Origin of the sequence: Streptomyces sp. NPDC091209 (genome assembly GCF_044757755.1) — a bacterium.
Lineage (GTDB): Bacteria > Actinomycetota > Actinomycetes > Streptomycetales > Streptomycetaceae > Streptomyces.
This window is the reverse complement of sequence record NZ_JBIVVR010000005.1, coordinates 1-57671: the sequence shown is the minus strand read 5'-3', so window position 1 is coordinate 57671 and position 57671 is coordinate 1. Positions and strand designations below refer to the sequence as shown.

Sequence of the window (57671 nt, the reverse complement as noted above, 5' to 3'; positions counted from 1 at the left end):
ACTTCTCCCAGCCCTTGCCCTTGTGCGAGTTCGCCTCGCCGGAGCGCACGGTCAGCACCGCGTTGAGCAGCAGCACGCCCTGCTCGGCCCACGGCATCAGATAGCCGTTGTCCGGGACCGGGGTGCCCAGCTCCTCCTTCATCTCCTTGTAGATGTTCCGCAGCGACGGCGGGGTCTTCACTCCAGGACGGACCGAGAAGCACAGGCCGTGCCCCTGGCCTTCGCCGTGGTACGGGTCCTGGCCGAGAATCAGCACCTTCACCCGCTCGTACGGCGTGGCGTCGAGCGCGGCGAAGACCTCCTCCCGGGGAGGGAAGACGGGACCCTTCGCTCGCTCCTCCTCGACGAACTCGGTGAGTTCCTTGAAGTAGGGCTGCTGCAGCTCCTCGCCCAGGACGCCGCGCCAGGACTCGGGCAGCATGGCGATATCGGTCACGTCAACTTCCTTCGATGTGCGATGACTTCCAGACCACAGAACCTACCGTCGCCCACTGACAATCGGTTTCCGGCCCGTGTCGGGGCCGTGGGACGGGTACCGTGTGCCCCCTCGGCGCACCGCCGACCGGCGCGCCGGGCCTCCGGCAACGGTCCCCCGGGTCCGCTACCAGCTCGTCTTGCGGTCCAGCTCCCACATGGTCATGATCGTCGACGGGTCCAGTGCCCGCTCACCCCCCGAGATGTCCTCGCTCGCGGCCACGTACTGCCTGCCCTGCCACAGGGGCAGCAGCCGGGCGTCGTCGACGAGGATCCGCTGGGCCTCCTCGAACTCCTTGACCACCGCCGCGCGATCGCTCTCGGCGCGGGACTCGGGCAGCAGGCTGTCGGTGATCCGCGGAACCGGATAGGGCGTCCCGAGGACGTTCCGCTCCCCGACGAAGGGGGCGATGAAGTTCTCGGCGTCGGGGAAGTCGGGGAACCAGCCGCGGCCGAACACCGGGTACTCGCCGGCGCGGTAGCCCGCTTGGTACGTCTTCCAGGGACGGCTCCTGAGCGTGACCGTGAACAGACCGGAGCCTTCGAGCTGGGTCTTGAGTTCACGGAACTCCGCGGCGGTCTCGGAGCCGTAGCGGTCGGTCGTGTACCAAAGGGTGAGCGGGACACGTCCGTTGACGCGCGCGTCGAGCAGGATCTTGCGCGCCCTGGACGGGTCGGGGCTGCCGTACGCGTCGAAGTAGCCGGTGGTGTGCCCGGTCAGGCCCGCGGGGACCATCGAGTAGAGCGGGTCGACGGTGTCCCTGTAGACCTTGTGCGCGATGGCCGGCCGGTCGACGATCTGGGCGATCGCCTTGCGGACGGCGGGCTTTCGGGCCCACGGATCCTTCGGGTTGAAGACCAGATAGCTGATCTCGGTGTCGGCGCCGTCGAGGAGTTGGATGTCCTTCCCGTCCGCGTGGTCCTGCAGGGCGACGACGTCCGAAGCGGCGAGGCCACGGTAGGTGACATCGATCTTCTTGTCCTTCAGCGCACCGACCATCTGGGCCGAGTCCTGGAAGTAACGGATGTTGACCGCGCTGTTCTTGCGCTCGGCGAAGCCGTCGTAGTGGGCGTTCCCGACGAGTTCGGCCTGCTTGCCCTCCGTGTAGGAGCGCAGGCTGTAGGGCCCGGAGCCGAAGACCTTGTCGTCCGTGCGCAGGGCGTCGGCGGGGTACTCGCCGGGGTCGACGATCGACATCGCCGGTGTGGCCAGGACGAACGGGAAGGTGGCGTCCGGCTTGTTGAGGTGGAAGACGACCTCGCGCCTGCCCAGTACCTGGACCCGGTCGAGGCTGCCGAGCAGACCGGCGGGACCGCCGCGTACACCGATCGTCCTGATCCGGTCGATGGAGTACTTGACGGCCGACGCGTCGAGCGGGTCCCCGTCGGAGAACCTCATGTCCGGGCGCAGTACGCAACGGTAGGCGCGATTGGTTCCATCCGTGAACCCGCACTTCTCGGCGGCGTCGGGCTGCGGGGTGACCGAGCCGGTCGGATAGCCAAGCAGCGTCTGGTAGATGTTGCGGAACAACTCCCACGAGCCGTCCCAGGAGGCGGCCGGGTCCAGCGTGCTGGGGGCGCTCGTGGTGCCCACCACGATGGGTTCTTTGTCGGCCGACGATCCCGAGGAGAGAACTCCGCACCCGGCCACCAGGGTTATGGACGTGATCGTCGCCAGTTGTCGAAGGCATCGCTTCCGGTTGAACACGCGCACGCTCCTCGATCCGCCGTACCAAGGGTCGGGAGACCATACCGCAGCGCCCCGCCGGGGGAACCGTGTTCCCGGCAGGGCACTTGATCAGCACGTATGTGACCGCGTTGTCAGAATTCTGTGAACGCGCCGACGCTCCGGATATCGGACTCCGTGCCGCTCGGCACGGCAAGCGCGTTTGTCGACCACCGACAAAAGGCCGGTCGGGCGTTCCGTGTGCGGGGAACGCCCGACCGGCCTTCGCGTCACTCGCCTCACTCGACTCCGGCGTTGAGGAACATCCCGCCGTCGACCACGAGCGTCTGACCGGTGACCCAGTCCGACTGCCGCGAGGTCAGGAACGCGGCGGCTCCACCGATGTCGGAGGGCACGCCGAGCCGGCCGAGCGGGTAGGCCGCGGCGGCCTCCGCCTCACGACCTTCGTACAGTGCGGCCGCAAATTTCGTCTTCACCACGGCGGGCGCGATGGCGTTGACCCGCACCTTGGGCGCGAACTCGTGCGCGAGCTGCACAGTCAGGTTGATCATCGCGGCCTTGCTGATGCCGTACGCGCCGATGAAGGGCGAGGGCGCGAGGCCCGCGACCGAGGCGATGTTGACGATCGCGCCGCCGTTCTCGCTCTGCCAGGCCTTCCAGGTCTGCTGGGCGAAGCCGAGGGCGGAGACAACGTTGGTCTCGAAGACCTTGCGCGCCACATTGAGGTCCAGCTCGGCGATCGGCCCGAACACCGGGTTCGTACCGGCGTTGTTGACCAGGAAGTCGACGCGGCCGAAGGCCTCCATGGTGCGCTCCACGGCGACGGCCTGGTGGGCCTCGTCGTGTGCCTTGCCGGCCACGGCGATGACGCGGTCGGCGCCGAGCGCCTCGACGGCCTCCTTGAGGGCGTCCTCGTTGCGGCCGGTGATGCAGACCCGGTCGCCGCGGGCGATCAGGGCCTCCGCGACGCCGTAGCCGATACCGCGGCTCGCACCCGTGATGAGCGCGACCTTGCCCGAGAGTTCGGGAAGCGTGGTCATGTGCGTTTCCCCCGTACTTAGTTGAGCGGTCCGCCGGCCACGTACAGCACCTGGCCGGAGACGAATCCGGCGGCGTCGCCCGTGAAGAAGGCGATGCTGTTGGCGATGTCGTCGGGGTTGCCGACGCGCTGCACGGGGATCTGGGTGGCGGCCGCGGCCTGGAAGTCGTCGAAGTCCATCCCGACGCGGGCGGCGGTGGCGGCGGTCATGTCGGTGACGATGAAGCCGGGCGCCACGGCGTTCGCGGTCACGCCGAACTTGCCGAGCTCGATGGCCAGGGTCTTGGTGAGGCCCTGGAGACCGGCCTTGGCGGTGGAGTAGTTGGCCTGGCCGCGGTTGCCCAGCGCCGAGGACGAGGACAGGTTGACGATACGGCCGAACTTGGCGTCGACCATGTGCTTCTGGCAGGCCTTGGCCATCAGGAAGGCGCCGCGCAGGTGCACGTTCATGACGGTGTCCCAGTCGGACGCGCTCATCTTGAACAGCAGGTTGTCGCGAAGGACGCCCGCGTTGTTCACCAGGATGGTCGGCGCGCCGAGCTCCTCGGCGATCCGCGCGACGGCGGCCTCCACCTGGGCCTCGTCGGAGACGTCGCAGCCGACCGCGAGGGCCTTGCCGCCTGCCGCGGTGATCTTCTCCACGGTGTCCTTGCACGCGGCCTCGTCGAGGTCGATCACCGCGACGGCGCGGCCTTCCGCGGCCAGTCGTACGGCGGTCGCGGCGCCGATGCCGCGCGCGGCACCGGTGACTACGGCAACGCGCTGCTCAGTGGTGGACATTGCTGGTTCTCCTCGCCCTTGGAAAAGCCGGCCCAAGCCCGGCCAAGCTGTCTCGACAACCTTGCGGAGTCCTCCGGTGTCCCGGAAGACCTGCGGCTCACACGGTACGCCCGTCCGGTGAGCGACCGCTTAGTACCTTCAGCAGACGTGACGCTAGAAGCCCTGGCACCCGGTGTCAACGGCACACCGCGCGCATGTGATCCATTACCTGACCAGGAGCTGGAGCAACCGCTCCGTCTCGGCCTGCGGATCGATCGTCAGGCCGGTGTGCACGGGCCCCGGCTGGACCACCGTCGAGCGCGGCGCGATCAGCCAGCGAAAGCGCCGTCCGGCGTCGTCGTGGGCCGCTTGACCAGCGGCTTTCCCTCCGGCGCAGACACCCTCGACAGCGCGCAGCGCGGCCCGTACGCCGACCACGTCCGCCTCCGGGTCGAGCGCGAACAGCTTGCTCTCGTCCAGATGGGTACGAGCCGCGACGAAGGAGTGGGCGCGGCAGTACACCAGCACGCCCGCGTTGAAGCACTCGCCGCGCTCGATGCGCGGCACCACGCGGAGCAGCGCGTACTCGAAGACGTTCCGCTCGCTCACTTGTCCCCCATGATGCCGTCGACGCCGTCGATGCCCTTGATCCGCTCATGGACGACGCCGGCGCGGGCCAGCAGCGGCCGCGCGTAGGCGCGCCGCAGCGCGTCCACCGAGTCGAAGCCCGGCTCGTCGGCCAGCCAGGCCTCCGGGATCTCGGCGGTGACCTCGGCGAGCAGGTCCTCGGTGACCAGCGGGGCCAGATCGGCGGCGGCCGAGGCGATGTCCGGGCCGAAAGGCGCGAGCGCGTGGTCGGAGATGTCGTAGGGCTTGGCGGCGGAAACCTCCGCGCCGGGCCAGTTGTGGTGCCAGATCATCGTGGCACCGTGGTCGATGAGCCACAGGTCTCCGTGCCACATCAGCAGGTTGGGGTTGCGCCAGGAGCGGTCGACGTTGTTGACCAGGGCGTCGAACCACACGATCCGGCCGGCTTCCTCGGCGCTCACCTCGAAGGCGAGGGGGTCGAAGCCGACGGCGCGGGAGAGGAAGTCCATCCCGAGGTTCTGGCCGACACTGGACTTCAGCAGTTCCTGGACCTGCTGGTCCGGTTCGCCGAGCCCGAGGACCGGGTCGAGGCCGATCGTCACCAGGCCGGGCACCCGCAGCCCGAGGCGGCGCGCGAGTTCACCGCAGACGACCTCCGCGACGAGCGTCTTGCGCCCCTGTCCCGCGCCGGTGAACTTCATGACGTACGTCCCGAGGTCGTCGGCCTCGACGAGTCCCGGCAGCGAGCCGCCCTCACGCAGCGGCGTGATGTAGCGGGTCGCGGTGACCTCTTTCAGCACTTCCCAGGCCACCAATCTCTTCAACCTTGCAATCCACGGCCAACTTTGGAGGGATGCAGCAGTGGAAATCACCCGTCAACGGGCCTGGGGAGAATCTGGGGAGTTTCGGCCGGCCTGCCGATCTCCCCGCTCCCCGACCGGTCCGTCGATGACGGTGCGCCCCGTGCTTCCGGCCTCCGGCATGAAGTGAGCATAGTAACCGCGGGTGATCGCGTGCGGCGATTGCCCGAGCCACCGCGCCAAGGCCACCACGGACCCTCCCGGCCGGGTGAGGAACCGCTACCCGGGCTGCGAGTCGCTCGGCCGCGGGGGTGTTCGGCGTGATACGACTGTGCCTCACGAGGCAGTGCGTATGCGGATGACTACGTAGCGTCTCGCCCGACGGTTTGATCGGGAAGGGAATGCGGTCGCCCCGACGAGGCTCCGGTCCGTCGCCGAGGTCGAGGGTGGGGGAAGTGAGAACCCAAGAGGTCCCGGCGTCCGTCCTGGTGGGGGTCGGTTCCTGGGTGCCGCCGCGCCGCGTGGCCAACGAGGAACTGGCCGAGCGCCTGGGCCGGTCGCCCGAATGGATGTACCAGCGCTCCGGCATCCGGTCCCGGCACGTCGTGGAGCCGGGTACCACCAGCGGGGACCTGGCGGTCGAGGCCGGCCGCGCGGCGCTGGCCCGGTCGGCGGTCGGCCGGGTCGCTGCCGTGGTCGTCGCCACCACATCGCCGGACAGGCCGTGCCCCGGCACCGCTCCGAGCGTCGCCTCACGCCTGGGGATGGCCGGAGCGATCGCGCTGGACGTCCAGGCCGTATGCGCCGGCTTCGTCTACGGGTTGGCGGTCGCGCAGGGCCTGATCGCCGCGGGCACGGCTGACAGCGTCCTGGTGGTCGGTGCTGATTCGCTGTCGCTGAACGTCGCTCCGGACGACCCCACGAGCATGTTGTTCGGCGACGGCGCCGGCGCCGTCGTCCTGCGTTCGGGCCACCGCGAGGAGCCCGGCGCCCTCGGGCCCTGCGTGCTGGGCAGCGACGGCGGCGGCCGCGACCTGATCACCGTACGCGGTGGTGGTTCCGAAGAACGCTCAGGACCTGACGGCGCACCGGCGGACCGGTATCTGCGCCTGGAGGGGCAGGAAGTGTTCTGGCGCGCCGTACAGCACATGACGTCCGCCTCGCGCGCGGCGCTGGACGCCGCGGGGTGGAAGCCGCAGGACGTGGACCGGATCGTCGCCCACCAGGCGAACGCGCGGATCCTGGCCATGCTCGCCGAGCGGCTGGGCGTCGCCGCGGAGCGCGCGCTCTCCAATGTCGAGCAGGTCGGCAACACCTCGGCCGCCTCGATTCCGATCCTGCTCGATCACGCCGACCGCGCGGGGGACCTCAGGCCCGGACACCGCGTCCTGCTCACGGCCTTCGGCGGCGGCCTGACCTGGGGAGCCACCACCGTCGTGTGGCCGGACTTCCTGAGCCCGGACCAAAGCCCTCACCAACTCAGCCCGGAGAGACGGTATGTACGACCTTCTGGTGAAGATCTTGACTGACAGGTTCCAGGTGCGGCCCGAGCTGGTCTCCCCCGAGGCCAGGCCGACGGCCCTGGGCCTGGACTCGCTGTTCGTGGTGGAACTGTCCTTCGTGCTGGAAGGTGACCCCGGCGTGGAGATCAGCTTCGATGAACTCGCCGGTGCGGGCACTCTGGCGGAGATCGCTCAGTTGATGCAGAACAAGCAGGACGCGTCGGTCTGAGGAGCGCGGACGGGCCCACCGGGACATTCGGCGGGCCCTCCGTTCCTACGTGTCGTCGGGGCGTGCCGAAGCGACGTCAGCGGCCCGCGGCGCCCGTGGGACGCCGGAACATCAGGGCGTGCACGGTGAAGCGTGACCCGTCGAACTCCGCCTGGCCCACCGCCCGCCGTTCCTTCAGCAGCGTCAGCATGGTCTCCTTGTGCTCGGCGTACGCCAGGAGCGGGATGTCCATCTCGAAGATCGCCAGCGTCTCGGACTCATAGCCGCGCGCGGTGAGTTCCGTGACGGTACGGGGAATGTCGGCGAGCGAGGAGTGCGCCATGAGCAGGGTGCCGCCCGGCGCGAGGAGCGTGTCCATGCGTTCCACGACGGAGTCGTACACCGCGCGGCCGCCCCTGCGGGCGACGAGGGCGGTCTCCAGCCCGTTTCCCGTCGCGTAACTCGGGTCGTAGGGCAGATGCGGCGGATTGGTGATCACCAGGTCGAACCGCTCATCGGGGGTGTACTCCTCCAGCGGCGAGGTGACACAGGTCAGCCGGGTGCCGTCGAGACCGTTGGCGACGACGTTGGCCGTGGTCTGGGCGGCGGACGCCGGGTTGATGTCCAGTGCGGTCACCCGCTCGGCTCCGGCCGCGAGCAGGGCGACACTGTAGAGACCGGACCCGGCTCCGATGTCCAGGGCCCTCACGCCTTCCAGATCGGGGGCGTTGTCACCGTCGAGGGCGCTGATCAGGCTCAGTCCGCAGTCGGTGGGAAACAGGATCTCGGCGGGGTCTTCCACGACGAGCCGCAGACGCGTGCCGCGGAACCCGAAGATCCCGCACGAGGGCCGGGTCTCCCACAGCGAGCCGTTCTCGCCGACGGGCAGGACACGGCGCCGTGTGAGCGTCCGGATCGGGGAATCGGTCATCAGAGCTGAACCTTTCGACAGGAATGGGGACGGCGGGCGGACCGGTCACTCGGCGAGGGCGGACAGTACGGTGCGGACGGCGTCGTCGGCGATGCGTTCCGCGCGCAGTGCCGGGACCATGTCCTCGACGTAGCTGAAGTTCCAGGCCAGTTGGCCATGGCTGGTGGTCGTCGTCGCCACGATGGCGCCCATCACCGAGACGCCCGTGAGGAACTGGGCGTCGCCGACCCGCCACGAGCCCACCCGGTCGGGGAACTCATAGCGGCCGACGTTGGACAGGCACAGGTTGATCGGTCCCTCCTCGTCCATGAACCGCATGAACGACTCGCCGTCCGCCAGCGACTTCGGACCCGCCCAGCGCGGCAGGCTGATCGTGGCCAGGTGCTCCTGGCGTCTACGGCGCCGCACCAGGTCCTGACTGATCTCCCGGGCCATCGGCCACAACGGCCCACCGGGTGTGTAACGGACGCGGGAGGGGACCGTGGCCACGTAGGTGCCGACCTCGTCGGGGGAGACGGCCGGGTCGAGGTCACCGCGGAAGTCGACCGGAGAGCCGATCGAGAAATGAGCGCCCGCCGCGGCGTCCGCGTCCCGGGCGACCGCCGTCACCAGCGCGGCGGCCAGTACCCCGTGGACCGTGGTCCCCCGTCGCCTGGCCGTCTCCGCCAGGAGATCCACCTGGGTGGACGGCAGGGATCGGTGCACCATTTGGGTACGCCGCTGCCCGAACGGGACCCGACGGCTGGGAACGACCCGCTGTGCGGGGCGCCGCCGGGCCGCCCGCTGCTCCCGTCGCATCATGGCCCTGAACTCCGCGACACCCGCCGCGCCCCGGAGGCGCCGCGGCAGCAGGTCGTCCGTCGCCGGCAGGACCCGTCTGGGGTCGGTCCGGGGCAACGTGCCCCGGTCCAACTGCGCGGCGAGCTCGATCCACTCCCGGACGAGGGACAGACACGTCTTGCCGTCGGCGATGATGTGCGAGGCCGTGAGCAGCAGGTCGTGGACGTTCCCCGCCTCGTCGCCTCCGGTGATCACCACCGCACGCAGCAGTGGCCCGGTGCGCCAGTCCACGCCCGTCACCAGCTCGTGCTCGTTGACCTCGCGCTCCCACCTGGTGTCGGCCGTGGGGTCGTCCGGTGGCACGTCGACGTATCGCAGCGGGATCTGCTGTCCGTCCAGTGGGACGAAGGCGGGGTGCGCTCCGGTGCCGTCGTCGGTGATCGCCACCCGCAGCAGGGGGTGCCGGAGCTGGAGGGTGTCCAGGGCGCGGCGGTGCAGTGACGGGGGCAGTTGTCCGTGGACGCGGGCGCGGGCGACGACGTTGAGCGGTGAGGTTCGGTCGGCGATCCAGTACAGACGCTCCAGCGGGCTCAACTCGCGCTGGACGCTGGTGGGTTCAGTGACCGGGCCATCCGGATAGGTGAGGGCCTGAGCGGTCTGCCGGGCGAGGATGGGACGGGGTACGAACCGGAAATAGGCGTTGCGGACCAGGCGGCGGCGCAGGTCGGCGCCCTGGGTCAGTTCGCTCATCCTGCGGGATCCGGCCACCATCGCCCGGGTGCGGTCGCGGCGCTGTTCCTCGTAGGCGCGCAGGGCCCGCACCGGGTCCTCGCCGGCCGTCGCCCCGGCCAGCGTCCGGGCCAGTACGATGGCGTCCTCCATGGCCATGCCGGCTCCCTGGGCGAGCGTGGTCAGCATGGGGTGGGCGGCGTCGCCGAGCAGGGTGACGGGGCCGTCGCCCCATCGTTCCAGGAAGGCCCGGTCGTGTGACGGGACGGTGAGGATGTCCTCCTGCGGAGTGGCCTCGATCACCGCCCGCACCTCGTCGGCCCAGCTCTCGTAGGCCCGGCTGACGGTGTCCTTGACGCGGTCCGGGCCGGGAGCGCCGTCGGACGTGCTCATGGCGGCCCACCAGTAGGCGCGGCCGTGACCGATGTCGATGAGGCCGAAACGCTGTCCACTGCCCCAGTAGTGGCGGACGGCGCCCGTGGTGAGGCAGGGGTGCCGGAAGGGGACGACACCGAGCCGGAAGAGGTAGCCGGCGTCCCGTGCCCGCTCGGGGCCGGCGAGGTGGCGCCGTACGGCCGAGTGGAAGCCGTCGGCGCCGATCAGGATGTCCCCGCTCGTCGAGCGGCCGTCGGTGAAGCGGACGGTGACCGCCGCGCGGGAGGTCTCGAAAGCGGTGGCGGTCGCCCCGAGGTGGATGGGGCAGTCTCCGGCCTCCGCCAGCAGAGCCTCCTGGAGGTCCGCGCGGCTGATGCAGAAGCTGGGCGCGCTCGCCCGGTCTGAGGCCTCCTTGAACGGCAGGTCCCTGATCCGTCTGCCGCGCCGGTCCATGTATCTGAAGGACTCCACGGCCTGACCGCGCTTGTCCAGGCCCAGGTCGATGCCGAAGCCGGCCAGGGCGGTGACGGCGTTGCTCATGACGGACAGAGCGGAGCCGGCGCCGCGCAGTTCGGCGGCACGTTCGTAGACCTCGACGTCGATGCCGACGCGGCGCAGCGCGACCGCACACGTCAGACCGCCGATACCGGCGCCGATGACAAGGGCTCTGGGGCGATGTCCCGATGACATGGCGTCAGCTCTCCGGGCCGGTTCGGGCGGGGTCGTCCATCAGCTCCGCGACGGTGGCGGCCAGGTGTGCCACGTGCGGCTCTTCCATGATCGTCAGGTGGTCGCCGGGGACGCCGACGATCCGGATCCGTCCATCGGTCATCGCGCTCCAGCCGTTGCAGGGGTCCTGGTGCCGGGTCCGGGCGGCGTCGTGCAGACCGGACAGGACGGCGGGCAACGGCTCCATGGCGCGGATCAGGGTGAGGTCCTGATGCTCGCGCGGGGGTCGGTAGTCCAGGGTCGCCTGCCAGTTGGCCCTGTAGACGCCGAACAGACGGCGGACGACGGCCCCGGAGCTGCCGGCCGGCAGGACGCCCCGCTCGCCCGCGACGCGCGCGATGAACGCGAACCTCTCCTCCGGCGAAACGAGTCCGTCGGGAATGATCCGTGCCGGTGACGTGCCGCCGAGCCGGGGCCAGAGCAGTTCGTGGGCGAACCACTCCAGCAGGCCGTCGTCGTCGTGCGCGGCGCGCGGTCCCTGTTCCAGGGCCGTGGTGTCCAGCACGAACAGGGCGGCCCGCTCGCCCGCGGCCCGCAGCCGACGGGCGATCTCGAAGGCCACGAAGCCGCCGAAGGACCATCCGCCGATGGTGTAGGGGCCGTGCGGCTGGACCGTCCGCAACGCGGTGAGGTAGCTGTCCGCCAGGTCCTCCACACTGGGGAGAGGAGTGGTGCCGGGGTCCGCTCCGGCGGCCTGGAGCGCGTACAGCGGCCGGTCGTCCGGGAGATGCCGGGCGAAGGCGACGTAGCACAGCACGTTGCCGCCCATCGGGTGGACCAGGAACAGCGGTGGGCGGGTGCCCTGCGGACGGATCGGCACCAGGGGATCGAACACCGCTCTCGCTCCGCCGTCGCGCAGCCGTGCCGCGAGTCCCGCGGGGGTGGGTGTGGCGATGAACTCGGAGAGAGGGATGTACACCCGGTAGCGCTGTTCGATGCGGACCACCAGCCGCATCGCGGCCAGGGAGGTGCCTCCGAGGTCGAAGAGACTGTCGTGCGCTCCCACCGTGTCCAGGCACAGCACGTCCGCCAGCATCTCGGTCAGTGCTTGTTCGTAGGCGTCGCGCGGCGCGGCGGCGGGAGCGCGGCCGGGGACGGTCAGCGGGGCGCTGCGCAGTGCGGCGTCGTCACGCTTGCCGCTGGGGGTCAGCGGCCACCGGGAGACCCATTGCAGGTGCGCGGGGACCATGTAGTCGGGCAGGGTGGCGCGCAGCCGCTCACGGATGTCGGCCACATCCTCGTCCGTGCCTTCGCCGAGGAGGAAGGCCGCGAGGAAGGTCTCGCCGTCCGTCCGCCGCCGGGCCACCACCGCGGCGTCACGCAGTCCCGGGTACCGCGCCGCGAGGCCGGTGACGGCCAGTTCCACCTCGCCCGGCTCCACACGGAAGCCCCGCACCTTGACCTGCGCGTCGTCGCGTCCGAGGAAGACGACGTCTCCGCCGGGGAGCACCATGCCGACGTCGCCGGTGTAGTAGAGCCGGTGCTCCCCGCCCGCGAAGGGGTGCGGGAGGAAGCGCTCCTTCGTCAGGTCCGGGCGGCCCTCGTAGCCGTCGGCCAGGCAGCCGCCGCCCAGATAGACGTCTCCCCTCACCCCGGTCGGCACCGGACGCATCCGTTTGTCCAGGACGTGCACCTCGGCCCCGTCGACGGCGACGCCGATCGGCGGCAGTGCGGGGAAGGCGGCGGGGTCACCGGTCATGGTGAACGCGGTGACCACGTGGGTCTCGGTCGGACCGTACTGGTTCTCCAGGACGGCTCCCGGAAGCCCGGCGCACAGCTTGCGGATCTCCGGTGTGACGCGCAACTGCTCGCCGCAGGTGATCATCACCCGCAGGGTCCGCGGGGTGATGCCCAACGTACCGGCGGCTTCGGCCAGTTGTTGCAGGGCCACCGGGGGGAGGAAGACCTGCTCGACGCGCTCGCGGTCGAGCAGGCGCAGCAGCGCCGGCATGTCACGGCGCTCGGCGTCGCCGGCCAGGCACAGGGTGCCGCCGAAGCTCAGCGTGGAGAAGATCTCCTGGAAGGAGATGTCGAAACTCAGCGGTGCGTACTGGAGAGTGACACCGCCCACGGCCGCGCTGGGCGCCCCGGCCTGCCAGGCCACGAGGGCGGCCAGGGTGCGGTGCGGCATGGCGACGCCCTTGGGGGTCCCGGTGGAACCCGAGGTGAAAAGGACGTACGCGGTGCTCTCCGGGTCCGTGCCGCCCCGCGCCCGGCCTGACGGCGCGGGCGCGGGCTCGGGCTCGGCCACCGATTCGGCGGGCAGGAGCAGCGTCGGATCACCGGCGAGGTGGGCGTACGGGGCCTCGGCCACGACGCGGAAGGGCCGGGCCTGCTCCACCATCGTGGCCAGCCGGGCGGCAGGGTAGCCGACGTCCATCGGGACGACCGCGCAGCCCGCTCGCAGGACACCCAGGAGCACCGCCATGGTCAGCGGGGACCGGTTCATGGCGATCCCGATCCGGGCGTTCGCCGGGGCCCCGAGCGCGTACAGCCGCCCGGCCACGTTCTCGGCGGCCTCGGCCAGCCGGGCGTAGCTCCACCGCTCCTCGCCCATCACCACCGCGGTCGCGTCCGGAGTGCGCGCGGCCTGTTCGGCGAAGCGTGTCACGACCGTCGGGTGCCGGTCGGGGGAGGCGAGGACGGGCCGGGGGGCGAGGAAGGCGAGGTCCGGCCTGCTGTGCGGCTGTTCCACCATGCGGCGCAGGCTGCGCAGGTAGCCGGTCGCGAAGAGGTCGCCCTGGGCGGCCGAGAACGTCGCGCCGTCGCAGTCGACCCGCAGCCACATGCCGGTGCGGTCCGGTTCGGTGACCGCGTTCACCAGGAGACGGAAGTCGTTCTCCTCCCAGGTGCGGAACTCCCTGAGGCCCAGACCGGGCAGGCCGAGGACCGGGGAGAGCTGGTGGAAGTGCACGTAGTTGAAGGCCGTGTCGAGGACGGGCCCGCCGTGGTCCTCCAGGACGGCGCTCAACGGGTAGCGGCGGTGAGGATGGCCTTCCCGCTCCTGGCGGAGGCCTTCGCGTGCCACCTCCAGCCAGGTGTCCCGCGCTGTGTCCAGCCGTACGGGCACGGTGTTCAGGAAGAGCCCGGCGGTGCGCTCCGCCCCGGCCAGTTCGGGCCGGCCGTGGGTGATCAGACCGGTGGTGACGTCACGGGTGCCGGCGAGCGTGGCCAGGGTCAGCGTGTGCGCCGCGAAGAGCACGGACTTCACCGGCAGGGCGTGTTCGGCCGCGAAGTGCCGCACCCGCTCTACCAGCTCTCCGGGCAGGTCGACCCGCCGGGAGGCCGGCTGGTGGCCGGCCTCGGGCAGGTGGGGCGAGAACGACTCGATCGGTACGGGTCCGCAGCCGGCCAGCTTCCCGCGCCAGTAGCGCCGTGCCGCCTCCGAGCGCAGGGCGTCCTGCTCCAGCCGTACGTGGGCCGCCGGTGAGGGCGGCGCCGTGTCCTCGACGGGGCCGATGTCCAGGCCGAGGCCGTGGGCGTAGTCCTGGAGCAGTTCCCGGAGCAGGGTGGCGACGCTGCCGCCGTCGAGCAGCGCGTGGTGGAAGCTGAGGACCAGGTCGACGGCGGCGGGCCGTACATGGGCGCGGAACAGGTACAACGGCGGCCGGTCGAACACGTAGGGGTGACGGCGGCGGGCCTCGATGTGCGCGCCGACCTCGGCCTCGGCCGCCGCGCTGTCGAGCGCGCGCAGGTCGGCGATCTCCAGACCGCCCCGTACCCGGGGGCGGACGACCTGGAGCGGTTCGGCGCCGGCCAGGTCGAAGGCCGACCGCAGCACCGGGTGCCGTGCCGTCAGCCGGTCGAATGCGTGCCGGAACTCCGCCTCGTTCCACGGCATTTCCAGGGTGTAGCGGAAGACGTCCCGGTACCTGGCCGAGCTCTCGTGCCTGCGGCTGTGGTAGAGCAGGCCGAGTTGGAGCCGGGTCAGCGGGTAGGCGTCCTCGGCGTCCCGCAGCCGGGCCCGGTCCAGGTCGGCCACGAGGGCGAACGGCGCCGGGACGCTCTCGGTCCCGGCCGTGTCGCACTCCTCGGCGCATCGGGCGAGGCCGGCCACCGTCGGGTTCCGCAGGAGGTCGGTGAGCGAGAAACGCAGGCCGCGGGCCTCCGCCCCGGCGCGCACCCTGAGCATGGTGATCGAGTCTCCGCCGAGGGCGAAGTAGTCGTCGTGCACCCCCACGGCGTCATGGCCCAGGACGTCGGCCCAGACCTCGGCGAGGACCGCCTCGGTACGACTGCGCGGTTGCCCGTCTCCGGTGGCCTCGGGGGTGTCGTGCGGTGCGGGAAGCGCGTCGCGGTCGGCCTTGCCGTTGGGAGACAGCGGAATGCCGTCGATCCGGGTGAAGGAGGCCGGGACCATGAACGCCGGCAGGGTCCGCCCGAGCCGCTCGCGCAGCAGCGCGGTGTCGATCCGGGCGTCGGCGACGTAGTAGCCGGCCAGGACGGTTCCCCGGTCGGGGGCGGTACGGCCCACCACGATGGCGTCCCTCACCCCGGGGACCGCGCGCAGCACGGCGGCCACCTCGTCGGGCTCGACGCGGTTGCCCCGGATCTTGACCTGGTCGTCGATCCGTCCGAGGTACTCCAGGGTGCCGTCCGCGAGCCACCGGGCCAGGTCCCCGCTGCGGTAGAGGCGGCCGCCCGGTACGAACGGGTCGCCGCCGAACCTCTCGGCGGTCAGCTCCGGACGGTCGAGATACCCACGGGCGACGGCGACTCCGCCGATGCACAGTTCGCCGGCGACCCCGGCGGGTTGCGGCAGGTCGTCGGCGCCCAGCACGTACAGCCTGGTGTTGTCGATCGGCCGGCCGATGGGCACCCGCGCGATGCCGTGGGCGGGATCGACGGGATCGTCCGGGCAGTCGTGGAAGGAGACGTCCACCGTCGCCTCGGTCGGGCCGTACAGGTTCACGAGCCGTGCCGACCGCTCGGCGCCGCTCTCCCGCCGATACCGCTGGGCCAGGCGGTTGAACTGCTCGACCCGCGGGGCCGGCAGGGCCTCACCGCTGCAGAAGACGTACCGCAGGGTGCCGAGGACCTCGCGTGCCGTCGCCGACTCCTCCAGCAGGTCGAGGAACGGGCCGAGCATCGAGGGAACGAAGTGCACAGCGGTGACCCGGTGCTCGCGGATCGCCCGCAGCACCTCACGCGGGTCCCGCTGGCCGCCGGGCGGCAGCAGGGCCAGGGTCGCCCCCTCGGCCGCCCACCAGAACAGCTCCCACACCGAGACGTCGAAGGAGACCGGTGTCTTCTGGAGGAGGACGTCCCCTTCGCCGAGCGGGTAGCGATGCTGCATCCACGCGAGGCGGTTGACCACGCTGCGGTGCTCCACCATGACGCCCTTGGGCCGCCCGGTCGAACCGGAGGTGTAGATGACGTAGGCGAGGTCGCGGGAGCCGGCGAGCGGTTCGACCGGGGCGCCGCCGCCGGTCAGCAGGTCGCCGACGCGTCGCACCGTCGCGTCCGCGTGCGGACCGGCGGGAGCGTCGTCGTCGACGATCACCACTTTGGCCCGGCTGTCGCGCAGCAGGAAGTCCACCCGCTCGGCCGGGTAGCCGGGGTCCACCGGCACGTAGGCGCCGCCGGACTTCAGGATGCCGAGCAGCGCGACCGGCACCCGCGGCCCCCGCTCCATCATCACCGCGACACGATCGTCCGGGCCGATGCCCTCCGCACGCAGGGCCCGCGCGACACGGTTGGCCTGTTCGTCGAGTTCGGCGTAGGTCAGTGTCTCCCCGGACGCCGCGACCACCGCCGTACGGTCGGGCCGGCGGGCGGCCTGCTGCTCGAACAACCCGTGCAGGGTGGCCCGTTCCGCGAAGGGCACGCGCCGGCCGTGGGCACGCCCGGCGGTGAGGTCCCGGTGTTCGGCCGGCGACAGCATGGGCACCTCGGACAGTGGCCGGTCCAACAGGTCCAGCCCACGCTCCAGGAGCGTCGTGAGGTGGCTCGCCACGGAGGTGATCGGAAGGTCCCCGTCGAAGACGTCCCGGGCGTGGTCCAGGTCGACGCGGAGGTCGGTCGTGTCGTCGAAGGCGGACACCAGAACGCCCAGTGCGTCCCGGTCGTGCGAGGGAGCCATCAGGGTGCCCTGCCGCACGATTCCCGGAGTCTTCGGCCGGGACCAGTTCAGGTAGGAGAGCGTCACGTCGAAGAGCTGCCGCGGACCCCGCGCCGCCGCGGGCGCCTCACGCAGGATGTCGCCGAGCGAGAGCCGCTCATGACGCCGCAGGACGCGGGTCCCGCCCTGGACCCCGTCGAGCAGTTCACGGACGGTCAGCCCGCCGGGCGCCGCGACCCGCAGGGGCAGGGTGTTGGCGAACTGGCCGAGAACGTCCCGGTGCCGCTCCGTCGGACGGTTGAGGAAGGGGACACCGAGGACCACCTCCTCGCTCCTGTGCAGCCGCGTCAGGTAGGTGCCGAGCATGGCCGCGACGTAGGTGAAGGGCCAGTAGCCCGCGGCGCGGACCCGGTCGACGAGAGCACCGTCGATCACGAAGGAGTGGCGACCGCGTTCACGCGGGCCGCTGCCCGTCGTACGGGCGAAAAGCGCGGGCGTCACGCCCAGGAGGTACTCCCGGTAGAAGGCACGGTCGCGGTCGCCGTCCCGCCCCGAACGGTAGGCGGCGTCCTCTTGGACGAACGCCAGATAGGAGGACGTTTCCGGGGCACTCCGCGGATCGCCGTGCGGCTCCCGGGCGTACTCCTGGAGGATCTCGTGACTCAGCCGGTCGAGCGTCCAGCCGTCGGCGACGATGTGGTGTGCCTTGATGTGCAGATGCGTGACGTCCGGGCCCTCCAGCAGGAGGGTGGCTTCGACCAGGGGGCCGCCGCCGAGCGGCAGGGCGTCGGCCAGCGACCTGCGCATCCACTCGGCACAGGCGGTGTCCGGCTCGGGCTCCTGGGAGAGGTCGACCACGACGACCGGCACCCGCTCCGGCACCACCCGTTGAGAGGGAGTGCCGGCGTCGTGGGCGAACCGCAGCCGGAACGTCTCATGGCGGTGCAGCACCCGCTCCGCGAGGGCGGCGAGCCGGTGAGGGTCGACGACGCCGTGCAGCCGCTCGTGGAGAACGCAGTTGAACTGCGGTGATTCCGGCGCCTGGGAGCCGACAGCCCACACGTCCTGCTGGTAGGCCGTCAGCTGGTGCGGCGCTTGGTGATGGGTGCTCAACTGTGGGGGTTTCCTTCGAGCCGCACCGGGATCTCCCGGTGCCCGTTGAAAATGAGGGATGGGAACGGAGTCAGACAGTCGCGTCCCACGGCGAGTTCGAGGGCGGGGAACCGGGAGAAGAGCGCCGACAGCGCGACACGGCCTTCGAGACGGGCGAGCTCGGCCCCCAGGCAGTAGGTGGGGCCGTGGCTGAAAGCCAGGTGCTCGCGGCCGGTGGCACGGGTGATGTCGAAGAGATCGGCGTCCGGGCCGTGCACCCCCGGGTCGCGGCCGACCGCGGCGTAGTTGACGACGAGGGCGTCGCCCCGCGCGAACATCAGCCCGGTCGGCTCGTCGTGGATGTCCTCGGTGGGGAAGCGCATCATGAAGTTGGCCACCGGGGCCTGGTGCCGCAGGGTCTCCTCCACGACCTGGTCCCAGCCGGCCCGGCCCGACAGGACGAGGTCCAACTGGTCCGGATGCGTGAGCAGGTTGACCACGGCGTGGTCGAGGAGGTTCGCCGTGGTCCCGTAGCCGGCGCCGAGCACCATCCAGATGTTGTCGGCCACCTCCCGCTCGTCCATCAGGCCCTCGCGGTGTGCGGCGACCAGAGCGCTGGCGATGTCGTCGCCGGGGTGCTCGGTCTTGAGCACGATCAGGTCCGCTAGGAGGCGCGCGGCCTCGGTCGCGGTGGCCTCGGCCCGCTCCGCGCTCAGGTCCGTGGTGAAGACCGTGTCGTTGACGGCCTGGAACCTGTCGTGCATGGCCTCCGGCAGGCCGACCAGCGTGGTGACGGTCCGCCACGGCAGGCGCGAGGCGAAGTGCGTCCGCAGGTCCACGACCCGGTCGGGGGCGGCGGCAGCCGCCTCGGCGAGGTCGTCCAGCAGCGCGACGGCGGTCTTCTCGATCCACGGGACGAGTGCCCGTACGCGGCGGGCGGTGAACGCGGGAACCAAGGGCTGGCGCAACCGGCTGTGGTCGGGCCCGTAGGCGGTCTGGACGGTACGGATGTCGACCCAGATCCGCAGCGGCCAGTCGGCGGGGAGGTCACCGTCGACGAACGCGGGCCAGTGCCGGTGGGCGTCCTTGGAGACCCGGGAGTCGATCAGCAGCCGGCGGACCAGGGCCGGGTCGGTCACCGACCATGCCATTACGCCACCGGGCAGTTCGACCCGGGCCGCAGGCCCCAGAGCACGCAGGGCCGCGGCTTCGCCATGGACGTCCGCGGCGCTGCCGTCCATGCGGTAGGGGCAGCGGTCCCGGGTGGGCAGGGAGGACATGGCACCTCGACGGCAGGAGTCGGTACTCAGGAGCGAACAGCGGTCAGGAGTCCGTAACGGAGCTGCGGAACCTCGCAGAAGAACCATTCGCCCAGGTCGGCGGCTGTCTGCCAGTAGGACGCCGCCTCGCCGTCGGAATCGCGTGCGGCGTCCCGCCAGCCGCGGACCATGCTGTCGTAGCAGCGCCGGACGTTCTCGGTGATGTCGGTGTGGTCCACCACCTCCAGTCCGGCCTTCCGCAGCAGTTCGCCGTACCTGTCGTCGCTCAGCGAGAACTTGAAGTACGCGTACGCGTCGGCCATGCGGGCCGCGTCCGGACCGCTGAGCTCGCCTTCCAGACCGTGTTCGGCGATGACCAGCCGTCCACCGGGGCGCAGGACCCGTGCGATGTGTCCGAGCGCCGCCGCCCTGTCCTTCATGTGCATCAGGGACTCGATGGCGTACGCGCCGTCGAACGTCTCGTCCGCGAAAGGGTTCTCCATGGCGTCGGCCAGCCGGAACGTGGCCTGCCCGGGAAGGTCCGGCGGCTGGGGGCGGCTGTTGGCCACGTCCACCTGGTAGTCGCTGACGCTGATCCCGGTGATGTGCACGGCATGGTGGGCGATGATGCGCGCCGCGGTGCTCCCGTGGCCGCATCCCACGTCGAGCAGGTGCTGGCCCTCGGCCGGGGCGAGACGTTCCGCGACAAGGTCCGTCAGCCGGTCGGTCGCCACCTGCATCGAACTGTCGTCCACCGCGTCGTCCCAGTAGCCGACGTGGATGTTGCCGCCGAGCGCACGGTCGTACACATCTGTGTGGCGGTCGTAGAAGGTTCCCACTTCACCGGACGTGTGACGGTGCTGCGTGAGCATCGGTGGCCTTTCACGGTTCGTCGAGTCGCCGGCCGGGGCCGCGGACGGGGTCCGCCGACCTGTACGACCGGACTTGGGGTGCTACGGGTGGTAAACGAGTCGATCATGACAAACAAGGCGCGTCGCACGGGGTGGACGACCCTCGGCTTCACCTCTTCGGCGGCGCGGTCATCACCCACGTGCCGGAACGGGCGCGTGTCCGGGCAGCCGTGAACGGGTGGGCCTGGACAAGAGCCGCAACCGCACTCCGGGTGCCGCCGCCGGTCGGGCAGGGGCACTTCGGAGTGCGGTCGCGGGATCAGCTCACCCGGAGCCGGTCAGACATACCCGAACCGGTCAGACACGCCCGAAGAACAGGCTGCCCGGTGCGTCCGGGTCGTTCGAGAGGAAGTGCTCACGGACGGCGCGGATGAACTCGTAGCGCGAGATCGAGCCGTCCCCGTCGGTGTCCAGTTTGGTGAACATGTCCATCGCGTCGGGTGCTTCGCTCTTCCACACGTCCCGCAGGAAGCGGGCGAACTCGGCCTTGCTGATCTCGTTGTCGCCGTCGACATCGATGACGTCGAAGATCGCGTGGCCGCCGCCCTCGGTGACGTTGAGCCGGCTGGTGTCGATCACCGCGAGGCGGTTGGCGATGACGAACTGGTCCTTCGTGAGCCGGTCCCCGTCCACCCCCGCGTGCCGCAGCAGCTCCAGCCAGTAGATCTGGCAGAAGGTCTGGAGAGCCCTGGCCCGGCGGTCGTTCTTGTCGAGCTTGTACGCCTGGATGTAGCGGTCGGCGAGCTTCTGGTAGTCCGTCCAGTCCAGGTAGCCGTCGTTGTTGGCATCCATGGTGTCGAAGGTGCGTTCGAGCTTGGTGGTGATGACGTCCTGCACAGCGGCAGTCATGCGTCCTCCTCGGGAGGTGTGGGGGGTGTCACGGGAAACCATTCCTTGACCTGCGACGGAGCGCACCTGCCGACGACCGCCCGCCCCGGTCTTTTCATCCCTTCGACTGATCCGCATCCTTTCGAGGCGTGCGTCCCGCACCGCTCGACACGCGCGCCGAGGCGGCTCGTCGAGAGCGGACCGCCTCTACTGTGGGACGGCCGATACCGGCCACGGCCGGACAAAACGGAAGCCGACTGTGTGGCCCGCGGCCGTCACGGCAGGTGGGCGGAGTGGCTCGCCTGCGGATCGCCGGACACGGTCCTGTCCGCGTCCACGTCCTGAACTGGAGTGAACACGTGTTGAAATCGTCGGGTCCGACGCCACCCGCAGGCCGGTTCGTACTGATCACCGGGGCCTCTTCCGGCCTGGGGGAAGCTTGCGCACTTCACCTGTCCCGGGTCGGTTTCCACGCCCTCGCCGGGGTGCGCCGGCCCGAGGACGGAGAACGGCTGCGCAGGGCCGCCACCGGCCGGCTGACCCCGGTGATCATCGATGTGACGGACGAGAAGTCGGTCCAGACGGCCGTGCACGAGGTTTCCGCGCTGACCGGCGAGGCCGGGCTCCGGGGGCTGGTCAACAACGCGGGCATCGCGGTCACGGCTCCGCTGGAGTGCGTACCGGCCGAGCTGATGCGCAGACAGCTCGACATCAATGTGATCGGTCAGGTGCAGGTGATCCAGGGCTTCCTGCCGCTGCTGCGGGCCGGCGCCGGCCGGATCGTCAACGTGTCCTCGGGCCTTGGGAACGTCGCTCTTCCCTACCTCGGAGCCTATGCCGCCTCCCAGTTCGCCAAGGAGGCACTCAGCGACACACTCCGCCGCGAGCTCGCTCCGCAGCGCATCCCGGTCGTGGTGATCCAGCCGGGGGCCGTCCTGACCCCGCTGTGGGGCAAGATGTCCGATACGGGCAACCGGGCGCTGGACAGCGCCCCGCAGGCGGTCCAGGAGCTCTACCGGGACTCGTTCCTCGGCTTCATGGAAGCCAACGAGACCTCCGCCCGGAGCAGCCGCACAACCCCGGACGACGTCGCCCGGGCGATCTTCCGGGCGCTGGTCGCGGCGCGGCCGAGGACCCGCTACACCGTCGGCCGGGACGCGACCGGCAGCCGCGTACTGTCCAGGCTGCTGCCCGACCGTGCGCTGGACCGCGTCTTCGGCGGCACCTCCGTATGGACGAACCTCAGGAACTGAGCACGCTGTTCACGGAACGTGCGACGAGCGGGCGGCGGCCTGTCGCTCCCCGACGACGGGGACCCGCATCGCTCACCTCCTGGAGCATCGCCCCAGGTTACTGGGGTCGCCCCGCCCGGCGACCGCAACCGGGGGGCGACGGCCGGAGCGGCGGCGCGGAGCCGTGGCCGGGACGGGTCGTGCTCGCGGCGGTCCCGCTGTCAGCCCCCTGTCGGCCCGCTGTCGATCAGGTCAAGAAGTCGCCATTCCCTGAACGGCACGCACGGCCGGACCGTACCTCTGAACAGATCCAGATCATGTCCGCTGAAGGGAAGGCCAGCATGACCAGCGAATCGCTTCACCCCGCACAGGCACCGGCCCGGCGCACCGTCGTGGCGGCGGTCGGCGCGGCAGGACTCGCCGTCGCGCTGACCGCGTGCGGGGCGGACGACAAGGCCTCCAACACCGTGGGCTCCGGCAACGGAACGAGCGGCGGGACCTCGGGCGGCGGCACCGGCGCGGCCGGGAACGCGGGCGGTACGGAACTCGCCAAGACCAGCGACATCCCGGAGGGCGGCGGCAAGGTCTTCGCCGACCAGGGTGTCGTGGTGACCCAGCCGGCGGCGGGCACGTTCAAGGCCTTCTCGTCCAAGTGCACCCACCAGGGCTGTGCGGTCAAGGGCATCGCGAACGGTGTCATCACCTGTCCCTGCCACGGCAGCCAGTTCTCCGCCACCGACGGCAGCGTGAAGAAGGGGCCGGCGACGAGCGCGCTGGCCGCCGCGAACATCACCGTCGACGGGGACTCGATCAAGCTCGCCTGACCGCAGGCCGCCAACCGGTGACCGCTGACGGCCGGCCTCTCGGAAGGTCAGCGTCAGCGGCGTCGTCGCTTGAAGCAGGCGAGCACGTCGTCGGTGGTCGTGATCGTGGCGACCAGCGCCAGCGTGTTGCGGACCATCGCGGGGGTGTACTCGGAGGGCACCCCCGCGATGGCGTCCGCCGGCACGACGACGGTGTAGCCGCGGTTCACCGCGTCGAACACGGCGTTGGGGATGGCGATGTTGGCCGAGACTCCGGTCACGACGAGGGTGCGGCAGCCCAGGTTGCGCAGCAGCGGGTCGACGTCGGTGCCCGCGATCGGCGACAGACCGTGCAGCCGGCGTACGACGAAGTCCTCCTCGGCGACTTCGATGGGCGGCGCGATCCGCACCGCCGTCGTGCCGGTCAGCTGCTGCACCGGCAGCCGCTCGGCCGCACGGAACAGCCGGGCGTTGCGGTTCGCGCCACGGCCGTCCGGGCGGCGCTCGGCGACCGCGTGGATCACCTGCACCCCGCTCTCGTGCGCGGCGTCGACCAGCCGGGCGACATGGGTGAGCGCTCCGGACGACCGCGCCTCCCTGGCGAGTTCGGGGAGCGCGCTGTCCGGGCCCACGACACCCTGTTGGCACTCCACGGTGAGCAGTACCGTGCCGATGGGGTCGAGGAGTTCACTGAGTTGTTCGAACGACGGCATGGCTCTCCTTGTCGTCGCGGGTCGGGACGGGCGAGGGTAACGACCATTGCGTGAGGACGGAAGACGCCTCATGCTTTCCTGACGGAGCGTCAGGATTCCAGAAGAAGAGGGGACCGTATGGCCGTCACACAGCGCAGAGGCCGGAAGATCATGATGACTCCCGGTGAACTGGACGAGTTCCTCACCACCCAGCGCACCTGCCGCGTCGCCTCCGTCTCGAAGGACGGAGTCCCGCATGTGAGTGCGCTCTGGTTCACCTGGGACGGCACCTCGCTGTGGTTGTACTCGGTGGTGCGCAGCAAGCGCTGGGTGCAGTTGCGGAACGACCCGCGGGTCGCGGTGGTGATCGACTCCGGTGAGGAGTACGGGGAGTTGCGGGGCGTCGAGCTGTCCGGCACGGTGGAATTCGTCGGCGAGTTCCCGCGCACCGGGGAACTGTGCGCCGAACTCGACGTCCCGGAGACGCTGTTCGCCCGCAAGAACTTCGGCCTGGAGGAGATGCCGCACGACGGCCGGCACGCCTGGATGCGGCTGACACCGGACGCGATCGCCTCGTGGGACTTCCGCAAACTGCCTCCCCTGTAGGGCCCGTTCGGATCATCCTTCTCCGCCGCTACTCGACGGCCTCACCGGCCCTGCGCAAGGCGTCCACCGCCGCCCTGATCGACGGCCGGCGGTCGGCGTCGGCCCGCCACACGACGTAGACATGGCGGCGCACCCGCTGACGGACCGGCACCGTGACGACTCCCTCGGGCATCGGCCGGCGCCCGAGGAGCGGGGCCACGCACACACCGAGCCCGGCGGCGACGAGTCCGAGCTGGGTGTGCGTCTCCCCGGCGCGGTGCCCGATGCGCGGTTCGACGCCCTGGGAGCGCAGCGTGAGCATCAGCCACTCGTGGCAGAACTCGCCCTCGCCCCAGGTGATCCACTCGTCGTCGGCGAAGTCCCCGAGGTCCACCTCCTCGCGGCCCGCGAGCCGATGGCCGGCCGGCATCGCCACATCGGCAGGGTCCTCGAGGATCGACGCCTTCACCAGGCCGTCGGGCAGCGGCATCGGCTTGTTGTACCAGTCGAGCACGACGGCCAGGTCCAGGTCCCCGCGCACCACACCCGCGACCCCGGCCTCCGGTTCCAGCTCACTGGAGCGCACCCGCAGGCCGGGGTGGTCGGTGCGCAGTTCGGCGAGCGCCGCCGGGAACAGTCCGCGCGCCGCGGTCGGGAACGCGGACATCCGCAGCTCACCGACCACCTGACCGCGCTGGGCCTCCAGGTCGGACTGTGCGAGCTCGACCTGGGAGAGGATGCGCGCCGCGTGATCGGCGAGGAGCCGCCCGGCGTCGGTCAGCCGCACTCCCCGGCCGTTCTTGGCGAGCAGTTGCTGTCCCACCTCGCGCTCCAGCTTCGACATCTGCTGGGAGACGGCGGAGGTGGTCACGTGCAGCCCCTCGGCCGCGCCGCTCACCGAGCCGTGCCGTGCCAGGGCGTCGAGGGTGCGCAGTCGCTCCAGGTTCAACATGTAAGCAATGCTACGAGATATCGCTTGAGTATTCTCGCTTGTGCTACGAGATTGTTCTGCCGCATGGTTGACCCCATGAGCACCGTCGCCTCCCCACGCCCCGTCACGCCGACCGGCGTCGCACCCCGCCGCCGCACCGCCCTCGACTGGCGGATCCGCTTCGGCGTCCTCTCGCTGATCTGGGGCTTCAGCTTTCTGCTCATCAAGGTCGGCACGGAGGGCTACGCGCCGTTCCAGGTCACCTTCGGGCGGCTGCTGTTCGGGACCGCGGTGCTCGCGGCGGCGATGGCGGTGAAGCGGGAGCGGCTGCCGCGCGGCGCGCGGACGTGGGGACACCTCGCGGTCGCGGCCTTCCTGCTGAACGCGCTGCCGTTCTCCCTCTTCGCCTACTCCGAGCTCACCATCCCCTCGACGCTCGCGGGCATCTGCAACGCGACCTCACCCCTGTGGGGCATGGCTCTCTCCCTGGTGGCCCTGTCCGAGGACCGGCCGACCCGGCGCAGAGTGGCCGGCCTCGGCCTCGGTTTCCTCGGCGTGCTGACGGTCCTCGGTGTCTGGCAGGGCTTCCACGGCCTGGACGCCACGGGCACGACCATGGCCCTGCTGGCCTCGCTGAGCTACCCGGTCGGCTGGATCTACGTCCGCCGGACCCTGGCCGGCACCGGCGCCTCGCATCTGTCGATGACCGGCGCGCAACTGCTCCTGGCCACCGTCCAACTGGCCTTCGTCACCCCGCTGTTCACGACGCTGCCGGACCGTGTCGCATGGGTGCCGCTGCTCGCGATCGCCGCCCTGGGGGCGCTCGGCACCGGTCTGGCCATGCTCGTCCAGTACGGCATCGTCGCCGAGGTCGGCCCGACGACGGCCCAGATGGTCACGTACTTCATCCCGGTCATCGCCACCGCCGCCGGTGTCGCGATCCTCGGCGAGTCCCTGGCCTGGTCGACGCCGGTCGGCGCGGTGATCGTCCTCGCGGGCGCGGCCCTCACCCAGGCGAAGCCACGCCACTGACCCCTCACACCACCCGTCGTCCCGGCCCTCCGCGCCACGCGAGGTCCCGCCCCTCCCACGAGACCCGCGCTCCGGTCCCCGCGACACCTGGCCCAGGCCCGCACGCCACCGTCGCGCGGGCTCCGCGACTCCCGTCATACGGGCCCCACGCCACCCGTCGTCCCGGCCCTCCCACGAAACCCGCAGTCCGGTCCCCCGCGACCCCAGGTGCCAGGCCCGCACGCCACCCCTCGCGCGGTCCCCACGCCACCCGTCGCGAGGGCTCCGCGACTCCCCGTCGTACGGGCTCCGGCGGGCGCCTCAGACGTATCGGCGGGCGGGCGCCGGCCCCACGGCGGACGCCACGGCGTCCGCGAGCGGCTCGGTGTCCTCGGGCCGAAGCGTCGAGACGGTGATCCGGATGCCCGGCGGAGCACTCGACCGGAAGCGGGCGCCGGGCGCGACCGCCCAGCCGGAGTGCAGTAGCCGGGAGACGGCGCCGGTCTCGTCCGGGACGGGGATCCAGACGTTCATCCCGCTGCGCCCGTGCGCCTCGACCCCACGCGCCTTCAGGGCGTCGATCAGGCCGTCGCGACGCGCCGCGTACGCGGCGGCCACGGCCCCCGCGTCGACCGCGCCGGAGGTCCACAGGTGGACCACGGCCTTCTGGAGCAGGCGGCTCACCCAGCCGGGCCCGAGCCGCTGCCGACCGTGCACACGGTCGACGGTGACGGGGTCGCCGGTGAGCACGGCGAGCCGGAGATCGGGCCCGTACGCCTTGGCGACGGAACGCACGAAGGCCCAGCTCTGCGTGACCCCGGCGAGGGGATGCAGGGGCAGGTCGACGATCTGGTGGCCGTGGTCGTCCTCGATGAGCAGGGTCCCTGGGTAGTCCCGGAGCACGGAACGCAGGTCACGCGCACGGCGGGCGGTGACGGCGGCGCCGGTGGGGTTCTGCGCCCGGTCGGTGACGATCAGGGCCCGCGCGCCGGCGGCCAGCGCGCTGCGTACGTCCGCGGGAAGCGGACCCTCGTCGTCGACACCGACGCCGACCGTACGCAGCCCGAGCGCGGGGACGAGATCGAACAGGCTGCCCCAGCCGGGGTCCTCGACGGCCACCGCGTCGCCGGGCCTGAGATGGGCCGTCAGGACGCGCTCGATGGCGTCGAGCGATCCGGAGGTGACGACGACGGGCCCCTCGGGCACTCCGTCCGCGTCGAGGCCGGCCCGGGCGAGGCGCTCCAGCTCCGGTTCGACGGCGTCCTCGCCGTACTGCACGGGATGCCGGTCGGACTGCCGGGCCGCCGCCGCGAAGGCCCCGGCGAGGGCGGGCAGCAGAGCGGGATCGGGATTGCCCTCGCCGACGTCCCGGACGCCCTCCGATACCTCGACGCGAAGGTACTCACGCCCCGTGGTGGCCGGCTTCGGGCGCACCCGGCTGCCACGCCGACCGGCGGTCTCGATGACCCCCCGGTCGCGCAGCGTGCGGTAGGCGGCCGCGACCGTATTCGCGTTGACCCCGAGCTCCTCCGCCAACTCCCGCATGGGCGGCAGCAGTTGACCCGGCTCCAGATCCCCCGACCCTACCGCCCGCTCGACACTGGCGGCGATGTCGGCTGCGCGACGCCCCTCGATCCGATACTCTCCTAGCACAAAAGAGATTATGCACTAGTGCAATGGAGAAGGCAATGCCGGAGACGAGCACCCAGCCGAGGACAACGGGGTCCGCTGCCTACACCCCGACCGACCGCACGGTTCCCACCCGCGCCAAGGAACGCGCCGCGTACGACCACGAGCTGGTGCACGCGATACTCGACGAGGGGTACGTCGGCCACCTCGGCTTCGTCCGCGACGGAGCGCCGGTCGTCCTGCCCACGCTGTACGCACGGGTCGGCGAGCGGCTCTACGTGCACGGCTCGACGGGTTCGCGCCCGCTGCGGATGACCGGCCAGGCCGATCCCGGGCTGGCCGTCTGCCTGACCGTGACCCACGTCGACGGGCTGGTGCTGGCCCGCTCGGCCTTCCACCACTCGATCAACTACCGCTCCGTGGTCGTGCACGGCATCGCCCACCAGGTGACGGATCCCGACGAGAGGCGCCTGGCGCTGGACGCGCTGGTCGACCACGTGGTGCCGGGCCGCTCGGCCGACTCCCGCCCCGCCAACGCCAAGGAACTCGCGGCCACCGCCGTGATCAGCCTGGATCTGGACGAGGTCTCCGCGAAGGTGCGCGGCGGCGGCCCGAACGACGAGCCCGAGGATCTCGGCCTCCCGTACTGGACCGGCATCCTCCCGCTGACCAAGGGATACGGCACCCCGGTCCCGGCGGACGACCTGGCCCCGGAGATCGAACTGCCCGGCTACCTGACGGCGCCGTGAGCGCGCCCGGCGTCGTCCAGGGCCTCATCCAGGACGTGGGCCGGGACGCGGACGGATGAGCCGGGTGCGGGCCCGCACGGTCTTGTGCGCGGCCCGCACCCGGCCCAGGCGGACCCGCGCGACCGGCGACCGGGCGCCCCGGAGGGGCACCGGCCCTCCCGTGCCGGACCGGTGCTGGTCCTTCGTCAAACAGGCGCCACCGCCCTCGTGGGCCGCGCCCCGGCGCCGCCGCCCGTCTCGGGCCTCACACGAGAAGCGCCTCCTCCGGGACCGCGCGCCGTTCGGCCCCCACGGCCCGCGCCTCGGCGACCGCGAGTCCGGCGACCGAGCCGAGCATCAGCAGGGTGCCGGCGAGCGTCGGCAGGGTGAGCCGCTCGCCGAGCAGGCCGACGGCGAGGACGGCCGCGCTCACCGGCTCCAGGAGCATGATCACGGACACGGTCGCCGAGCGGACGACGGCGGCGCCGGCGAAGAACAGGGCGTAGGCCAGCGCCGTGGGGACGGCGGCGATGTACGCCAGCAGGGCCAGCACATGAGCCGGCTGGGCGGCATGCGGGATCAGCCCCTCGGCGAGCCCGAACGGCAGCAGGCAGACGGTGGTGACGGCGAACGTCCACACCGTCGTGCCGGAACCGTCGACGCGGCCGTCGCGCCCCCACCACCGGGTGAGCAGCGTCATCGCCGAGTATCCGGTCGCGGAGAGGACCGCGAGCACGACACCCCAGGGCCGCACGGTGGCACCCTCGCCTCCCAGGACCAGGACGCCGAGACCGGTCAGCGCCCCGACGGCAGCGGCACTCCCGCCCCGGCCGATCCGCTCCCCCATGGTCAGCCGCGCACCGAGTGCGATGAGGACGGGCCCGGCGCCCAGAGTCACGACGGTCGCCACCGCGAGGCCGGTCGCCTCGACGGCGGCGAAGTAGGCGGTCTGGAAGACGGCCAGCCCGAGGCCGGTCAGACCGATCCGCAGCGCTTTGCGGCCGAGGGGCTCCCGCACGGCGGGGCGGCGGGCGCGCCCGTCGGGGCGAAGGCGTGGACGAGGGCGCAGGCGTACGGCGAGCAGCAGGGCGAGTCCGCCCGCGCAGCGCCAGAAGGAGAGGGCGATGGGTCCCATGTCACTGGCCCGGTAGACCAGTGACGCGGCGGCGCCCGCGGTGCCCCAGGCGGCGCCGGCGACGATCAGATAGAGCAGGCCTCGCCCGACGGGCAGGCCGACAGCGGTGTTCGACACGTGTTCTCTCCGCAGATCCGCAGAAGTTCAGAAGTTCAGGAAGGGACCGCGTCGCAGCCCGTGCCACGGGGGCAGGGGCGTACGGAAAGGTCCTCGGACTTCTTCTGCGGGCAGCGCCGTTCCGCCCGGCGCGTGGCCGGGCCGGTGTTCCGGTACGCCCGCCTCAGGCGGCCGGAGGCGGAAGAACGAGCGTCGCAGGCATGATCCGCACCCTAGACGGCCGTTCCGTGGGTCGACAACTCCCTTTCGGCGTCGCCCGGCCCGCTCGCGACCGGCCCCTGCGAGGGCTTCGCCGGGGCCGACGACTGCGCGATGAACGCACCGAGCAGGACCACCGCGCCGCCGACGATCTGCGGAGCCGAGAGATGTTCGCCCAGCAGCACCCAGGCCAGGACGGTGGCGATCACCGCTTCGAGACAGGCCACGACGCCCGCGACCTGCGGGGAGAGCCTGCGCACCGAGAGCACTCCGGTGACGTAGGCGACGACGGTGGCGACGAGCACGATCCAGCCGAGGAGCAGCGAGGCGGGCACGGACGTCCCGTCCATGTCCGCGCTGCCTCCGAGGACCGACCAGTCCATGGTCCAGGGGCGGGCGACCGCCGTCAGGACGAGGGTGCCGACGAGCAGCCCGTACGCGATCACGCCCAGCGGGTCGGGTGCCTCGTCGCCCGCGTCGCTGCCCTGGTCGGACAGGACGAAGTAGCCGACCTGACAGCAGGCGGCGCCCAGCGCGAGCAGGAGTCCGACCACATCGAAGCCAAGCCCCGACCACACCTCGACCACGCAGGCGAGTCCGCCCGCCGCGAGAACGACTCCGAGCGCGGCGGCCCGCGTGACGGGCCGCCGCTGCACGAAGCGCACCCAGCCGAGCACCAGCGCGGGAGCGAGGTACTCCACGAGGAGGGCGACGCCGACGGGGATGCGGGATATCGCGGCGAAGTAGAAGGCCTGGACACCGGCCACACCGAGCAGTCCGAAACCGGCGAGCAGCGCGGGGCGGCGCTTCACCAGCGCCCGGTGCCGCACGGCGAGCGGCAGCATGACGAGGGCGGCGCCCGCGACCCGCAGCCACACCACGTGGAGCGGGTCGAGCCCTGCCTCGATCAGCGGCTTGGCCGCGACACCCGAACCACCGAAGGCGACAGCCGACACGAGCGCCAGGGTCAGGCCGACGCCTCTTCCGTGGTTGGCCTGATTCCCCATAGACGTATGCACGGGCACATGATGACAGGCGACGACATGACCGTCACCCCCGATGACACCTGTCTCAGCGACTGGACTCCGGCACCCGGTCGCGACGACGACCGGCCGGCCCGCACGACAGAACGCGGGCCGACCGATAGGCACGCCTGACAGAACGCGGGCCGACCGATAGGCACGGCTGACAGGACGCGGGCTTCCGGGTTCCCGCGCTCCCCCTTTCCCCGCGCGCCCGCTCTGCTCTCGCGCGCTTACTCCAGGGCTCCCGGACTCCAGGACGCCTCCGGAATCTCAGCAGCACGCGTCGCCGCCGCTCACGCACTCCTCGTGGCCGCGCTCGATCCGCTCCAGCAGCGGCCGGAGCTCGACCCCGGCGTGCCCGAGGACCTCGAGGGCCCGCGACCGGGGATCGGTGAGGAGCGCCGCCAGCAGGTCGAGACCACGGGCCCGCTCGTCGCCCCGCAGCACGGCACGCTCGTACGCCTCCTCCATGGCACCGGCCGCCACCGGGGACCAGTTCCCGCCGGCCCCCATCGGCCCTGCGCCGGAGTTCTCGACGGCGCTCTGCCAGCGGAGTCCGTAGCCGATGCTGCGCTGCACGAGGTAGCCGAGCAGCCGGGCGATCTGCGGCCCGGCGCCGAAGACCGCGCGCACCTCCGGGTCGGACTCGAGCAGGGAGTGCAACAGATGGGCCGTGTCGATCTGCCGGTCCCCGTCACGCAGCGCTCTTCTGCGCGCGCCGGAGACCACCGAGGCCAGCTCCTCGCTGAGTCCGGCATCGGTGCCGGGGTGGTTCGGGCCGCTCGCGGCGGCGGACTGCCGGGGGATACGGGATGGCACAACCCCTACCCCATCAGCCTCGCGGCGCCGGGTCATCCACGGCGGGCAGCATCTTCAGGTCCGACACAGGGTGGGCATTCCTGTGCGGTTCTCCTCCTTACGGATGACTTCGCGCCGATTTCCCCCCGAGGCGCGCGCCGCCTTCCTTCGCGCCCCCTCGGCCGGCCGGGCCGCACCGGAGCCCGCCCGCCGGACCTCGGCGCACGGCCGACCCTCCGGGCATCCCGGCACGCGACCCGCCGCCCCCCTCCACAATTCCTGACGGTTCATCAGTATTGAATGTTCCAGAGCCTGGGGCTACGTTCCGCGACACCGTAGCTGCGCCGGGCGCAGCGCCCGACACGAAGGGGTGGTCGCATGGCCGAAGTCAGCGCGGAAGCACGTATCGAGGCGCCCGCCGAGAAGATCTGGGCCCAGCTCACGGACTGGTCCGCATACGGCGAGTGGAACGCCACGCACACCAACTTCCCAAAGGGCGGCCCGGAGAAGCTCGAAGTGGGCGGCACCTTCGCGGAGAACATGAAGCTCATGGGCTTCCCGGCCGAGGTCACCTGGACCATCGAGGAACTGGAGCCCGGACGGACCCTGGCCATACGCGGCAAGGGCCCGATGTCGGTGAACGTCACCACGCGCTACACGCTCACCCCCGACGGCGACGCCACGTCGGTGCGCATCGACGGTGAGTTCACGGGTGCGGCCGTCTCGCTGATGGCCGGCAAGCTCAAGGACTCGGCGACGGCGGCCCTCGACGAGTCGTTGCGCAAGCTGGCCGGGCTGGTGGCCTGAGTCCCGCACGTCCCCGCGTCGCACGAGGCGGCGCCCGGCGCTCCGTATGCGGAAAGGCGCCCCGCGGAAACACTTCCGCGAGGCGCCGGCAGATACCACAGCACGCCGTCAGTCCTCGTCGGCGAGGATCAGGTACAGCTTCTTGCGGGCTTCGTTGATGACCGCCAGCGCCTTGTCGCGCTGGCCCTTGCTGCCGGTCTTCCAGACCTGGCCGAAGGCCTCCATGAGACCGAAGCCGGCCTGCCGGATCTCCTGCAGCGACTCCCAGTCGACCCCGCGCCCGGCCTCTTCCCACGGCGCGTCGGGACCCTCGTCGGCCGCGCTGCGACCGGACTCGGTGAGCGAGAACAGCTTCTTGCCGCCCTCGGCCTCGCTGGTGATCAGGCCTTCGTCCTCCAGCAGTTGAAGGGTGGGGTAGACCGAACCCGGGCTGGGCTTCCATGCCCCGCCGCTGCGCTCGGCGATCTCCTGGATCATCTCGTAACCGTGCATGGGCCGGTCCTTGAGCAGGGCGAGGATCGACGCGCGTACGTCGCCGCGCCGCGCCCGCCCGCGCGGTCCACCCCGGCCGCCGCGCCCGCCCCAGGGACCCGGGCCGAAGCCGGGTCCACCGAAGCCGGGGCCGCCGGGACCACCCGGCCCGAAGGGCCCGAAAGCCCCCCGCAGCCCCTCGAAGCCGCCCCGACCTCGATGGCCGGGTCCGCCGTGGTGTCCATGTCCGTGTTCGTGCTCGTATCCGAAGTCTTCTCCACGGGAACGCATCGCAATCACTCCATTCCATCGTTGATCGGTCGCGATGCGTCAACGATATATCGGAAGCGTTCGCATGACAACCCCCTTCAAGGGGGCGACCCGGTCGACCTGTGCCAGTGATCGGTGATCGGCGATCGGTGATCGATTGGCCGTAGCGTCGCGTCCGTTCGCGGTCGTCGATGCGGAGGCGGCGGGTGGGTCGCGACTCGGGACGTCTTTTCCGAGGATGAGCTGGTTCGGCTGCGTACGTTCCCGGAAGTCGGGCGCTCGGAGTTGATCCGTCACTTCACGTCGGCCGGGCCGGACGAGGCGTTGCCGCGCAAGTTCCGGACCGGTCGTAACGTGCTCGGCGCGGCGATGCAGTTACGCACGCTGTCCTGGTTGGGGTTCGTGCCGGACGAGGTGAGCGGCGCGCCGTCGGCTGCGGTGGGCCGGCTGTCGCTGCGGCTCGGCGTGCCGATGGGTGAGCTGCGCGGGTACGGCGAGAGGGAGCGGACGCGCACCGATCATCCGCGGGAGGTGGTCGCGTACGGCGGCTGGCGGGTACTGGATCGGGGCGAGTGGAAGGACCTCGATGAGTTCCTGTTCGCGCGGGCAATGGAGCACGATTCCCCGAAGCTGTTGTTCCGGCCGGCCTGCGAATACTCGCCGGCAACGCCGCCATCGGCGCACTCCGCATCACCGGCGTCACCGACATCGCCGCCGCCAACCGCCACTACGCCCGCGACAGCACCCGCCCACTGGCTCTGCTCGGCATCATCTGACGACTTTGCCGGGGCCCTGGGTGTCCATCGCACTATTCAGGTAGTGGATTGGGTGTCCCATCGCACTATTCAGGTAGTGGATGTGGTCTCCCGGGGATACGGGCGGCGGCTGCGGCGACGGTTGCCAGGTCTTCGCTCGAGAAGCCGGCGCGGCTCAGCACCGCCAGGGATTTGTTCGTCGCCAGCGTGCACAACGCCAGCTCTGCAGCCTCGCGCTCATCGGCCCCCGCCGCCAGCAACGCCTGCTCCAGCATCCCTCGCAAACCGTCGATCATGGCGCGGACCATCGCCTGGCCCTCCGCGTCGAGGGCCGGGAACTGCGTTGCCGACACCGTGAGCAGGCAGCCATCCGGGACCGTCGGGTCGGCGATGCGGTTCAGGGTGACCTGCAGGTAGGCGGCCACAACGGCGCTCGGGCTCGGGTGGGGGCCGGACAGTGCCTGGTCGTACAGCGGGTGGTAGGTCTGCGCGTACCGTTGGAGGCTTTTCCGGAAGAGGGTGCTCTTGTCGCCGAAGGTGCCGTAGAGCGAGCTCCGGCCCAGGCCCGTGCCCTCGGTCAGGCGGTCGATCGAGGCCTCCGAATAGCCCCAGCGCCAGAAGACGTGCATCGCGCGTCGTAGCGCCTCGTTCACGTCGAATTGCTTGCGGCCCGCCATGGTTCGTCAGCCTACACATCTTGCACCGACCGATTCAACATGCGTATGGTCGCCCACATGACAAGTTGCACCGATCGTTCCATCATGAGTACGGCCGACGGCACGACAAGCTTGAGTTCGCTGCGGCTGCCCGACGGGTTCACCGACGTCTTCACCAGCCGGCTCGTGGAGCTGAACGGGCTGCGGCTGCACGCGGTCACCGGCGGGGACGGCCCGCCGCTGCTGCTGGTCGGCGGGTGGCCGCAGACCTGGTACGCCTGGCGGGAGGTGATGCCCGCGCTCGCCCGCGAGCACACCGTCGTCGCCGTCGACTCGCGCGGGGCCGGGCTCTCCGACAAGCCCGACGACGGTTACGACGCCGGCACGCTGGCCGCCGATCTGGTCGCTCTGATGGCCGCGCTCGGGCACGACCGGTTCGACGTGGTCGGCCACGACATCGGCATGTGGACCGGATACGCCCTCGCTGCCGATCACCCCGAGCGGGTGGGCCGGCTCGCCGTCGTCGACGCCATCATCCCCGGTCTCACGCCGACCCCGTCGGTCTTCAGCCCGGCCGCGGTCAACCAGCGGCTCTGGCACTTCGGCTTCAACCGGCTCACCGACCTCAACGAGGAGCTGGTCCGGGGGCGGGAGCGGCTCTTCTTCGGCTACCAGTTCGCCAAGAAGGCAGCCACCCCGGACGCGATCCCCGCGTACGCCGTCGACGTCTACGTCGATGCGATCGTCGCGGATCCTCGCGGGCTGCGGGCGAGCTTCGCGTACTACCGGGCGCTGGACGAGACGATCGCGCAGAACGAGCAGCGCAAGAAGACCCGGCTGACGCTGCCGGTGCTCGCCATCGGCGGCGCGCGGTACAGCGGCGCGATGGTCGCCGAGACGATGCGGCTGGCGGCCGACGATGTCACCGGGGTGGTCATCGACGATTGCGGCCATTACGCGGCCGAGGAGCAGCCGGCGCGGTTCACCGAGATCCTGGAGGACTTCCTCGGTGGCAAACCGGTGGCAGGCGTGCCGCACGGCTGACACATGCGTGGCGGAGTTTCGCCATGTCTGTCTTGCGCCCCCGCTCATTCACGTCGCGGCGCCTCCCGCGTGCCGGGAATCGACGGCGATGCGTGCGCCGTCGGTGGGGCGCGAGCCATCCGTACCAATGAATGCGGCGTCCCCGGCCGATGGCCGGGGACGCCGCGTCTCAGGCCGTGAGAGACCGCTCGGCTGTGTCCTGTTCCGGCTGCTCAGGCCGGCTGCGGGACAGCCGGTGACACTTGCGCGAGCACCAGTCGCGAGTCCAGGCGTCCTTGCGGCGATCGAGCGGCTTTTGCCACTGCCCGCAGGCCATCGGGCAATCGGGCAATCGGGCAACGATCGCCGGCACAGGTCACCCCCCTCCCTGTCGATCCGCCCACCGTCCCACCGTCCCGCAGCGCAGCCCGTATCGCCCGTGCCTCCGGATACAGCGGGAGACGGAGGTGGCGCCCGTGGCGCGCGGCCCCTCCGCCGCGCCGACAAAGGGCCAGACCCCCCGGATTGGCCTTGGCCCGTGGCTCCCGGGGACCGCTAGCTTCGTGGCATGCGCATTCGTGTCGTCGACGCCTTCACCGACCGCCCCTTCGCCGGCAACCCGGCAGGGGTCCTCCTCCTCGACTCCTTCCCGGACGATGCCTGGCTCCAGAGCGTGGCCTTGGAGGTCAACCACGCGGAGACGGCGTTCACCCACCGTCTTGCCGAAGGCGGCGAGGCGGACTGGGCGCTGCGCTGGTTCACCCCCGCCGTCGAGGTCGCCCTGTGCGGACACGCGACGCTCGCGGCAGCGCACGTCCTGCACACCACCGGCGCCCACCGGGGCCCGGTCCGCTTCGCCACGCGCAGCGGTGTCCTCATCGCCACTCCCGACGCCGACGGCTCGATCACCCTGGACTTCCCGACCCCGCCGCTCACACCGGTCGAGACCCCCGACGGTGTCGCCGAGGCCCTGGGCGCCGAGCCGCTCCGCACCCTCGACACCGGCCCGAACACCGGTGACCTGCTGGTCGAGCTCGCCGACGAGAAGACCGTCCGCGCTCTCGCCCCTGACCACAGGGCGCTCGCCCGCTACTCCGAGCGCGGCATCATCGCGACCGCCCGCGCCGAAGACCCCTCCCGGGGCTACGACTTCGTCTCGCGCTGCTTCTTCCCGAACGTCGGCATCGACGAGGACCCGGTCACCGGGAGCGCCCACACGGCCCTCGCCCCGTTCTGGTCCGAGCGCCTCGACCGCCCCGCGCTCACCGGCCTGCAAGCCTCCCCGCGCTCCGGCCTGGTCCGCACCGAGGTACGCGGCGGCCGCACCCTTCTGTCGGGGCACGCGGTCACGGTCATCGAGGGCGAGCTGCTCACGTGAAACAGCCCACGGCGCTCCCGTAGCAGCCCGTGGGACGCGCGCGACAGTACACAGGTCTCGTCCGACGGCACACGGCTCTCCCGACGGCACGCGAAAGGGGCGTACGAGCTGGCCGTACGCCCCTTCGAAGCCGGTCCGCGCCATTCAGTCGTCGCGGGCGCCGCCGCTCACGCCGTCGGGAGCCATCCCACCTTCCCCGCGAGCAGCGCGTAGCCCACGAAGGCCCCGATGTCGAGCAGCGAATGCGCGACCACGAGCGGCCCGACCCGGCCCCAACGCCGGTACAGGTAGACGAAGACGACGCCCATCACCATGTTGCCGACGAAGCCGCCGATGCCCTGGTAGAGGTGGTACGAACCGCGCAGCACCGCACTCGCCATCAGCGCGGTCCCCGGCGTCCAGCCCAACTGCCCCAGCCGGCGCAGCAGATACCCGACGACGATGACCTCCTCCAGCACGGCGTTCTGCACGGCCGAGAGGATCAGCACCGGGAACTTCCACCACACGTCCGGCAACGCCTCGGGCACCACCGTGAGGTTGGCGCCGAACCCACGCGCCGCCAGATAGAAGGCGATTCCCGTACTGCCGATCACCGCCGCGACCAGGGCACCGCGGCCGAGGTCCGGCCAGGGGCGCGTACGGTCGAATCCGATCACGCGCATCCCCTGGCCCTCGCGGATCAGCAAGTGCGCGACGAGCGCGACCGGCACCAGGGCGGACGCGATACCGAAGAGCTGCCAGGCCAGATCGAGCCAGGGCCGGCCCGGCGCCGCCGAGGCGTTCAGGGTGGCCGCCTGGTCCTTGAGGCCGCCCGGTTTCGTGACCGATCCGACAAAACTGATCAGCGCGGACACTCCGCTCGCGCCGAGCGACAGCGCCAGGACGAGCAGCGTCTCGTCCCGGAGAATCCGTCGTGTCAGCCTCTCCTCCGGAAAGGAATCGGCCACCGATCCCGCCTCCACCTGCACTCCCGCCTCCAGTTGGGTAATCCCGCCGCATCCCCGTCGTCGCCCCGCTAGGGTCTCGAAAGAAGTTGCGAAGATCGTGCGCGACAGGCCGTCGGGGGGCGGGCGCCCTACGGGGCGTACTTCCCCCTTTGCCTGTTCCACGGCTGTCTCACGGCTCGGGCTCACCTGGGAGGACCTCACCGTCATGGGACGTCACAGCTTGCCCGACGCGCCACGGGCGGGCTCCGCCGACCCCCGGATCCGTGCGCGCCGCCGCAATGTGGCCCTCGCGACGGCACTCGTCCTCACCGTCGCCGGAGGCACGGCCGCGGCCGTCCGTGGAGGCCTGTTCTCCTTGGCGGGCTCCTGCCAGGACGACGCCGTGCACATCGAGGTGGCCGCCTCACCGGACATCGCGCCCGCGCTCAGGGCCGCCGCCGAGGACGCCCGCGCGAAGAAGATCACCTCCGACGGCCGCTGCCTCGATGTCAGCGTGACCGCTCGCGCGTCGTACCAGGTCGCCGCCGCGCTCCGGTCGGGCAAGAAGTCCGACGTGCAGGTGTGGGTGCCGGACTCGGACGCGTGGGTGGAGCGCGTCACCGAGATCAGCGCCGCCACACAGGTCGACAGCCTGGGCAACGTCGCCTCCACACCCGTCGGCGTCGCCATGGTCCCGGCGGCCGCCAGAACGCTGGGCTGGCCCGTGAAGACGTACACCTGGAACGAGTTGGCCGGGTCGGCTCTGCGGGCCAAGCGGATCGGGCTGGGCACGGTCGACCCCGCCCGCAGCTCGACGGGCCTGCTCGCGCTCACCCGGATCAACGAGTCCGCCTCCCGGGTCAAGGGCGGTGACGTCCAGGCGGCCACGATGGCCAAGGCGCTCTCGCGGCGCACGTCCGACAGCGACACCCAGCTCCTGGACACCCTGCCCCGCGACGTCTCCGGCTCCGGACACGGCAGTCCCGGGCGCAATCAGGCGCTGATCCTCTCCGAGCAGGCGGCGTTCGCCCACAACACCTCGGCGGGCAGCGGTGACGACCTCGACCTCTTCTACCCCAAGGACGGCACGCCGCTGCTCGACTACCCGTACACGCTGGTCGACGAGCCGCGGCTGGGTACGGACGAGAGCCGTGCGGCCCTGCGGTTCATGATGTTGCTCGGTGAGGCGGCACCCCGGCAGTTCCTGCGGATGTTCGGCTTCCGTACGGACGCGGACAACCCTTCGGACGCGCTGGTCACCGAGGCCGGCGGGAGGTTCCCGCAGCCGTACGCGCGCGTGGTGACGGCCCCTTCCTCCAAGGAGTCGCTCCAGGAGGCCCTCGGCATGTGGACGATCACGGTGGAGAGCGCCCGGATCACCACGGTCGTCGACGCCTCCTCCTCCATGGGCGAGCCGCTGCCGGGCAGCGACCGGTCCCGCATGGATGTCACCAAGGAGTCCCTGATCCAGGCGCTCGCCACCTTCACCCCCGAGGACGAGATCGGGCTGTGGAAGTTCTCCACGAAGCTCGACGGCCGCAAGGACTACCGCGTCCTGGTGCCGACCGAGCGCCTCGGCGACACGAAGGGATCCGGCACCCAGCGCGACCGGCTGTCCGCGGCCTTCCGCTCCCTGAAGCCGGTCCCGCACGGGGAGACCGGTCTGTACGACACCACACTCGCCGCTTACAAGGCGGCCGTCGCCTCCTACGCCAAGGGCCGGTTCAACGCGCTGGTCATCCTCACGGACGGGGTCAACAAGGACCCCGGCAGCATCTCCCGGTCCGATCTCGTCGCCGAGCTGCAGAAACTGGCCGACCCGGAACGCCCGGTGCCGCTGATCGCCATCGCCGTGGGCCCCGACAGCGACCGACGGGAGGTCGACCAGATCGCCCGGGCGACCGGCGGCTCCGGCGAGCGGGTCAACGAGCCCTCACAGATCCACGCGGCGATGCTCAAGGCGATCACGGCAGCGGGCGCGGGCAACCCGAACTGACGGCCACCCGGCCGGTACCGGCCCCTGCCCGGTCGCACCGGCACCCGCAGCCGCGCCCACCCGGCACACCACTCCCGCGTCCGTGGCCCGACCGGCCGCACGCCCACGGCCCACCGGCGGGATCCGTCCGGTCGGCGTCAAGAGAGGGGCGCTCAAGCCGACATGACAGATGTTCGGCACGCACCGGCCACCACAGGACGCTGACCCGGTTCCGTCCCCGGGCACCCCGGGCGCCCCCGCGCCGTCCCCGGCACGACGCCCCGCGTCACCCCAACGGAACCGGCTCCGGGAGTCCCACCGGCCAGGTGTGCACCGGCTCTCCGAGATGCATCAGCTCGCCGTAGCGCCGCGTCGTCGCGGCCAGTGCGGCGTCGCGGCCGAAGCCCTTCTCCAGGGCCCGGTGGAAGGTCGCCGTCTGCCAGGTCGCGCCGTTGAAGCGCAGTCGGCACCGGTCCTCGATCACGCCCAGGTAGAAGTCCCGGTCGGCCGGCTCGACACCCCAGGCGTCCAGTCCCGCGGCGGCGAGCGGCAGCAGCTCGTCGCGGACCAGGTTCGCGGCGTCCACCTGCGCGGTCCCGCCGTAACGGCCGCGCCGCGGCCACTCCAGGCGCGCGTCGATGCCGTACCGGCACGCCGCGTCGAAGTTGGCGGCGGCCGCCTCGAAGGACAGCCGCGTCCACACCGGACGCGACTCCTCGGCGAGCGCGCGGATCAGCCCGTAGTAGAAAGCGGCGTTGGCGATGACGTCGGTGACGGTCGGGCCCGCGGGCAGCACCCGGTTCTCGACACGCAGATGAGGGACGCCGTCGGCGATGCCGTAGACCGGCCTGTTCCAGCGGTACACCGTGCCGTTGTGCAGCACCAGTTCGGCGAGTTTGGGCACACCCCCGGCGTCCAGGACTCCGAGCGGATCCTCCTCGTCGCAGATGGGCAGCAGGGGCGGGAAGAACCGCAGGTTCTCCTCGAAGAGGTCGTACGCCGAGGAGATCCACCGTTCGCCGAACCAGGTGCGCGGCCGGACTCCCTGTGCCTGCAGCTCCGGGGGCCGTGTGTCGGTCGACTGCTGGAAGAGCGGGGGCCTCGACTCCCGCCAGAGCTCGTGCCCGAACAGGAACGGCGAGTTGGCCCCGACCGCGATCTGCGGGGCCACGACCGCCTGCGCCGCGTTCCACACATCCGCGAACCGGTCCGGCGTGACCTGAAGGTGCAACTGCACTGAGGTGCAGGCGGCTTCGGGCGCGATGGATCCCGACCTGCAGACCAAGCGCTCCACACCGTCGATGTCGAGTTCGAAATCCTCTCCGCGCGCGGCCACGATCTGATCGTTGAGCAGCGTGTAGCGGTCGACGTCCGAGAGGTTCGCGGACACCAGATCGTCCCGGCCGAGTGTCGGCAGAATGCCGATCATCACGATTCCGGCGTCGACCTCGCCGGCTTTCCGATGGGCGTACGCGAGCGAGGTGCGGATCTCCTCGGCGAGCCGGTCGAATACCCGTCCGCCCAATCGGTGTGGGGCTATGTTGACTTCCAGATTGAACATGGCGAGTTCTGTTTGGAAATCGCGGCTCGCAATCCGTTCGAGCACTTGCGCATTCATCATTCTGGGCAAGCCGTCGGGTCCCGCGAGATTCAATTCGATCTCCAGGCCCATCAGGTTCTTCGGGCGGTCGAACCGCTTCTCCTCCAGCAGTCGCTCCAGCCCCGTCAGACACTGCCGGAGCTTGTCGCGGTAGCGCTGCCGATCGGACAGGCCGATTGTCCCTGCCACGACCTTCTCCCCCATCGAAGTGTCCCTCCTCGGATGGGCAGGCCGACGCTCCGGCCCTGGCGTCCCGGGTCACGGTGGATGATGCCCAGGCAACGCGATCCATAACGTCCCGCGGGCGCTCTTCGACCGCTACCCTGGACATCGGCCCCGGGCACATTCACCGGGCATGGAGCAAAAAGCAAGTTTACCGCCCGACATGATCTCGTGAAAAACGCCGACGAGAATCGGCCGACCGCTACGGCGGAGTATTCCGAGGTCACCGCGGTTCGACCGCTCAGAACCGGGATGAATCCCTCTTTTCATCGACCGAATAGCGCCTTGCTCTTCGTATTCGGGACGACTAGACGAAACACCGCCTGAACACGCGTCGTATAAACTCCGCTACCGAGGCAGAGAGTTGGCGCTCGCGGTCCTAGGTCCTGTCGTCACGGTGACGGCGGCAGGCGACACCCTGTCGGCGGATCCAGACCCCTCGCCCCTCTGACCCGAGAGCTGACAGCGCCGTCCGCCCCCGCCCTCGCGCCACTGTGCCTGTCGAATGAGAGGCGACCCACCATGCCGTTGCACGTACCCCCGGCTCCCGCGCCCGCCCTGCGCACCGTTCTCACGGCACTCGGTTCCCCCACCGCTGTCCGCGAAGCCCGCACCCCGTCCCTGCGCCTGGCACAGGGACCCGCCACCCCCGAACTCCCGCTGCCCGTCCACGTCCTGGATCGCATCACTCCCGCGGGCGCCTCCGCCACCCGGCTCGCCGGGTGGCGTTTCCTGATCCGTTGCGGCGACCGTGCGGTGGCCGCGGCCGACACCGTGCTGACCGCGGACGGCTGGGCCTTCTCGCGCTTCTTCGAGGGCCCCTACATCGCCGCGACGGAAAGCGCCGTACGGCAGGCCGAGACCATGCAACAGCCCTACCAAGCACGCCTGTTGTCCGTGCCCGAGCTGTACATGCTGACCCTCTGGCTGCACGGCGACTGCACGGCGGACGGTGCCGCCGGCCATCCGGCCGCCACCGACCTTCTGGTCCCGCTCGCACCGGCCCCACCCGGCATCGCCGCGCACCGGCCGTACCGCGTCGCCGAACTGCTGCCCGTTCTCACCCACCGGGTCACCCCGGCACCGCTCCTCAGCTCGCCCGCCTGAGCCGCCGCGCTCCTGCACCCTTGTCCGTGCCCCGCAGCCGTGCCCCCGGCCGCGGGGCACGGCGCTGTCACGCACCCGGAGGACCGATCGCTCGTTAGGGCTCCACAGCGCTCGTACGAGGGGAAACGCGCTCCGCGCCGGACCTGACTAGCCCTATTCGGCCACCTCGAACCACCCGAAAAGGCAACGCAGTTGGGGTGAACCCTCCGCAGGGGTGATGCGTCATCAACCTGTGAGAAGCGGTGCCCCCAAATCCCTGCGGATTGGCGCCCGTGGGGCAACACTGGGGTCAGACCACACATCAACGGGGGGCGGCCATGAGTACCTCAAGCCGCAAGACAGACACCACAGCCATCACTCACACCTCGACCCAGCGAAAGATCCCATCCATGTGCCAGCACCAGCCACCGTGTCCTTCAGCCGAATCAGCCGACCGGGAGTCCGCCCGCCTCGCGGCGCACCACCCGGAGCAGGGATGGAGCCTGCTGTGCAACGGCGTTCTGCTCTTCGAGGACACCGGTGAGCTCCTGCCCGACGGCCAGATCATCGCGCCGCACCGCCCGCTGGGCGGCGCGCAGGTGATGACGGCCGCCTGAGCCGCACCACCCGGGCGGCCCTGACCGGCCGCCCAGACACACGAGGGGCCGGCCCGGAGACGTACTCTCCGAACCGGCCCCGACGCATGACCGAGGGTGATCACTCCCCGTAGCCGTCCACGTGCCGAGCGCTGATCAGTCCTCGTAGGCGTCCAGCGGCGGGCAGGAGCAGACGAGGTTCCGGTCGCCGTACGCCTGGTCGATGCGGCGCACCGGCGGCCAGTACTTGTCGGCGGGCGAGACACCGGCCGGGAAGACGGCCTCCTCGCGGCTGTACGGGTGCTCCCAGTCGCCGCCGAGCGCGGCGGCCGTGTGCGGCGCCCCGCGCAGCGGGTTGTCGTCCACCGCCCACTCGCCGGAGCCGACCTTCTCGATCTCCGCGCGGATCGCGATCATCGCGTCGCAGAACCGGTCGAGCTCTCCCAGGTCCTCGGACTCGGTCGGCTCGATCATCAGCGTGCCGGCCACCGGGAACGACATGGTCGGCGCGTGGAAGCCGTAGTCGATGAGGCGCTTCGCGATGTCGTCGACGCTCACGCCGGTCGCCTTGGTGAGCGGGCGCAGGTCGATGATGCACTCGTGCGCGACCAGGCCGGCGGGACCGGTGTACAGCACCGGGTAGTGCGGCTCCAGGCGCTTGGCGATGTAGTTCGCGGAGAGCACGGCCACCTGCGTGGCGCGCTTGAGGCCCTCGCCGCCCATCAGCCGGACGTACGACCAGGAGATGGGCAGGATGCCCGCGGAGCCCCAGGGAGCGGCCGAGATCGGGCCGACACCGGTCTCGGGACCGGCCTCGGGCTGGAGCGGGTGGTTCGGCAGGTACGGCGCCAGGTGCGCGCGCACACCGACCGGGCCGACGCCCGGACCGCCGCCGCCGTGCGGGATGCAGAAGGTCTTGTGCAGGTTGAGGTGCGAGACGTCGCCGCCGAAGTGGCCCGGCTTGGCGAGGCCCACCAGGGCGTTGAGGTTGGCGCCGTCGACGTAGACCTGGCCGCCGGCCTCGTGCACCTGGGCGCAGATGTCGGCGACGTGCTCCTCGAACACACCGTGCGTCGAGGGGTACGTGATCATCAGCACCGACAGTTCGTCGCGGTACTGCTCGATCTTGGCACTGAGGTCCTGGACGTCGATCTCGCCGTCGTCCGCGGTCTTCACGACGACGACCTTCATGCCGGCCATCACGGCGCTGGCGGCGTTGGTGCCGTGCGCGGAGGACGGGATGAGGCAGACGGTGCGCTGGTCGTCGCCGTTGGCGCGGTGGTAGCCGCGCACGGCCAGCAGACCGGCCAGCTCGCCCTGCGAACCGGCGTTGGGCTGGAGCGACACCTTGTCGTAGCCGGTGACCTCGGCGAGCTGGTCCTCCAGCTCGTGGATGAGCGTCAGATAGCCCCGCGCCTGCTCGGCGGGCGCGAAGGGGTGCATCTGCCCGAACTCGGGCCAGGTGACCGGCTCCATCTCGGTGGTCGCGTTGAGCTTCATCGTGCAGGAGCCCAGCGGGATCATGCCGCGGTCGAGCGCGTAGTCGCGGTCGGAGAGCTTGCGCAGGTAGCGCAGCATCGCGGTCTCGGAGCGGTGCTGGTGGAAGACGGGGTGCGTGAGGTACTCGTCGGTGCGCAGCAGCGCGGCCGGCAGGGTGTCCTCGGCGCTCGCGTCCAGCGCCTCGATGTCGCCCTCGACGCCGAAGGCGGTCCACACGGCGGCCAGCTGCTCGCGCGTGGTCGTCTCGTCGCACGAGATCGACACGTGGTCGGCGTCGACGGGGTGGAGGTTGACGCCGTGGTCGCGGGCGGCGGCGACGATCTCGGCGGCCCGGCCCGGGACCCGCACGGTGAGGGTGTCGAAGTACGCGCCGTGCACGAGCTCGACACCGCCGGCGGTGAGCCCGGCGGCCAGGACCGTGGCGTAGCGGTGGGTACGCCGTGCGATGGTCCGCAGGCCGTCGGGACCGTGGTAGACGGCGTACATGCCGGCCATCACGGCGAGCAGCACCTGAGCCGTACAGATGTTGCTGGTCGCCTTCTCACGACGGATGTGCTGCTCACGCGTCTGCAGGGCGAGGCGGTACGCCTTGTTCCCGTCGGCGTCCACGGAGACACCGACCAGCCGGCCGGGGAGGCTGCGCGCGAACTTCTCGCGGACCGCCATGTAACCGGCGTGCGGTCCGCCGAAGCCCATCGGCACACCGAAGCGCTGCGTCGTACCGACCGCGATGTCCGCGTCGAGCTCGCCGGGCGAGGTGAGCAAGGTCAGGGCGAGCAGATCGGCCGCGACGGTGACGACCGCGCCCAGCTCGTGCGCCTGCTCGACGATCGGCTTGATGTCGCGTACGGCACCGGAGGCGCCCGGGTACTGGATCAGCACGCCGTTGATCTCGCGCCCGGCGAGGTCGGCCGGGATGCCGTCGGCGAGGTCGGCGACGACGATCTCGACGCCGGTCGGCTCGGCGCGGGTCTCTATGACGGCGATGGTCTGCGGCAGCGCGTCCGCGTCGACCAGGAAGAGGCCCTTCTTGTTCTTGCCCATGCGGCGGGACAGCGCCATCGCCTCGGCGGCGGCGGTGCCCTCGTCGAGGAGGGACGCGCCGGAGGTCGGCAGTCCGGTCAGCTCGGCGACGACGGTCTGGAAGTTCAGCAGCGCCTCGAGACGGCCCTGCGAGATCTCCGGCTGGTACGGCGTGTACGCGGTGTACCAGGCCGGGTTCTCCATGACGTTGCGCAGGATCACCGGCGGCGTGAAGGTGCCGTAGTAACCGAGGCCGATCATCGAGCCGAGCACCTCGTTGCGGTCCGCGAGGGAGCGGAGCTCGGCCAGTACCTCGGCCTCGGTGCGCGCGGCCGGCAGCTTCAGGGCCTCGGCATTCTTGATCACGTCCGGCACCGCGGCGGCCGTCAGCTCGTCGAGCGAGCCGTATCCGACCTGCGCGAGCATCTTGGCCCGGGCTTCGGAGTCGGGCCCGATGTGGCGCTGCTCGAAGGGGATGCCCTGTTCGAGCTCGGAAAGCGGAATGCGAGGGGCGGTCATGGCGGAGGCCTCCTGGTCTGACGCGACCTTCGAGGGGCACCCCGGCACGGGTACCCCGACGGCCTCCCCCTCTGTCATCTCAACCTGAGAGTTTCACCGGATCGTCCATGGACGATCCGGCTTTCACCGTCGGTGAGAGCGGAGGCCAACAGCACCCGCCCTGCTTTCCAGAGTGACCTCGTCCGTGCGGTACGTGAGCCTGAGAGATTCCGGGGAGGAGTTGCTCCTTCGGCGCCTCCGGTGAAATCTGGAGGACTCTCCCGCACGGGATCAGCAGCCGTCTGCCAGCCTACCAGCGAGGACAAGACATCAGCCTTCGAGTGGCCGCTCTCACAAATGTGCTCTTTTGTAGTACTTACGGATGAGTTTGCGACCACGTGGAGGGACCGTGCAGACCGACATCGATCCGCGCAACCTGATCGGCCGCAAGGCGTTCGACAGCAAGGGCACCAAGATCGGCACGATCGACGAGGTGTACCTCGACGACGCGACCGGCGTCCCTGAGTGGGCTGCCATACGCACCGGGCTGTTCAGCAGGGACGCCTTCGTGCCCCTGGAGCCCAGCGAGATCGTCGAGGGGACCTTGCGCATCCCGTTCGACCGGGCCCTGATCAAGGACGCCCCCGACTTCGGCGTCGGGCGTCACCTCTCCCCCGAACAGGAACTCCAGCTCTACCACCACTACGGGCTCGACGTGGCGTCCCCGACGCCGCCGGACCGGGACTTCGGCCGGCTCGCGGGCACGGAGGACGCCTGAGCCCCCGGGGCCGGGTGCGGGCCCGCCTTCGGCTCCGGACCTCGCGTCGCGGCTTCTGACGCCGCCGGGCCGGGACCCGGTGCGGACCCGCCGGGTCTTCGCTCCACCAGGGGCAGCGGGTCCGCCGGTTCGAGCTGCGGATCGTCCGTCCGGAAGGTCCGCACCCGGCCGGGCTCGGACGAGGGCGTCTCGAAGCGCACCGTGACCCGTCCCAGCCCGCTCCCCTGCACCCATCCGTGCCCGTGCTCGGCATGGCGCACATCGTGCCCGGAGGGCCACCGCCGCTCGGCGGGCACCGCCTCCTCCGCGACGGCCCCCTCGGGCTCGTCCGCCGAATGGTCATCGGCCGCGGGCTCCCCCACCGCGGCGGCCTGCGCCTGCGCGAACAGGTCCTCCTGCGTGTAGTCGGCGAGCCCGGAGACGCCGACCCCCAGCAGGCGCACGCCGCCGGTCGTGTCCACGCCCTCCAGCAGCCGCGCGGCGGCCTCCCGAACGACACCGGGGTCGTCCGTGGGCCCGCGCAGCGTCTCGGAGCGGGTCAGGGTCGAGAAGTCGTACCTGCGTACCTTCAGAACGATCGTCCGCCCCGACAGCCCGGCCCGGCGCAGCCGCCGCACACACCGGTCCGCGAGCCGCTGCACCTCCAGCTCCACCCGGACCCGGTCGTGGATGTCCACGTCGTACGTGTCCTCGACCGACACCGACTTGGTCTCCCGCTCGGCCACCACGGGGCGCTCGTCGTGGGCCAGCGCCATCGCGAACAGCGCGTGCCCGTGCGCCTTCCCCAGCAGCCGTACGAGCTCGTCCTCGCCCGCCTCGGCCAGTTCCTCGACGGTGGTGATGCCGGCCCGCCGCAGATGGTCGCCGGTGGCCGGCCCCACGCCCGGCAGCGTCCGCACCGGCATCGGCCCCAGCAGCGCCCGCTCGCTGCCCGGCTCGATCAGCACGAGACCGTCGGGCTTGGCCTGCTCCGAGGCGATCTTCGCCAGCATCTTGGAGGCGGCGAGCCCCACCGACCCCGTGAGACCCGTGACCGCCCGGATGTCCGCGCGCAGCTTGGCACCGGCCAGCCGCGCCGAGGCGTCGTCCCAGGCCGTCCCGCCCGCCTCCAGGTCCACGAACGCCTCGTCCAGGCTCAGCGGCTCCACCAGCGGCGACAGGGCCCGCAGCAGCCCCATCACCTGCTCGCTGACCTCACGGTAGAGCCCGAAGCGCGGCACGAGATAGGCGGCGTTCGGGGCGCGCCTGCGGGCCTGGGCCATGGGCATCGCCGAGTTCACCCCGAAGACGCGAGCCTCGTACGAGGCGGTGGCGACGACTCCACGAGGTCCGAGCCCGCCCACCACGACGGCTTTCCCGCGCAGGCTCGGCTTGGACGCCTGCTCCGCCGAGGCGAAGAAGGCGTCCATGTCGAGATGCAGGATCGTGGGCGCGGTTCTCACATCTCCGATGCTGCCCTACGCCACTGACAATGCCCCGGCAGGCCGGGGCATCACGTCATCGAAAGCCGCGCGTCACACCGCGCGGTTGCGCCTGCGCGCGAGTTCGTCGGCGGGGTTGTGCCCGAGGAGCGTCTCACCGGTGTCGACCCGCTCTCCGTGCAACTGCGACAGGGCGCCCTCGACGTCCCGCCACACCACGCCCACGGCGATGCCGAAGACACCCTGGCCGCCCTGCAGCAGCGCGTGGACCTCGTCGGGCGAGGTGCACTCGTAGACCGTCGCGCCGTCGCTCATCAGCGTCATGCGCCCCAGGTCCTGGAAGCCGCGCTCCCTCAGGTGCTGGACCGTGGTGCGGATGTTCTGCAGCGACACCCCGGTGTCGAGGAACCGCTTGACGATCTTCAGGACCACCACGTCCCGGAAGCTGTACAGGCGCTGTGTCCCCGACCCGTAGGCGGGACGCACACTGGGCTCGACGAGTCCGGTCCTCGCCCAGTAGTCCAGCTGCCGGTAGGTGATGCCCGCGGCGGCGCACGCCGTGGGCCCGCGGTAACCGAGCTCCTCGGGAACAGTCCCTCCCTCACCGGACACTGCTGTCGGCCGCCGCGCAACGTGATCGGCCGCGCCGCCATGATGGGGGTGCCCCCTGCTCGAGCCGAGCCGAGAGCTTGGGGGAGGGTACGGGCCGCTCTCTCCCGGACCGTGTCCGGGAGCACCCCCAGCCGTACCGTCGCCGCTGCTTCTCACGCCGACCTCCGTCCTTGACCTGCCTTCTCGACGGTAGGCAGTCACCAGGGGCGCGTCAACGATCGCCACACTCGGCACGCCGAGTGATAATCACCCTAAGAGTGGTTTCCCGTGCCCTACCGCGGGGAAAGGCTAGCCGAATGCTCTCGGCGCGGGCCGCGGCACACCACACTCGCCACGGGCAAATGCGGCCCGGATCGGCCCTCCGCCCGCCCGCCTCACTGGCTGTTGGTGCCGAAGTCCTCGGGCGAGATCTGGTCCAGGAACTCGCGGAACTTCTCCACCTCGTCCTCCTGCTCGTCCGGGATCGCGATACCGGCGTCGTCGAGCACCCCGTCACTGCCGTAGATCGGCGTTCCGGTGCGCAGGGCCAGCGCTATGGCGTCGGACGGCCTGGCGCTCACCTCGACCCCGCTGGCGAAGACGAGCTCGGCGTAGAAGACGCCCTCGCGCAGGTCCGTGATCCGTACTTCGGTGAGCTCCTGGCCGACGGCCTCCAGCACGTCCTTGAAAAGGTCGTGGGTCAGCGGTCGTGCGGGGGCCATGCCCTGCTGTGCGAAGGCGATCGCCGTCGCCTCCCCCGGTCCGATCCAGATGGGGAGGTAGCGGTCGCCTCCCACTTCACGCAGAAGCACGATCGGTTGGTTGGAGGGCATCTCGACCCGGACACCTACGACATCGAGCTCGTTCACACAGCAACCCTAGGCCGTGCCCGGGACGTTTGGGTAGTCGGGCACAGAACGGGTGGACGATCCAGGGCCCGCGCCGGTACGCCGGATCAGCGCAGTCGCACGCCCAGCGCGGTCTGCACGAGTGCCGCGTGCAGCTTCACCGTGAGGCCCGCGAGTTCCTTCGTACGGGCCTCCGCATGCGCCCGGGTCTGTGGGTTGCGGTGCCGCCGCAGGGGTGCGACCACCTGGTCCACCAGTCCGGCATCACGCTCCGCCGCGGCCTTCATCGCCCGCAGATGGCGCGGCTCGATCCCGAACCGGCCCAGCTCGACGACGAGCGCGGCGACCGTCACCGCCTCGGCGTCGTAGACACCGTCGGGCAGCGGGCCGATCAGTCCGTACGACTCCCACTCCTCGAGCTGCTGCTCACCGATCTCGGCGGCGGCCAGCAGCTCGGCGCGGCCCACCCGGGCCGCCGTGGGCCCCTCGGGCTCGCTGTAGAGCTCGCCGAGGGCTTCTCCCTCACCCGGGTCGCGCTGACGGCCCACGGAGGGCAGACGCACCTGCTCGCCGCGCGCCAGGGCGTCCAGGTGCTCGCGGATCACCTTCAGCGGCAGGTAGTGGTCACGCTGCATCCTCAGGACGTGGCCGAGGCGTTCGACATCGTTCGCGCTGAACTTGCGGTACCCCGAAGGGGTCCGCCGCGGCTCGACGAGCCCCTCCGACTCCAGGAACCTGATCTTGGAGATGGTGACTTCGGGGAACTCGTCGCGCAGCACGCTCAGCACCGCGCCGATGCTCATCAGCCCACTGTCCGCGGCGGCGGTACCGCTGCCGGCACCGCCGCTCGGTGTTTGAAGCATGGACATTCCCTCGGTGTCCCCCCGGACGGATTTGGGGGAGGGTCAGATGCCCTGCTGGCTCGCGTAGAACACCAGCCGGTACTTGCCGATCTGCACCTCGTCACCGTTCGACAGCGGGACCTGGTCGATCCGCTCCCGGTTGACGTACGTGCCGTTCAGGCTGCCGACGTCGGCGACCGTGAAAGATCCGTCCGCGATACGACGGAACTCCACATGGCGCCGCGACACCGTCACGTCGTCGAGGAAGATGTCGCTCTGCGGATGACGCCCGGCCGTGGTCAGCTCACTGTCCAGCAGGAAGCGGCTGCCCGAGTTGGGGCCTCGGCGCACCACCAGGAGCGCCGATCCGACCGGCAGCGCGTCGACAGCCGCCTGAGCCTCGGGGGAGAGCATCGGCGAGGGAGTCTGACCCGTCACCTCGGCGTCGTACGCCTCGATACCGGAGATGGAGATCGTGGACGTCTGCTCCGAGGGACGCTCGGGTCCGACCCGCAGCGGCGCACCGCAGTTGGAACAGAACCGGCTGTTCTCCGCGTTGCGGTTCCCGCACCTCGAACACACCTGGGCCGACATGGACGGATCCTCCTGCCGCGGCTGCCCACCAGGGGCATGGGACGCATACGGATCGGAGGCGAACCCTCCACCCGTGCTTGAGGCTGACGGTTCCCCGAAACCTATGCGGCCGGACTGGGCAGGGTCAACAGACGACGCGCCGGGTCCACCGGGGCCGGTGACCTGGTCCCGGAACAGCGGACGGTCGCCGCTCTGGGCCTCCGCGTCTCCCTGGCGCGGTGCACGGTGACGGGCAGTCGCGTTGTCGCCACTGTCCTCTCGCGTGCTCTTGCCGAACAACTTCGCAAACAACTTCACGGGCGATTCCCCTTGACCGAAACAGACCCGCCCGTGGGGCAGGACGAACCCTGATTGAACACACCGGTCGACCCGGACATCCTCACAACGTCCGTATCCACCAGACAGTTTCCACCACGCACCACCCATTCGGTGCGCCGACCCCCCGCAACCTCCTGCCCTGGCCCGGCGGCCCCCATGCGACCGCCGTTCACCGGGAGGACGACTGAGCGTAGTCAGGCCGCTCCGCCGGTCGCAAGGCATCGACGACGATCTTCGTCGAGCCGTTCACCGTGACGGTGGCCTGCTCCTTCTCCAGTGTCTGCACCACGCCCCCCGGAATGTTCAGCGCCGGCTCCAGATCCTGCGGCTTGCCGATGACCTTGAAACGATAGGGCTGGGTGATCTTGTTCCCGTCGACCTTCACTCCGCCTCCGGAATCGGCCAGATAGGTCCCGGCGACCACACGCACACCGTTCACCTGGATCGCCTCCGCACCGGCGGCGCGCAGCTCCTGGATCGCGTCGAGCAGCATGTCCGCCTTGACCGCCCCCTTCGCGTCGTCGATGGTCAGCGTGATGCCGGGTCCCTGGGCGGCCACGGTGCCCGCCAGAATGCCGAGTTGCTTCTCCTTCTCGACCGTCTGCTTGCGGGCCTCCTCGGCCTGGTTCGAGCTGTTCTCCAGCTCGGTGCGCTGATCCTCGAGTCCCTGCTTCTCGTCCTCAAGACGCTGAGTCCGGCTGTCGAGTTCATCGAGAATGCGGACGAGATCTTCCTGACGCGCGCCGCGCAGCGCGCTGTCGCCGTCGCTGTTGGACGCCACCTGCACGGCCAGGCCGAAGCCGAGGCCGAACAGCAGCACGGCGACGATGAGTTGGGCACGCGACACCCGCGGCGGCCAAAGCCCCTCGACCAGCCTCTGACGGCCGGACGGCGGCGTCTCGGCGTTCCCCTCGGCGTTCTCCTCGGCCGTCTCCGGTTCGGGCTCCTGCACGGCCGCGGGAACCTCTTCCGGCAGCTCTTCGCGCAGCGGGTTCTCGGGAGATTCGTCTTCGTTCTCGTTGCTCATCGGCCTCACGCCCGGAACACGTGCCGACGGATCGCCGCGGCATTGGAGAAGATCCGGATGCCGAGGACGACCACGACACCCGTGGACAGCTGGGCACCCACACCCAACTTGTCACCCAGGAAAACGATCAGCGCGGCGACGACCACGTTCGACAGGAACGAGACCACGAAGACCTTGTCGTCGAAGATGCCGTCGAGCATCGCGCGCAGACCGCCGAACACGGCGTCGAGCGCCGCCACGACGGCGATCGGAAGGTAAGGCTCGACGACCGCCGGAACCTCGGGCCGGACCAACAATCCAGCCACGACTCCCACGACGAGGCCCAGTACGGCGATCACGGTGTGCCCTTCTCTGTTCTCGGCTCTGCTGTACGTACGATCACACTCGGTGCTGCGGGCAGCCGGACGTCGCCCTCGGTGGAAATGCTGGTCCGGATGCCGTAGTTCTCCTGCAGGGCGTGCAGATACAGCCCGTCGGCGCTGTTCTGGAACCTGGTGCTGAGCCGCTGGCCGTCCCCCACCGCGAGCACCGTGTACGGCGGCACCAGCGGCTTGTTGTCGACCAGTATCGCGTCACCCGCGGCCCTGATGGCCGACAGGGCTGTCAGCCGCTGTCCGTTGACGGAGACGGCCTCGGCGCCCGACTCCCACAGGCCGTTGACCACGCGCTGCATGTCTCGGTCCCGGACGCGTCCGGTGTCGGAGAATCCCGAGGTCTCCCGCGGATTGGTGCCGTCACCGCCGGTGCTGGCTTCCTTGGCGTCGTTGACGACGAGCTTCACGCCCGGTCCGTGCACATCGGTGGCACCCGACAGGATGCTCACGAGGTCGGCCTGCTCGCCGCCGTCCTTCTTCAGCGCGGCTCGCTGGCGGGCGCTCACATCGGCACGCAGGGTGTCGACGCCGTTCTCCAGCTTGTCCGCGGCCGTCGTCTCGCGCTCGATGCGGTCGATGAGCTCCTGGCGCTCCTTGGCGACGACGGGCGCCGCCAGCCGAGCGTTCGCCGCTCCCAGAGTGACCACGAGCGCGGCGAGCACCAGACCCGCGGCAAGACCCAGCTTGGCCCGGACCGTCTTCGGCATGCCGCCGGCATCCTCGGCCTCCCTGCGGGCGGCCGCCTCGGCGTACCCCTCGTCGAGGCTGTGATCCATGACGTTGGTGAGCAGCGACATGGAGGCGTCCGGGCGCGGGGGGCGCGGAGCGCTGCTCCGAACGGGGGGCTGCTGCGGCATGCCGCACATCGTCGCACGTCGCGGGTGCTACCTCCGAATGGCCCCACCAACGTGCCGGACAGGCCCCCTTGGGGACACTTGTCCGACACGTAAGGGTGAAGATCGTCTCAGCGGCCGGCGCTGTCCACAACGGCCGCCCACTCGTCGAGCAGAGCCTCAGCGGAGGCGTCGTCCGGGCCCTCCGCCCACAGATGGGTGACAGCCTCGGCGGGGTCCGGCAGCACCATGACCCAGCGTCCGTCCGTCTCCACGACCCGCACGCCGTCCGTCGTGTCCACGAAGCGGTCTCCCGCCTCCTCCACGACCCGGCGCATGACCAGCCCCTTCACGGCCCAGGGCGTCGCGAGGTCCCGCTTGAGGACGTGCGCCCGCGGAATCCGCGCGTCGATCTGGCTGAGCGTGAGCTGTGTCCGCGCCACAAGACCGATGAGCCGGACGAACGCGGCCGCGCCGTCGAAGACGCCGCTGAACTCGGGAATGATGAAGCCGCCGCGCGCGTCGCCTCCGAAGATCGTCGACTCTTCTCGGCCGACCCGCGTCAGGTCGTCCGGCGACGTGGTCGTCCACTCCACCTGCGTGCCGTGGTACGCCGCCACCTGTTCCGCGATCCGTGTGGTGGTGACCGGCAGCGCCACACGTCCACTGCGCCGCTCGGCGGCCACCAGGTCGAGCATGACGAGCAGGGCCCGGTCGTCCTCGACGATCCGCCCCTTCTCGTCGACGAGCGAGAGACGCTCGCCCACCGGGTCGAAGCGCACGCCGAACGCGGCCCGCGCGGACGCGACGATCTCGCCCAGCCGCACCAGCCCTGCCCGCCGCGTCTCCACCGTCTCGGTGGGCCTGGACTCGTCGAGACCGGGATTGATGACCAGGGAGTCGACGCCGAGCTTGCCCAGCAGGCTGGGCAGCACCAGTCCGGCACTGCCGTTGGAGGCGTCGACGACGACCTTCAGCCCGGAATCCGCGATACCGGTGGTGTCGACATTCCGCAGCAGTGATCCCGTATAGGAGTCGAAGACACTCGCGGGGAAGTGCAGATCCCCGATCTCGCCGGGAAACGCGCGTCGGTACTCCTGTCGCGCGAACACCCGGTCCAGCTTCCGCTGACCGCCCTGCGACAGGTCGGCGCCCTGCCCGTCGAAGAACATGATGTCGACGGAGTCGGGCACTCCGGGGGTCGTCCGGATCATGATTCCGCCGGCGCTGCCCCGGGCCGTCTGCTGCCGCGCCACGGGCAGCGGTACGTTCTCCAGGTCTCGTACGTCGATGGCGCTGGCCTGCAAGGCCGAGATCACCGCTCGTTTCAGCGCGCGGGCACCTCGGGAGTGGTCGCGGGCCGTGGTGACGGTGGAGCCCTTCTTGAGGGTCGTCGCGTAGGCCCCCGCCAGGCGCACGGCCAGCTCCGGGGTGATCTCGACGTTCAGGATCCCGGAGACGCCACGAGCGCCGAAGAGGTGGGCCTGGCCGCGCGACTCCCAGATCACCGAGGTGTTGACGAAGGCGCCGGCCTCGATGGTCTTGAAGGGATAGACGCGGACGTTGCCCTGAATGATCGATTCTTCACCGACGAGGCATTCGTCGCCGATCACGGCTCCGTCCTCGATGCGGGCGGCGCGCATGATGTCGGTGTTCTTTCCGACCACACAGCCGCGCAGATTGCTGTGCTGCCCGATGTACACGTTGTCGTGCACGACGGCCCGGTGGAGGAACGCACCGCTCTTGACGACGACGTTGGAGCCGACGACGGTGTGCTCGCGGATCTCGGCGTTCGCCTCGACCTTGGCGTAGTCACCGATGTAGAGCGGCCCTCGCAGTACGGCGTCGGGATGGACCTCCGCGCCCTCTGCCACCCATACGCCCGGGGAGATCTCGAAGCCGTCGAGTTCGACGTCGACCTTGCCCTCCAGGACGTCGGCCTGGGCCTTCACATAGCTCTCGTGCGTGCCGACGTCCTCCCAGTAGCCCTCGGCGATATAGCCGTAGATGGGCTTGCCTTCCTTCATCAACTGGGGGAAGACGTCGCCGGACCAGTCGACGGAGACATCGGCCTCGACGTAGTCGAAGACCTCAGGTTCCATGACGTAGATGCCCGTGTTCACCGTGTCCGAGAAGACCTGGCCCCAGGTCGGCTTCTCCAGGAAGCGTTCGACCTTGCCCTCTTCGTCCACGATGGTGATACCGAATTCCAGCGGATTGGGTACGCGCGTAAGACAGACCGTGACGAGCGCGCCTTTCTCCTTGTGGAAGTTGATGAGTTCGGTGAGATCGAAGTCGGTCAGGGCATCACCGGAGATGACGAGGAAGGCGTCGTCCTTCAGCGCCTCCTCGGCGTTCTTGACGCTCCCGGCAGTACCGAGTGGCTTCTCCTCATTGGCATAGGTGAGCTCCATGCCGAGTTCTTCACCGTCACCGAAGTAGTTCTTGACCAATGAGGCCAGGAACTGCACGGTGACGACGGTCTCGTTGAGCCCATGCCTTTTGAGCAGCCTCAGCACATGCTCCATGATCGGCCGGTTCACCACCGGCAGGAGCGGCTTGGGCATGCTTGAGGTCATTGGGCGAAGGCGTGTGCCTTCGCCTCCGGCCATCACGACGGCCTTCATGTCGGAAGCGTCCTCCTTGAAGAGACGACGGTACAGCCGACTTCACCCGTCCTGATTGTCCCGCAGTTTTCGAGCGGGGGCCATCGGGGCACTACAGCCGCCCAATCGGGCCGAGCTCAATCGGCCATGGTGTCCGCTCGGATCAGCCGGCGGACCTGCACCACGTAGAGGACTCCTGCCCACCAATACAGGGTTGTACCCCACCCGGCGAACGCCCATCCGAAAACAGCGCCGAATGTCGCGATCCAGCCGCTCGCGTCACTGAGCAGCAGCAACGGGAAGGCGTACATCAGGTTGAAGGTGGCCGCCTTCCCGAGGAAGTTCACCTGCGGGGGCGGATAGCCGTGCCGGCGGAGGATCCACACCATCACCAGCAGAACCAGCTCGCGTGCGAGGAGCGCGGCCGTCAGCCAGATCGGAAGAATCTCGCGCCAGGTGAGACCGATCAGTGTCGACAGAATGTAGAGCCGGTCGGCCGCGGGATCCAGCAGCCGGCCGAGGCTGCTGATCTGGTTCCAGCGCCTGGCCAGCTTCCCATCCAGATAGTCGGTGATACCGCTCAGCATGAGGATGAGCAGGGCCCAGCCGTCACTCTTGGGACCGCCGAACTCCGGCCTGAGGATCAACCACAGGAAGATGGGTACGCCGACGAGACGCGCCATGCTGAGGATGTTCGGGATGGTGAGGACCCGGTCGGTCTGAACGCGGGTCTCCTGGACCTCCACCCGGGGGCCTCCTGTGGGAAACGAGCCAACGATGCCCCCTGACCTTACCCGCAGCCCCGGCACCGCAGCGCAGAGGGCGAGGCAAGGAGGAGGCGTCATGCGGAAATCTCTGTCGGAAAACTCTGTCGGAAAACAAAAAAGCTCCGGCTCTCGGGAAGAATTCCCGAGAGCCGGAGCTCTAAAATTTGTTCGGCGGCGTCCTACTCTCCCACAGGGTCCCCCCTGCAGTACCATCGGCGCTGTGAGGCTTAGCTTCCGGGTTCGGAATGTA

The 57671-nt window shown here is 70.6% G+C and carries 47 protein-coding genes, 1 rRNA gene, 1 pseudogene and 1 riboswitch (1 of these 50 running past the window's edge); of the genes and pseudogenes, 15 read left to right on the top strand and 34 right to left on the bottom strand.

All coding sequences use genetic code 11. The features are described 5' to 3' along the window. From ACIQRL_RS15830 to ACIQRL_RS15805, 6 genes are all read right to left on the bottom strand, one after another. Positions 1-436, bottom strand: the 5' portion of a protein-coding gene (locus tag ACIQRL_RS15830) for a uracil-DNA glycosylase (protein ID WP_401331796.1). Its footprint begins 248 nt before the window's first position; only the first 436 of its 684 coding nucleotides appear in the window; it begins with the start codon at positions 434-436; its stop codon lies off the left edge, out of view. A 165-nt stretch (positions 437-601) separates the two neighbouring features. After that, entirely contained in the window at positions 602-2182 is a 1581-nt protein-coding gene (locus ACIQRL_RS15825; RefSeq protein WP_401331795.1) for an ABC transporter substrate-binding protein, read from the bottom strand. Positions 2183-2439: 257 nt separating this feature from the next. Beyond that, positions 2440-3201: an SDR family oxidoreductase gene (locus ACIQRL_RS15820; RefSeq protein WP_401331794.1), complete on the bottom strand. Its 762-nt coding sequence runs from the start codon at positions 3199-3201 to the stop codon at positions 2440-2442. A 17-nt stretch (positions 3202-3218) separates the two neighbouring features. Beyond that, positions 3219-3980, bottom strand: coding sequence for a 3-oxoacyl-ACP reductase FabG (gene fabG / locus ACIQRL_RS15815; RefSeq protein ID WP_401331793.1), 762 nt, complete (start codon positions 3978-3980; stop codon positions 3219-3221). A 204-nt stretch (positions 3981-4184) separates the two neighbouring features. Next, positions 4185-4568, bottom strand: a complete 384-nt coding sequence (locus tag ACIQRL_RS15810; protein ID WP_401331792.1) for a DUF3037 domain-containing protein — start codon at positions 4566-4568, stop codon at positions 4185-4187. Then, positions 4565-5347 carry a HipA family kinase gene (locus ACIQRL_RS15805; RefSeq protein ID WP_401332386.1) on the bottom strand — a complete coding sequence of 261 codons (783 nt, stop codon included), beginning with the start codon at positions 5345-5347 and terminating at the stop codon, positions 4565-4567. Before ACIQRL_RS15805 ends, ACIQRL_RS15810 begins: the two co-directional genes overlap by 4 nt. Positions 5348-5802: 455 nt before the next feature. Here ACIQRL_RS15805 and ACIQRL_RS15800 point away from each other — a divergent pair, with 455 nt between their 5' ends. Together ACIQRL_RS15800 and ACIQRL_RS15795 are read left to right on the top strand one after the other, a co-directional pair. Continuing rightward, positions 5803-6876 carry a beta-ketoacyl-ACP synthase III gene (locus ACIQRL_RS15800; RefSeq protein WP_401331791.1) on the top strand — a complete coding sequence of 358 codons (1074 nt, stop codon included), beginning with the start codon at positions 5803-5805 and terminating at the stop codon, positions 6874-6876. Then, positions 6860-7078, top strand: coding sequence for an acyl carrier protein (locus ACIQRL_RS15795; RefSeq protein ID WP_401331790.1), 219 nt, complete (start codon positions 6860-6862; stop codon positions 7076-7078). The genes ACIQRL_RS15800 and ACIQRL_RS15795 overlap by 17 nt, the downstream gene beginning before the upstream one ends. Before the next feature lie 76 nt (positions 7079-7154). On the opposite strand, the gene ACIQRL_RS15790 is transcribed toward ACIQRL_RS15795, so the two are convergent. The 6 genes from ACIQRL_RS15790 to ACIQRL_RS15765 all read right to left on the bottom strand — a co-directional run bounded on the left by ACIQRL_RS15790 (position 7155) and on the right by ACIQRL_RS15765 (position 20773). Then, complete coding sequence (locus ACIQRL_RS15790; RefSeq protein ID WP_401331789.1) at positions 7155-7988, bottom strand: methyltransferase; 834 nt, start codon at positions 7986-7988, stop codon at positions 7155-7157. Between the two features lie 45 nt (positions 7989-8033). Then, complete coding sequence (locus tag ACIQRL_RS15785) at positions 8034-10562, bottom strand: FAD-dependent monooxygenase (protein ID WP_401331788.1); 2529 nt, start codon at positions 10560-10562, stop codon at positions 8034-8036. Positions 10563-10566: 4 nt separating this feature from the next. Continuing rightward, on the bottom strand, positions 10567-17775 hold the full coding sequence (locus tag ACIQRL_RS15780) for an amino acid adenylation domain-containing protein (RefSeq protein ID WP_401331787.1): 7209 nt from the start codon (positions 17773-17775) through the stop codon (positions 10567-10569). Next, complete coding sequence (locus tag ACIQRL_RS15775; protein ID WP_401331786.1) at positions 17772-19034, bottom strand: cytochrome P450; 1263 nt, start codon at positions 19032-19034, stop codon at positions 17772-17774. The genes ACIQRL_RS15780 and ACIQRL_RS15775 overlap by 4 nt, the downstream gene beginning before the upstream one ends. Positions 19035-19060: 26 nt before the next feature. After that, on the bottom strand, positions 19061-19885 hold the full coding sequence (locus ACIQRL_RS15770) for a methyltransferase domain-containing protein (RefSeq protein ID WP_401331785.1): 825 nt from the start codon (positions 19883-19885) through the stop codon (positions 19061-19063). A 336-nt stretch (positions 19886-20221) separates the two neighbouring features. Further along, positions 20222-20773 (bottom strand): EF-hand domain-containing protein, encoded by a 552-nt coding sequence (locus tag ACIQRL_RS15765; protein WP_401331784.1) that lies wholly within the window; start codon positions 20771-20773, stop codon positions 20222-20224. A 320-nt stretch (positions 20774-21093) separates the two neighbouring features. On the opposite strand from ACIQRL_RS15765, the gene ACIQRL_RS15760 reads away from it, so the two are divergent. Continuing rightward, positions 21094-22005 (top strand): SDR family oxidoreductase, encoded by a 912-nt coding sequence (locus tag ACIQRL_RS15760; protein WP_401332385.1) that lies wholly within the window; start codon positions 21094-21096, stop codon positions 22003-22005. A 320-nt stretch (positions 22006-22325) separates the two neighbouring features. Then, positions 22326-22808 (top strand): Rieske (2Fe-2S) protein, encoded by a 483-nt coding sequence (locus ACIQRL_RS15755; protein ID WP_401331783.1) that lies wholly within the window; start codon positions 22326-22328, stop codon positions 22806-22808. Between the two features lie 53 nt (positions 22809-22861). On the opposite strand, the gene ACIQRL_RS15750 is transcribed toward ACIQRL_RS15755, so the two are convergent. Continuing rightward, complete coding sequence (locus tag ACIQRL_RS15750; RefSeq protein WP_401331782.1) at positions 22862-23500, bottom strand: cysteine hydrolase; 639 nt, start codon at positions 23498-23500, stop codon at positions 22862-22864. A 117-nt stretch (positions 23501-23617) separates the two neighbouring features. On the opposite strand from ACIQRL_RS15750, the gene ACIQRL_RS15745 reads away from it, so the two are divergent. After that, complete coding sequence (locus ACIQRL_RS15745; RefSeq protein WP_261704113.1) at positions 23618-24085, top strand: pyridoxamine 5'-phosphate oxidase family protein; 468 nt, start codon at positions 23618-23620, stop codon at positions 24083-24085. 28 nt (positions 24086-24113) lie between these two features. Here ACIQRL_RS15745 and ACIQRL_RS15740 read toward each other — a convergent pair whose 3' ends face one another. Further along, positions 24114-25016, bottom strand: coding sequence for a LysR family transcriptional regulator (locus tag ACIQRL_RS15740; protein ID WP_401331781.1), 903 nt, complete (start codon positions 25014-25016; stop codon positions 24114-24116). Between the two features lie 75 nt (positions 25017-25091). Between ACIQRL_RS15740 and ACIQRL_RS15735 the strand changes: the two genes are divergently transcribed. Further along, on the top strand, positions 25092-26027 hold the full coding sequence (locus ACIQRL_RS15735) for a DMT family transporter (RefSeq protein WP_401331780.1): 936 nt from the start codon (positions 25092-25094) through the stop codon (positions 26025-26027). 300 nt (positions 26028-26327) lie between these two features. Here the strand turns inward: ACIQRL_RS15735 and ACIQRL_RS15730 are convergent, their stop codons facing one another. Then, positions 26328-27659, bottom strand: coding sequence for an aminotransferase class I/II-fold pyridoxal phosphate-dependent enzyme (locus ACIQRL_RS15730; RefSeq protein ID WP_401331779.1), 1332 nt, complete (start codon positions 27657-27659; stop codon positions 26328-26330). Positions 27660-27694: 35 nt separating this feature from the next. Between ACIQRL_RS15730 and ACIQRL_RS15725 the strand changes: the two genes are divergently transcribed. Further along, positions 27695-28384, top strand: a complete 690-nt coding sequence (locus ACIQRL_RS15725) for a pyridoxamine 5'-phosphate oxidase family protein (protein WP_401331778.1) — start codon at positions 27695-27697, stop codon at positions 28382-28384. 244 nt (positions 28385-28628) lie between these two features. Here the strand turns inward: ACIQRL_RS15725 and ACIQRL_RS15720 are convergent, their stop codons facing one another. The 3 genes from ACIQRL_RS15720 to ACIQRL_RS15710 form a co-directional block, all read right to left on the bottom strand. Further along, positions 28629-29615 (bottom strand): DMT family transporter, encoded by a 987-nt coding sequence (locus ACIQRL_RS15720; protein WP_401331777.1) that lies wholly within the window; start codon positions 29613-29615, stop codon positions 28629-28631. 212 nt (positions 29616-29827) lie between these two features. Then, positions 29828-30838, bottom strand: a complete 1011-nt coding sequence (locus tag ACIQRL_RS15715; RefSeq protein WP_401331776.1) for an EamA family transporter — start codon at positions 30836-30838, stop codon at positions 29828-29830. A 270-nt stretch (positions 30839-31108) separates the two neighbouring features. After that, positions 31109-31657: a Clp protease N-terminal domain-containing protein gene (locus tag ACIQRL_RS15710; RefSeq protein WP_401331775.1), complete on the bottom strand. Its 549-nt coding sequence runs from the start codon at positions 31655-31657 to the stop codon at positions 31109-31111. A 357-nt stretch (positions 31658-32014) separates the two neighbouring features. On the opposite strand from ACIQRL_RS15710, the gene ACIQRL_RS15705 reads away from it, so the two are divergent. Further along, positions 32015-32443 (top strand): SRPBCC family protein, encoded by a 429-nt coding sequence (locus ACIQRL_RS15705; RefSeq protein WP_401331774.1) that lies wholly within the window; start codon positions 32015-32017, stop codon positions 32441-32443. A 108-nt stretch (positions 32444-32551) separates the two neighbouring features. Here the strand turns inward: ACIQRL_RS15705 and ACIQRL_RS15700 are convergent, their stop codons facing one another. Continuing rightward, positions 32552-33205 (bottom strand): PadR family transcriptional regulator, encoded by a 654-nt coding sequence (locus tag ACIQRL_RS15700; RefSeq protein WP_401331773.1) that lies wholly within the window; start codon positions 33203-33205, stop codon positions 32552-32554. 135 nt (positions 33206-33340) lie between these two features. On the opposite strand from ACIQRL_RS15700, the pseudogene ACIQRL_RS15695 reads away from it, so the two are divergent. Beyond that, positions 33341-33829: pseudogene (locus tag ACIQRL_RS15695) on the top strand (DUF4158 domain-containing protein); the annotation flags it as partial. A 196-nt stretch (positions 33830-34025) separates the two neighbouring features. On the opposite strand, the gene ACIQRL_RS15690 reads toward ACIQRL_RS15695, so the two are convergent. After that, entirely contained in the window at positions 34026-34616 is a 591-nt protein-coding gene (locus ACIQRL_RS15690; protein ID WP_401331772.1) for a TetR/AcrR family transcriptional regulator, read from the bottom strand. 84 nt (positions 34617-34700) lie between these two features. Here ACIQRL_RS15690 and ACIQRL_RS15685 point away from each other — a divergent pair, with 84 nt between their 5' ends. Together ACIQRL_RS15685 and ACIQRL_RS15680 are read left to right on the top strand one after the other, a co-directional pair. Beyond that, entirely contained in the window at positions 34701-35639 is a 939-nt protein-coding gene (locus ACIQRL_RS15685) for an alpha/beta fold hydrolase (protein ID WP_401331771.1), read from the top strand. 547 nt (positions 35640-36186) lie between these two features. Beyond that, positions 36187-36996 (top strand): PhzF family phenazine biosynthesis protein, encoded by an 810-nt coding sequence (locus ACIQRL_RS15680; protein ID WP_401331770.1) that lies wholly within the window; start codon positions 36187-36189, stop codon positions 36994-36996. Positions 36997-37163: 167 nt separating this feature from the next. Here the strand turns inward: ACIQRL_RS15680 and ACIQRL_RS15675 are convergent, their stop codons facing one another. Further along, a complete protein-coding gene (locus ACIQRL_RS15675; protein WP_401331769.1) occupies positions 37164-37964 on the bottom strand; it encodes a CPBP family intramembrane glutamic endopeptidase in 801 nt (266 codons plus the stop codon). Positions 37965-38148: 184 nt separating this feature from the next. Here ACIQRL_RS15675 and ACIQRL_RS15670 point away from each other — a divergent pair, with 184 nt between their 5' ends. Beyond that, positions 38149-39918 carry a VWA domain-containing protein gene (locus ACIQRL_RS15670; protein WP_401331768.1) on the top strand — a complete coding sequence of 590 codons (1770 nt, stop codon included), beginning with the start codon at positions 38149-38151 and terminating at the stop codon, positions 39916-39918. A gap of 265 nt (positions 39919-40183) precedes the next feature. Here the strand turns inward: ACIQRL_RS15670 and ACIQRL_RS15665 are convergent, their stop codons facing one another. Continuing rightward, complete coding sequence (locus ACIQRL_RS15665; RefSeq protein ID WP_401331767.1) at positions 40184-41701, bottom strand: glutamate--cysteine ligase; 1518 nt, start codon at positions 41699-41701, stop codon at positions 40184-40186. Positions 41702-42241: 540 nt separating this feature from the next. Here ACIQRL_RS15665 and ACIQRL_RS15660 point away from each other — a divergent pair. After that, complete coding sequence (locus ACIQRL_RS15660; RefSeq protein WP_401331766.1) at positions 42242-42826, top strand: hypothetical protein; 585 nt, start codon at positions 42242-42244, stop codon at positions 42824-42826. A 389-nt stretch (positions 42827-43215) separates the two neighbouring features. Then, positions 43216-43422, top strand: a complete 207-nt coding sequence (locus tag ACIQRL_RS15655) for a DUF5999 family protein (RefSeq protein ID WP_328556777.1) — start codon at positions 43216-43218, stop codon at positions 43420-43422. Between the two features lie 135 nt (positions 43423-43557). Here ACIQRL_RS15655 and gcvP read toward each other — a convergent pair whose 3' ends face one another. Next, entirely contained in the window at positions 43558-46443 is a 2886-nt protein-coding gene (gene gcvP, locus ACIQRL_RS15650) for an aminomethyl-transferring glycine dehydrogenase (RefSeq protein ID WP_401331765.1), read from the bottom strand. A 177-nt stretch (positions 46444-46620) separates the two neighbouring features. Next, a riboswitch (glycine riboswitch) is annotated at positions 46621-46716 on the bottom strand. Positions 46717-46831: 115 nt separating this feature from the next. On the opposite strand from gcvP, the gene ACIQRL_RS15645 reads away from it, so the two are divergent. After that, positions 46832-47200 carry a PRC-barrel domain-containing protein gene (locus ACIQRL_RS15645; protein ID WP_401331764.1) on the top strand — a complete coding sequence of 123 codons (369 nt, stop codon included), beginning with the start codon at positions 46832-46834 and terminating at the stop codon, positions 47198-47200. On the opposite strand, the gene ACIQRL_RS15640 is transcribed toward ACIQRL_RS15645, so the two are convergent. The 11 genes from ACIQRL_RS15640 to rrf all read right to left on the bottom strand — a co-directional run. Beyond that, positions 47125-48642 carry a DNA polymerase IV gene (locus tag ACIQRL_RS15640; RefSeq protein WP_401331763.1) on the bottom strand — a complete coding sequence of 506 codons (1518 nt, stop codon included), beginning with the start codon at positions 48640-48642 and terminating at the stop codon, positions 47125-47127. The genes ACIQRL_RS15645 and ACIQRL_RS15640 overlap by 76 nt on opposite strands. Before the next feature lie 72 nt (positions 48643-48714). Continuing rightward, positions 48715-49389 carry a MerR family transcriptional regulator gene (locus tag ACIQRL_RS15635; protein ID WP_401331762.1) on the bottom strand — a complete coding sequence of 225 codons (675 nt, stop codon included), beginning with the start codon at positions 49387-49389 and terminating at the stop codon, positions 48715-48717. A gap of 218 nt (positions 49390-49607) precedes the next feature. After that, complete coding sequence (locus ACIQRL_RS15630; RefSeq protein WP_006123076.1) at positions 49608-50081, bottom strand: bifunctional nuclease family protein; 474 nt, start codon at positions 50079-50081, stop codon at positions 49608-49610. 86 nt (positions 50082-50167) lie between these two features. Next, positions 50168-50923 (bottom strand): MerR family transcriptional regulator, encoded by a 756-nt coding sequence (locus tag ACIQRL_RS15625; protein ID WP_401331761.1) that lies wholly within the window; start codon positions 50921-50923, stop codon positions 50168-50170. A 42-nt stretch (positions 50924-50965) separates the two neighbouring features. Further along, positions 50966-51922, bottom strand: coding sequence for an FHA domain-containing protein (locus ACIQRL_RS15620; protein WP_401331760.1), 957 nt, complete (start codon positions 51920-51922; stop codon positions 50966-50968). A 61-nt stretch (positions 51923-51983) separates the two neighbouring features. After that, the gene (locus tag ACIQRL_RS15615) at positions 51984-52841 is read right to left on the bottom strand and encodes a DUF881 domain-containing protein (RefSeq protein ID WP_401331759.1); all 858 of its coding nucleotides are present in this window, start codon (positions 52839-52841) and stop codon (positions 51984-51986) included. A gap of 5 nt (positions 52842-52846) precedes the next feature. Beyond that, positions 52847-53179: a small basic family protein gene (locus tag ACIQRL_RS15610; protein WP_003988855.1), complete on the bottom strand. Its 333-nt coding sequence runs from the start codon at positions 53177-53179 to the stop codon at positions 52847-52849. Further along, positions 53176-54081 carry a DUF881 domain-containing protein gene (locus ACIQRL_RS15605; protein ID WP_401331758.1) on the bottom strand — a complete coding sequence of 302 codons (906 nt, stop codon included), beginning with the start codon at positions 54079-54081 and terminating at the stop codon, positions 53176-53178. The genes ACIQRL_RS15610 and ACIQRL_RS15605 overlap by 4 nt, the downstream gene beginning before the upstream one ends. Before the next feature lie 98 nt (positions 54082-54179). Continuing rightward, positions 54180-56675, bottom strand: a complete 2496-nt coding sequence (locus ACIQRL_RS15600) for a sugar phosphate nucleotidyltransferase (protein WP_401331757.1) — start codon at positions 56673-56675, stop codon at positions 54180-54182. Between the two features lie 116 nt (positions 56676-56791). Beyond that, on the bottom strand, positions 56792-57400 hold the full coding sequence (locus tag ACIQRL_RS15595) for a CDP-alcohol phosphatidyltransferase family protein (RefSeq protein WP_401331756.1): 609 nt from the start codon (positions 57398-57400) through the stop codon (positions 56792-56794). Positions 57401-57587: 187 nt separating this feature from the next. After that, positions 57588-57671 (bottom strand): 5S ribosomal RNA (rrf, locus tag ACIQRL_RS15590); the annotation flags it as partial.

What these genes read in the sequence shown, in the direction of transcription:
- ACIQRL_RS15820 (WP_401331794.1), bottom strand. Translation starts at nt 3,201, where the DNA reads ATGACCACGCTTCCCGAACTCTCGGGCAAGGTCGCGCTCATCACGGGT.
- fabG (WP_401331793.1), bottom strand. Translation starts at nt 3,980, where the DNA reads ATGTCCACCACTGAGCAGCGCGTTGCCGTAGTCACCGGTGCCGCGCGC.
- ACIQRL_RS15790 (WP_401331789.1), bottom strand. Translation starts at nt 7,988, where the DNA reads ATGACCGATTCCCCGATCCGGACGCTCACACGGCGCCGTGTCCTGCCC.
- ACIQRL_RS15785 (WP_401331788.1), bottom strand. Translation starts at nt 10,562, where the DNA reads ATGTCATCGGGACATCGCCCCAGAGCCCTTGTCATCGGCGCCGGTATC.
- ACIQRL_RS15775 (WP_401331786.1), bottom strand. Translation starts at nt 19,034, where the DNA reads ATGTCCTCCCTGCCCACCCGGGACCGCTGCCCCTACCGCATGGACGGC.
- ACIQRL_RS15770 (WP_401331785.1), bottom strand. Translation starts at nt 19,885, where the DNA reads ATGCTCACGCAGCACCGTCACACGTCCGGTGAAGTGGGAACCTTCTAC.
- ACIQRL_RS15765 (WP_401331784.1), bottom strand. Translation starts at nt 20,773, where the DNA reads ATGACTGCCGCTGTGCAGGACGTCATCACCACCAAGCTCGAACGCACC.
- ACIQRL_RS15755 (WP_401331783.1), top strand. Translation starts at nt 22,326, where the DNA reads ATGACCAGCGAATCGCTTCACCCCGCACAGGCACCGGCCCGGCGCACC.
- ACIQRL_RS15750 (WP_401331782.1), bottom strand. Translation starts at nt 23,500, where the DNA reads ATGCCGTCGTTCGAACAACTCAGTGAACTCCTCGACCCCATCGGCACG.
- ACIQRL_RS15745 (WP_261704113.1), top strand. Translation starts at nt 23,618, where the DNA reads ATGGCCGTCACACAGCGCAGAGGCCGGAAGATCATGATGACTCCCGGT.
- ACIQRL_RS15740 (WP_401331781.1), bottom strand. Translation starts at nt 25,016, where the DNA reads ATGTTGAACCTGGAGCGACTGCGCACCCTCGACGCCCTGGCACGGCAC.
- ACIQRL_RS15735 (WP_401331780.1), top strand. Translation starts at nt 25,092, where the DNA reads ATGAGCACCGTCGCCTCCCCACGCCCCGTCACGCCGACCGGCGTCGCA.
- ACIQRL_RS15725 (WP_401331778.1), top strand. Translation starts at nt 27,695, where the DNA reads ATGCCGGAGACGAGCACCCAGCCGAGGACAACGGGGTCCGCTGCCTAC.
- ACIQRL_RS15705 (WP_401331774.1), top strand. Translation starts at nt 32,015, where the DNA reads ATGGCCGAAGTCAGCGCGGAAGCACGTATCGAGGCGCCCGCCGAGAAG.
- ACIQRL_RS15700 (WP_401331773.1), bottom strand. Translation starts at nt 33,205, where the DNA reads ATGCGTTCCCGTGGAGAAGACTTCGGATACGAGCACGAACACGGACAT.
- ACIQRL_RS15690 (WP_401331772.1), bottom strand. Translation starts at nt 34,616, where the DNA reads ATGGCGGGCCGCAAGCAATTCGACGTGAACGAGGCGCTACGACGCGCG.
- ACIQRL_RS15685 (WP_401331771.1), top strand. Translation starts at nt 34,701, where the DNA reads ATGAGTACGGCCGACGGCACGACAAGCTTGAGTTCGCTGCGGCTGCCC.
- ACIQRL_RS15680 (WP_401331770.1), top strand. Translation starts at nt 36,187, where the DNA reads ATGCGCATTCGTGTCGTCGACGCCTTCACCGACCGCCCCTTCGCCGGC.
- ACIQRL_RS15670 (WP_401331768.1), top strand. Translation starts at nt 38,149, where the DNA reads ATGGGACGTCACAGCTTGCCCGACGCGCCACGGGCGGGCTCCGCCGAC.
- ACIQRL_RS15665 (WP_401331767.1), bottom strand. Translation starts at nt 41,701, where the DNA reads ATGGGGGAGAAGGTCGTGGCAGGGACAATCGGCCTGTCCGATCGGCAG.
- ACIQRL_RS15660 (WP_401331766.1), top strand. Translation starts at nt 42,242, where the DNA reads ATGCCGTTGCACGTACCCCCGGCTCCCGCGCCCGCCCTGCGCACCGTT.
- ACIQRL_RS15655 (WP_328556777.1), top strand. Translation starts at nt 43,216, where the DNA reads ATGTGCCAGCACCAGCCACCGTGTCCTTCAGCCGAATCAGCCGACCGG.
- gcvP (WP_401331765.1), bottom strand. Translation starts at nt 46,443, where the DNA reads ATGACCGCCCCTCGCATTCCGCTTTCCGAGCTCGAACAGGGCATCCCC.
- ACIQRL_RS15625 (WP_401331761.1), bottom strand. Translation starts at nt 50,923, where the DNA reads ATGCTTCAAACACCGAGCGGCGGTGCCGGCAGCGGTACCGCCGCCGCG.
- ACIQRL_RS15620 (WP_401331760.1), bottom strand. Translation starts at nt 51,922, where the DNA reads ATGGGTGGTGCGTGGTGGAAACTGTCTGGTGGATACGGACGTTGTGAG.
- ACIQRL_RS15615 (WP_401331759.1), bottom strand. Translation starts at nt 52,841, where the DNA reads ATGAGCAACGAGAACGAAGACGAATCTCCCGAGAACCCGCTGCGCGAA.
- ACIQRL_RS15605 (WP_401331758.1), bottom strand. Translation starts at nt 54,081, where the DNA reads ATGTGCGGCATGCCGCAGCAGCCCCCCGTTCGGAGCAGCGCTCCGCGC.
- ACIQRL_RS15600 (WP_401331757.1), bottom strand. Translation starts at nt 56,675, where the DNA reads ATGAAGGCCGTCGTGATGGCCGGAGGCGAAGGCACACGCCTTCGCCCA.